53 protein-coding genes (1 of these 53 running past the window's edge) are annotated in these 57,671 nt (G+C 44.2%); 16 read left to right on the plus strand and 37 right to left on the minus strand.

The annotated features are described in order from the left end of the window. Positions 1 to 103: 103 nt before the first annotated feature. From AB6D58_RS09110 to AB6D58_RS09130, 5 genes are all read right to left on the minus strand, one after another. Complete coding sequence (locus AB6D58_RS09110; protein ID WP_372104262.1) at positions 104 to 538, minus strand: hypothetical protein; 435 nt, start codon at positions 536 to 538, stop codon at positions 104 to 106. 74 nt (positions 539 to 612) lie between these two features. Next, entirely contained in the window at positions 613 to 879 is a 267-nt protein-coding gene (locus tag AB6D58_RS09115; RefSeq protein ID WP_017059525.1) for a hypothetical protein, read from the minus strand. 235 nt (positions 880 to 1,114) lie between these two features. Further along, positions 1,115 to 2,899, minus strand: coding sequence for an ABC transporter ATP-binding protein (locus AB6D58_RS09120; protein ID WP_372157066.1), 1,785 nt, complete (start codon positions 2,897 to 2,899; stop codon positions 1,115 to 1,117). Beyond that, positions 2,893 to 4,656, minus strand: a complete 1,764-nt coding sequence (locus tag AB6D58_RS09125; RefSeq protein ID WP_372157068.1) for an ABC transporter ATP-binding protein — start codon at positions 4,654 to 4,656, stop codon at positions 2,893 to 2,895. Before AB6D58_RS09125 ends, AB6D58_RS09120 begins: the two co-directional genes overlap by 7 nt. Before the next feature lie 228 nt (positions 4,657 to 4,884). After that, the gene (locus AB6D58_RS09130; protein WP_017059522.1) at positions 4,885 to 5,403 is read right to left on the minus strand and encodes an NUDIX hydrolase; all 519 of its coding nucleotides are present in this window, start codon (positions 5,401 to 5,403) and stop codon (positions 4,885 to 4,887) included. A 302-nt stretch (positions 5,404 to 5,705) separates the two neighbouring features. Between AB6D58_RS09130 and AB6D58_RS09135 the strand changes: the two genes are divergently transcribed. Beyond that, positions 5,706 to 5,966 (plus strand): DUF333 domain-containing protein, encoded by a 261-nt coding sequence (locus AB6D58_RS09135; protein ID WP_017059521.1) that lies wholly within the window; start codon positions 5,706 to 5,708, stop codon positions 5,964 to 5,966. Between the two features lie 130 nt (positions 5,967 to 6,096). Here the strand turns inward: AB6D58_RS09135 and AB6D58_RS09140 are convergent, their stop codons facing one another. Further along, entirely contained in the window at positions 6,097 to 6,975 is an 879-nt protein-coding gene (locus tag AB6D58_RS09140; protein ID WP_372157070.1) for a YdcF family protein, read from the minus strand. 355 nt (positions 6,976 to 7,330) lie between these two features. Between AB6D58_RS09140 and AB6D58_RS09145 the strand changes: the two genes are divergently transcribed. The 3 genes from AB6D58_RS09145 to AB6D58_RS09155 all read left to right on the plus strand — a co-directional run bounded on the left by AB6D58_RS09145 (position 7,331) and on the right by AB6D58_RS09155 (position 11,578). Next, positions 7,331 to 8,701 carry an L-serine ammonia-lyase gene (locus tag AB6D58_RS09145; protein ID WP_017068616.1) on the plus strand — a complete coding sequence of 457 codons (1,371 nt, stop codon included), beginning with the start codon at positions 7,331 to 7,333 and terminating at the stop codon, positions 8,699 to 8,701. Positions 8,702 to 9,116: 415 nt separating this feature from the next. Further along, complete coding sequence (locus AB6D58_RS09150) at positions 9,117 to 10,595, plus strand: peptide MFS transporter (protein WP_080582209.1); 1,479 nt, start codon at positions 9,117 to 9,119, stop codon at positions 10,593 to 10,595. A 200-nt stretch (positions 10,596 to 10,795) separates the two neighbouring features. Beyond that, positions 10,796 to 11,578 (plus strand): siderophore-interacting protein, encoded by a 783-nt coding sequence (locus tag AB6D58_RS09155; RefSeq protein ID WP_372157072.1) that lies wholly within the window; start codon positions 10,796 to 10,798, stop codon positions 11,576 to 11,578. Between the two features lie 134 nt (positions 11,579 to 11,712). On the opposite strand, the gene AB6D58_RS09160 is transcribed toward AB6D58_RS09155, so the two are convergent. The 6 genes from AB6D58_RS09160 to AB6D58_RS09185 all read right to left on the minus strand — a co-directional run bounded on the left by AB6D58_RS09160 (position 11,713) and on the right by AB6D58_RS09185 (position 19,161). Then, positions 11,713 to 12,615, minus strand: a complete 903-nt coding sequence (locus AB6D58_RS09160; protein WP_017059509.1) for a multidrug transporter — start codon at positions 12,613 to 12,615, stop codon at positions 11,713 to 11,715. Between the two features lie 137 nt (positions 12,616 to 12,752). Continuing rightward, positions 12,753 to 13,457 (minus strand): phosphonate utilization transcriptional regulator PhnR, encoded by a 705-nt coding sequence (gene phnR, locus AB6D58_RS09165; RefSeq protein WP_372157074.1) that lies wholly within the window; start codon positions 13,455 to 13,457, stop codon positions 12,753 to 12,755. A gap of 67 nt (positions 13,458 to 13,524) precedes the next feature. Then, positions 13,525 to 15,234 carry a putative 2-aminoethylphosphonate ABC transporter permease subunit gene (locus tag AB6D58_RS09170; protein ID WP_372058053.1) on the minus strand — a complete coding sequence of 570 codons (1,710 nt, stop codon included), beginning with the start codon at positions 15,232 to 15,234 and terminating at the stop codon, positions 13,525 to 13,527. A 21-nt stretch (positions 15,235 to 15,255) separates the two neighbouring features. Then, complete coding sequence (locus tag AB6D58_RS09175; RefSeq protein ID WP_017067332.1) at positions 15,256 to 16,365, minus strand: putative 2-aminoethylphosphonate ABC transporter ATP-binding protein; 1,110 nt, start codon at positions 16,363 to 16,365, stop codon at positions 15,256 to 15,258. A gap of 227 nt (positions 16,366 to 16,592) precedes the next feature. Beyond that, on the minus strand, positions 16,593 to 18,014 hold the full coding sequence (locus AB6D58_RS09180) for an FAD-dependent oxidoreductase (RefSeq protein WP_372157076.1): 1,422 nt from the start codon (positions 18,012 to 18,014) through the stop codon (positions 16,593 to 16,595). 136 nt (positions 18,015 to 18,150) lie between these two features. Then, positions 18,151 to 19,161: a putative 2-aminoethylphosphonate ABC transporter substrate-binding protein gene (locus tag AB6D58_RS09185; RefSeq protein WP_065584565.1), complete on the minus strand. Its 1,011-nt coding sequence runs from the start codon at positions 19,159 to 19,161 to the stop codon at positions 18,151 to 18,153. 367 nt (positions 19,162 to 19,528) lie between these two features. Here AB6D58_RS09185 and phnW point away from each other — a divergent pair, with 367 nt between their 5' ends. The 4 genes from phnW (at position 19,529) to AB6D58_RS09205 (ending at position 24,494) form a co-directional block, all read left to right on the plus strand. Continuing rightward, the gene (gene phnW, locus AB6D58_RS09190) at positions 19,529 to 20,632 is read left to right on the plus strand and encodes a 2-aminoethylphosphonate--pyruvate transaminase (RefSeq protein WP_372157078.1); all 1,104 of its coding nucleotides are present in this window, start codon (positions 19,529 to 19,531) and stop codon (positions 20,630 to 20,632) included. Next, positions 20,632 to 22,071: an aspartate aminotransferase family protein gene (locus tag AB6D58_RS09195; protein ID WP_372157080.1), complete on the plus strand. Its 1,440-nt coding sequence runs from the start codon at positions 20,632 to 20,634 to the stop codon at positions 22,069 to 22,071. Before phnW ends, AB6D58_RS09195 begins: the two co-directional genes overlap by 1 nt. A 92-nt stretch (positions 22,072 to 22,163) precedes the next feature. Continuing rightward, on the plus strand, positions 22,164 to 22,982 hold the full coding sequence (gene phnX, locus AB6D58_RS09200; RefSeq protein ID WP_372157082.1) for a phosphonoacetaldehyde hydrolase: 819 nt from the start codon (positions 22,164 to 22,166) through the stop codon (positions 22,980 to 22,982). Positions 22,983 to 23,423: 441 nt separating this feature from the next. Then, positions 23,424 to 24,494, plus strand: a complete 1,071-nt coding sequence (locus AB6D58_RS09205) for an OmpA family protein (RefSeq protein WP_372157084.1) — start codon at positions 23,424 to 23,426, stop codon at positions 24,492 to 24,494. Between the two features lie 131 nt (positions 24,495 to 24,625). Here AB6D58_RS09205 and AB6D58_RS09210 read toward each other — a convergent pair whose 3' ends face one another. Then, entirely contained in the window at positions 24,626 to 25,024 is a 399-nt protein-coding gene (locus tag AB6D58_RS09210) for an OsmC family protein (protein WP_017068628.1), read from the minus strand. A gap of 200 nt (positions 25,025 to 25,224) precedes the next feature. Here AB6D58_RS09210 and msrB point away from each other — a divergent pair, with 200 nt between their 5' ends. Continuing rightward, entirely contained in the window at positions 25,225 to 26,367 is a 1,143-nt protein-coding gene (gene msrB, locus AB6D58_RS09215; RefSeq protein ID WP_017068629.1) for a peptide-methionine (R)-S-oxide reductase MsrB, read from the plus strand. Positions 26,368 to 26,465: 98 nt separating this feature from the next. Here msrB and AB6D58_RS09220 read toward each other — a convergent pair whose 3' ends face one another. Both AB6D58_RS09220 and AB6D58_RS09225 read right to left on the minus strand, forming a co-directional pair. Beyond that, positions 26,466 to 27,833, minus strand: a complete 1,368-nt coding sequence (locus AB6D58_RS09220; protein ID WP_372157086.1) for a TrkH family potassium uptake protein — start codon at positions 27,831 to 27,833, stop codon at positions 26,466 to 26,468. Positions 27,834 to 27,852: 19 nt separating this feature from the next. Next, positions 27,853 to 28,509, minus strand: coding sequence for a TrkA family potassium uptake protein (locus AB6D58_RS09225; protein ID WP_017065605.1), 657 nt, complete (start codon positions 28,507 to 28,509; stop codon positions 27,853 to 27,855). 186 nt (positions 28,510 to 28,695) lie between these two features. Here AB6D58_RS09225 and AB6D58_RS09230 point away from each other — a divergent pair, with 186 nt between their 5' ends. From AB6D58_RS09230 to AB6D58_RS09240, 3 genes are all read left to right on the plus strand, one after another. Next, positions 28,696 to 29,865 (plus strand): mechanosensitive ion channel family protein, encoded by a 1,170-nt coding sequence (locus tag AB6D58_RS09230; protein WP_017061743.1) that lies wholly within the window; start codon positions 28,696 to 28,698, stop codon positions 29,863 to 29,865. 86 nt (positions 29,866 to 29,951) lie between these two features. Beyond that, positions 29,952 to 31,487, plus strand: coding sequence for a mannose-1-phosphate guanylyltransferase/mannose-6-phosphate isomerase (locus AB6D58_RS09235; protein WP_372157088.1), 1,536 nt, complete (start codon positions 29,952 to 29,954; stop codon positions 31,485 to 31,487). A gap of 16 nt (positions 31,488 to 31,503) precedes the next feature. Then, positions 31,504 to 32,928, plus strand: a complete 1,425-nt coding sequence (locus AB6D58_RS09240; protein WP_372157090.1) for a phosphomannomutase CpsG — start codon at positions 31,504 to 31,506, stop codon at positions 32,926 to 32,928. Between the two features lie 110 nt (positions 32,929 to 33,038). Here the strand turns inward: AB6D58_RS09240 and aroG are convergent, their stop codons facing one another. The 8 genes from aroG to AB6D58_RS09280 form a co-directional block, all read right to left on the minus strand. Beyond that, positions 33,039 to 34,091 carry a 3-deoxy-7-phosphoheptulonate synthase AroG gene (gene aroG / locus AB6D58_RS09245; protein ID WP_017061746.1) on the minus strand — a complete coding sequence of 351 codons (1,053 nt, stop codon included), beginning with the start codon at positions 34,089 to 34,091 and terminating at the stop codon, positions 33,039 to 33,041. A 313-nt stretch (positions 34,092 to 34,404) separates the two neighbouring features. Further along, the gene (locus AB6D58_RS09250) at positions 34,405 to 34,620 is read right to left on the minus strand and encodes a DUF3820 family protein (RefSeq protein WP_004730103.1); all 216 of its coding nucleotides are present in this window, start codon (positions 34,618 to 34,620) and stop codon (positions 34,405 to 34,407) included. A gap of 13 nt (positions 34,621 to 34,633) precedes the next feature. Continuing rightward, positions 34,634 to 34,969, minus strand: a complete 336-nt coding sequence (locus AB6D58_RS09255; RefSeq protein ID WP_372157092.1) for a hypothetical protein — start codon at positions 34,967 to 34,969, stop codon at positions 34,634 to 34,636. A 100-nt stretch (positions 34,970 to 35,069) separates the two neighbouring features. Then, the gene (locus AB6D58_RS09260; RefSeq protein ID WP_017068634.1) at positions 35,070 to 35,423 is read right to left on the minus strand and encodes a hypothetical protein; all 354 of its coding nucleotides are present in this window, start codon (positions 35,421 to 35,423) and stop codon (positions 35,070 to 35,072) included. 132 nt (positions 35,424 to 35,555) lie between these two features. Further along, the gene (cyoE, locus tag AB6D58_RS09265) at positions 35,556 to 36,530 is read right to left on the minus strand and encodes a heme o synthase (protein ID WP_372157094.1); all 975 of its coding nucleotides are present in this window, start codon (positions 36,528 to 36,530) and stop codon (positions 35,556 to 35,558) included. Continuing rightward, positions 36,520 to 37,575, minus strand: coding sequence for a heme A synthase (locus AB6D58_RS09270; RefSeq protein ID WP_136973807.1), 1,056 nt, complete (start codon positions 37,573 to 37,575; stop codon positions 36,520 to 36,522). Before AB6D58_RS09270 ends, cyoE begins: the two co-directional genes overlap by 11 nt. A gap of 60 nt (positions 37,576 to 37,635) precedes the next feature. Next, a complete protein-coding gene (locus AB6D58_RS09275; protein ID WP_017061753.1) occupies positions 37,636 to 38,244 on the minus strand; it encodes a hypothetical protein in 609 nt (202 codons plus the stop codon). Beyond that, entirely contained in the window at positions 38,237 to 39,070 is an 834-nt protein-coding gene (locus AB6D58_RS09280; protein WP_372157096.1) for an SURF1 family protein, read from the minus strand. The genes AB6D58_RS09275 and AB6D58_RS09280 overlap by 8 nt, the downstream gene beginning before the upstream one ends. A 1-nt stretch (position 39,071) precedes the next feature. On the opposite strand from AB6D58_RS09280, the gene AB6D58_RS09285 reads away from it, so the two are divergent. Next, positions 39,072 to 39,302 (plus strand): DUF2909 family protein, encoded by a 231-nt coding sequence (locus tag AB6D58_RS09285; protein WP_017066085.1) that lies wholly within the window; start codon positions 39,072 to 39,074, stop codon positions 39,300 to 39,302. A gap of 19 nt (positions 39,303 to 39,321) precedes the next feature. Here the strand turns inward: AB6D58_RS09285 and AB6D58_RS09290 are convergent, their stop codons facing one another. The 4 genes from AB6D58_RS09290 to coxB are packed head-to-tail and all read right to left on the minus strand — an operon-like array spanning position 39,322 to position 43,746. Next, positions 39,322 to 40,206: a cytochrome c oxidase subunit 3 gene (locus AB6D58_RS09290; RefSeq protein WP_372157098.1), complete on the minus strand. Its 885-nt coding sequence runs from the start codon at positions 40,204 to 40,206 to the stop codon at positions 39,322 to 39,324. A 38-nt stretch (positions 40,207 to 40,244) separates the two neighbouring features. Next, positions 40,245 to 40,874 (minus strand): cytochrome c oxidase assembly protein, encoded by a 630-nt coding sequence (locus AB6D58_RS09295; protein WP_017064839.1) that lies wholly within the window; start codon positions 40,872 to 40,874, stop codon positions 40,245 to 40,247. An 11-nt stretch (positions 40,875 to 40,885) separates the two neighbouring features. Then, positions 40,886 to 42,547 (minus strand): cytochrome c oxidase subunit I, encoded by a 1,662-nt coding sequence (gene ctaD / locus AB6D58_RS09300; protein WP_372105164.1) that lies wholly within the window; start codon positions 42,545 to 42,547, stop codon positions 40,886 to 40,888. Then, positions 42,544 to 43,746, minus strand: coding sequence for a cytochrome c oxidase subunit II (gene coxB, locus AB6D58_RS09305; protein WP_017061757.1), 1,203 nt, complete (start codon positions 43,744 to 43,746; stop codon positions 42,544 to 42,546). Before coxB ends, ctaD begins: the two co-directional genes overlap by 4 nt. Before the next feature lie 470 nt (positions 43,747 to 44,216). Between coxB and AB6D58_RS09310 the strand changes: the two genes are divergently transcribed. Continuing rightward, positions 44,217 to 45,923 (plus strand): phospho-sugar mutase, encoded by a 1,707-nt coding sequence (locus AB6D58_RS09310; protein ID WP_372157100.1) that lies wholly within the window; start codon positions 44,217 to 44,219, stop codon positions 45,921 to 45,923. A 107-nt stretch (positions 45,924 to 46,030) separates the two neighbouring features. Here the strand turns inward: AB6D58_RS09310 and AB6D58_RS09315 are convergent, their stop codons facing one another. From AB6D58_RS09315 to yegD, 4 genes are all read right to left on the minus strand, one after another. Beyond that, the gene (locus AB6D58_RS09315; RefSeq protein WP_372157102.1) at positions 46,031 to 46,663 is read right to left on the minus strand and encodes a LysE family translocator; all 633 of its coding nucleotides are present in this window, start codon (positions 46,661 to 46,663) and stop codon (positions 46,031 to 46,033) included. 150 nt (positions 46,664 to 46,813) lie between these two features. After that, complete coding sequence (locus AB6D58_RS09320; protein WP_017071641.1) at positions 46,814 to 47,446, minus strand: fumarylacetoacetate hydrolase family protein; 633 nt, start codon at positions 47,444 to 47,446, stop codon at positions 46,814 to 46,816. A 348-nt stretch (positions 47,447 to 47,794) separates the two neighbouring features. Beyond that, the gene (locus AB6D58_RS09325) at positions 47,795 to 48,871 is read right to left on the minus strand and encodes a porin (protein ID WP_102393160.1); all 1,077 of its coding nucleotides are present in this window, start codon (positions 48,869 to 48,871) and stop codon (positions 47,795 to 47,797) included. A 492-nt stretch (positions 48,872 to 49,363) separates the two neighbouring features. Then, a complete protein-coding gene (gene yegD, locus AB6D58_RS09330) occupies positions 49,364 to 50,716 on the minus strand; it encodes a molecular chaperone (RefSeq protein WP_372157105.1) in 1,353 nt (450 codons plus the stop codon). Between the two features lie 159 nt (positions 50,717 to 50,875). Between yegD and AB6D58_RS09335 the strand changes: the two genes are divergently transcribed. Next, the gene (locus AB6D58_RS09335) at positions 50,876 to 51,184 is read left to right on the plus strand and encodes a DUF1289 domain-containing protein (protein ID WP_080582242.1); all 309 of its coding nucleotides are present in this window, start codon (positions 50,876 to 50,878) and stop codon (positions 51,182 to 51,184) included. 134 nt (positions 51,185 to 51,318) lie between these two features. Here the strand turns inward: AB6D58_RS09335 and AB6D58_RS09340 are convergent, their stop codons facing one another. Next, on the minus strand, positions 51,319 to 51,669 hold the full coding sequence (locus tag AB6D58_RS09340) for a HopJ type III effector protein (protein ID WP_102394145.1): 351 nt from the start codon (positions 51,667 to 51,669) through the stop codon (positions 51,319 to 51,321). A gap of 194 nt (positions 51,670 to 51,863) precedes the next feature. Between AB6D58_RS09340 and AB6D58_RS09345 the strand changes: the two genes are divergently transcribed. Then, positions 51,864 to 52,523, plus strand: coding sequence for a PilZ domain-containing protein (locus tag AB6D58_RS09345; protein ID WP_017066093.1), 660 nt, complete (start codon positions 51,864 to 51,866; stop codon positions 52,521 to 52,523). Positions 52,524 to 52,582: 59 nt separating this feature from the next. On the opposite strand, the gene luxQ is transcribed toward AB6D58_RS09345, so the two are convergent. The 5 genes from luxQ to AB6D58_RS09370 form a co-directional block, all read right to left on the minus strand. Continuing rightward, a complete protein-coding gene (gene luxQ, locus AB6D58_RS09350) occupies positions 52,583 to 55,156 on the minus strand; it encodes a quorum-sensing autoinducer 2 sensor kinase/phosphatase LuxQ (protein WP_372157107.1) in 2,574 nt (857 codons plus the stop codon). After that, complete coding sequence (locus tag AB6D58_RS09355; protein WP_136973815.1) at positions 55,156 to 56,250, minus strand: autoinducer 2-binding periplasmic protein LuxP; 1,095 nt, start codon at positions 56,248 to 56,250, stop codon at positions 55,156 to 55,158. Before AB6D58_RS09355 ends, luxQ begins: the two co-directional genes overlap by 1 nt. Positions 56,251 to 56,558: 308 nt before the next feature. Next, positions 56,559 to 56,873, minus strand: a complete 315-nt coding sequence (locus AB6D58_RS09360) for a GIY-YIG nuclease family protein (RefSeq protein ID WP_017061768.1) — start codon at positions 56,871 to 56,873, stop codon at positions 56,559 to 56,561. After that, positions 56,874 to 57,530 (minus strand): YceH family protein, encoded by a 657-nt coding sequence (locus tag AB6D58_RS09365; RefSeq protein WP_017061769.1) that lies wholly within the window; start codon positions 57,528 to 57,530, stop codon positions 56,874 to 56,876. Between the two features lie 56 nt (positions 57,531 to 57,586). Continuing rightward, positions 57,587 to 57,671: the 3' portion of a hypothetical protein gene (locus tag AB6D58_RS09370; RefSeq protein WP_017061770.1), read on the minus strand. The gene runs 116 nt beyond the window's last position; only the last 85 of its 201 coding nucleotides appear in the window; the start codon falls outside the window, past its right edge; the stop codon is at positions 57,587 to 57,589.

Raw genomic sequence — 57,671 nt, forward strand, 5'->3', positions numbered from 1 at the left:
ACTGAGCCCGTAGAGGACTTTCACCTCCTAGATCAACGCCATGCTCGGCGCACCAACAAAAAAGCCATAGCATGTTCGCTATGGCTTTCTTATTTCTATTTGATTACTTGGTTTGAGTATCAAGCATCACTTGCCAGTATTCACACTTGGCCAAGAACTCTTTTAAATAAAGCTCTGGGTTAGCAAGCTTCTCACCGCCTTTAACATCAGCTCCAGTCACACGCCAAAATCCACGAGTAACCAAGTTTCGATGATAAATAAAATCGTTGAGTTCATTGGCCTTCAAAGGAAGTTGCTCACCAAACGTATTTTCGTAGCGGCTCAGAGTCGAGGCTTGTTCACTTGGCTTCTCCCTTAAAAAGGTATCCAAATCCAGACCTAATGCCTGTTGCTGATCTTTTGATAGGGTTTTAACTAATTTAGAGATCACACTGAACAGAGCCAACTCAACTTTTTGAGACGCTAATAACGATGCACCTAAAAGCGCATGTTCATTGGAAATGTGTTGTTCTGTTGATGAAACGGTTGCTGTTGTCACTGTGTTAACCTCAAATAATCATAACGGGTGTTACTGAACTGGATAGAGTCTTTTCACTAAGCTGAATCTTGCAGCTAAGCAGAGTCTTTTAGCAGAACACGGTCAGCATCAATAATGGTGAAGCCCGATGCATCTTCATTCTTTTCGACTTGCACTAAACCTTTAAAACCAATCTGCGACAGCTTCTTCGCAAGTTGATCTGGTGCTGTTTCAAAAACAACATTCATAAAAGGTAAAGACTCAGCATCAACAAAACCATGCTCGTTAAACAGTTCCATTGCTTGAGATAAATGGTCTGAGTCGGTTAATTCGATAATTTCTACAACTTCTTCCAACAACATTTTCGATTCCATATTCGCCAGAAAGTGACTGACACAAGCCGGTTCTTTTTGCTTGCATACATCCCGATGCCCTAAGACACCCCTTTAGTAGTAGGGAGATCATAACATATTAATAATCGTAAAATATGTTTTATTTTCCCTAAGCTACTGGGAATACTAGAAAAGAATAGAAATTGGTGAAACATAAGCAACACCAATTCATAGTATCGATAACGGTAAACCTGATTTGAGGTGATCAGGCAACCGTTACTTGAGAATCACCCGTTTCTACAATCGATTCTTGTAACAAGCCAGCATAAATACCATTGTGTGCCACCAGCTGTTGATGATTACCTTGCTCAACAATTTCACCCTTTTCCAACACCAAAATCGTATCTGAGTGACGAACGGTACTCAAACGGTGTGCAATCGCAATCACAGTTTTTTCCTTGAAAAGGCGCTGCATTGCTTTTTGAATCAGGTCTTCGGTGATTGAATCTACCGAACTGGTCGCCTCGTCAAGCATCATCAATTGACCACCCTGTGCAACCGCTCTAGCGAACGAGATAAGCTGCGTTTGCCCTACAGACAAGTTGGAGCCGTTCTTTTCCAAGTGGAAGTCATAACCTTGTGGCAATTGTTCAATAAACTTATCGGCATAAACATAGCGCGCCGCCTGTTCAACCTCAGTTCTAGATAGATGCGTTTTGCCCAGCGCGATATTGAATTGAATGGTCTCTTCAAATAAGTGCACGTCTTGCATCATCATTGAGAACAAATGAGCAGAGTCTTCACTTGAGATCTGTGACAGCTCTATTCCATTCAACAAAATGCTGCCTTCATAATCTTGGTAGGTTTTAGAGATCAGACGCAGAATCGTCGACTTGCCCGAACCCGTCGAACCCACAAGCGCGATTTGATGCCCTTTCTCCAATACAAACGAGACATTCTTTAGAACGTAGGGAGAGTCGTCTTTGTAGCGGAAGCTTACGTTCTTAAACTCTAGGCTCACAAACTGTTCAAGCTGTTTCTCAACCTTGTTAGATGGCAGCAGGTTACGCCCTTCCTCTTCAGTCGGCTCAACAAACAGTTCTTCAATATGGTCAAACGCTGCAAATGAACTCTGAATCGAAGCGATCTGCGAAGTAAAGTCTCGGATCGGAACAAACACTTTCTCTAAAGTATTGATGAACGCAATCAGCACACCCAAGGTGAGCGCTCCTTCTATCACTTGCTCAGAGCCATACCAGATCATAATCGCGATAGTGATTGAAGTGATGCCGGAGATAAACGAGAACAAAATCGCATCGTATTTATTGATCTTCTTCTGCGCTCTTAAAAACTCATCGGTATAGCCTTGGTAGCGTTGCTCGACTTGCTCTTCCGCTCGGTACATCTGAACGGTTTTCATGCCAAATAAGACTTCTTGTAAAAAGCCAATACCGCGAGCCAACGAAGAACGAGTCAACTTATAGAGTGCACGAAGTCGGTTTCGTACATAAACCGTCAAATACATCACTGGTGGCATAATGATCAATACAATCATCGTTAACTGCCAATCAATAAAGAACATCATCACTAACAGAGCAATGGTATTGATGCTGTCTTTAACTAGCCCGACAACCGACTGAACAAACGTCTCGCCGATGGTTTCCAAATCACTGGTTAATCGTGAAAGCGTTACGCCAATCGGTGTGTTATCAAAATAGCTGCGTGGCAGTTTGAGCACGCGAGCAAACAACACTGAGCGCATGTCAGTTATCGTGTATTGCCCGGTTTTACGTAGGTTGTACGAATAGGTGGTATCCACCACATAGCTCGCCACCAGCACGGCAACGAGATAGAAGACGTACTCGAGCAGACCATCCATATCCCCGTGACTCAGGTGAACATCGATCACTTGAATGATCAGCCAAGGGAACAACAAGCTCGTGATGACAGAAAGAGGAAGCATAGCGATGCCCAGAATCGCAGAGCCTTTGTATTTCTTAGCAAACTTAAAAAAGTGCTTGAGGTACTTGAGATCAACACGTTTTAACATGCTGCTGCCTCCGTTTCATTCTGCTGTAGTTGCCATGTATCGTAATAGTAATCACAGGTTTTCAATAACGTGGCGTGGTCGCCCTTCGCGATCACTTTACCTTCGTTCAACACGATGACTTCATCCATATATTCAAGGGCATTAACGCGGTGTGAAACCACAAGAACCGATTGATTTTCCAAACGTTTAAACAAACCTTCCAAGATCTTACGTTCTGTTTCATAGTCGACAGCCGATAGAACGTTATCCATGATGATCAGGTCGGTGGGTTGCAATAAAGCACGCGCAATACTTAAGCGCTGCTTCTGACCACCTGACAACATGATCCCTTTCTCACCGACTAAGGTTTGATCGCCGTGTTCAAAACGTGTCACATCACTAGCCAACTGGCTGAGCTCTAGCACTTCATCAACCTGACTCTTTGCCAAATCGGTATCTAGGCTACCAAAGCGGATATTGTCTTCGACGGTTGCTGAAAACAGGTAAGGGTCTTGAGTCACGGTTTTCACGTAACGGCGTAAGTCACTGCGTGAGAAGCTAGTGACATCTCTTTCACCAAGGAAAACAGAACCTTGTGGTACATCCAAGTGGTGGTTTAAGCAGTTCACTAATGTCGTTTTACCCGCTCCGATCCCGCCTAACACACCCACTTTCTTACCTGCTGGAATATCAAAGCTGATGTCATCGAGAATCACGCGTTCTTCACCTGAATAGCTGAAGCTGAGGTTGCGAACAGAAAACGTTTTTCCCTTCAGTGATTCAACATCTAGTTCAGTCAGCTTATCTTCATCAAGCTCCGGGACTTTGGCATTAAGAATGGTTTGTGCACTTTGAATACCTACCATGCCACGCTGATAAATGGTCGCGATTCTGCCAAGTTGCATCAATGGCATAGCGAGCAAAACCGAGTAAGTCAGAAAGGCGGTAATCTCACCAAGTGTGAGTTCCTGTCTCATTAACATGTAGCCACCAAGCCCAAGAATGATGATTTTCATCAGGTCATTGGCGTAGTCGAGTACCGGCATAAAGAAGACTTGAATGCGTGTAATTTTAAGGCGGCATTCAAGCAATAACTGGTTCAGCTTTTCACTTTCGGCTTTCACCCAAGGTGACATCTGCTGGCTCTTAATGAGATCAATCCCAGACAGGTAACTCATTAGCTGAGCAGACAGGTTTTGTAGACGCTTCATGTGCTCTAAATGCAGCGTTTTCATACGCTTGAAGCCCACACGGAAAATCACAAAAGCGATTGAGATAGGAATGATCGAATAAAGCGTTAATTCTGGTGAGATACGCCACATGTAAAGAGGCGTCAACGACAACGCAAGCAAGGCATTGAAGAACTGCAAGAAGCCGACACCAAACAGCAGTCGAATGCCACTAAGGTCATTGTTGATAATCGAGATCAGTCGACCCGAAGCAAAGCGTTCGTGAAAGCTGCTCGGTAAGCGATTCAACTTTTGTAGAAGTGTACTTTTAAGTGCGGCCTCTGTAATTCGCCCCGGATTAAGCGCATAGATACGAGACAGAATTCTCACCACCACCATGGCAACCGACATCCCGACCACAATCCAAACATAGGTTTGAAGCTGTTGGTGGCCAGTTGAAGAGGCATCATCAATCAAATCTATCGCCAATTGGATATAACGAGGGATCTCTACTTGTAACCAGTTGACGAGAAAGATGAACACAATCGCCAATAAGTACGAGGTGCGATTCATGCGCAGATAATGGGCAATAAACTGTCTTTTATTCATAGTATTCTTTGTTTAGGGCAGGCTCACAGCGAGATTTAACGATATAACCGGGCAGTTAAGCTAGATAGGTTCATCGCTGAGGTAAAGATACATCAAAAACACTTAGTTGACAATATCAACCATATTCAATAATTAGTTTCCGCTATTAAATTTTAGCATTGCTAGAAACAATTTTGCCGCCAAAAGTGGCGGCAAATAAATAGCTTAGCAGGCTAGTATTGATAACGGCTAAAGCATCTCTTTGGCAATCAAATGCAGCAAAAAGGTTTCACGTTCAATACTCATGCCCTTCTTAGGGCTCTCTGCCATGGTCTTTTCGTTATGAGCGATCGCTTCATGGATATTCATCCACACCGGTTTCATCCCGTTTTTCACTTCATAATCTTCGTAAGCCGTTTCACCAAGCTCACGATCGATCTTGCATGAGTAGCAGTAAGAAATCATGTGCATCATGTCTGCATCATCTTTGTACCAAGGACGAAACTCTTCAAAAATGCCGAACGGCTTGATGCTATGGATATTCTTCGCGCCAGTCTCTTCTTCGAGTTCACGAACCATACCTGCGATCACATCTTCCCCTTCATCCAAACCACCACCAGGAATGGTGTAGTCGTGATAACGCTCTGTATACAGCATCAGAATGTCTTCACCATCTAACACAATGGCACGGGCAGCGTTGCGCTTATAGACCGTTTTATTGTCTAGATGGTCGATATCAGGATGGATAGTTGTTTTTAGGTGTCTCATGATTCTGACTGCTCTACTGAATTTGGCGGCATCATATCATAATCATCAATAGATTCGAGGTTCACAACCGCTAACCAGAACGGATCGGACGGGGATATTCCTACGGTAACTTGAATCCACTTAGCTTGATCTAACACTCAAAAAGTCGTTAAACATGAAGAAATATCAACCTATTTCAATATCTTGACCAAATTAGGACAACCTTTTCTGAAATCTAAAATATACTAATTTCATAGAGCTTCTCATTTGGTTCTGTAGAACTTAACGCATTCGATTATAGAGTTATCACGTAGGAGATAGACATGAAGAAAATTGGTTTGATGGCTGTATGTGCCGTTGTATTAGGCGGTTGTGCAAACGACTATGCAGAATATAGCGAGGGCCAACGTGTTTCAGTCGCTAACCCAGCAGCGGTTTATTGTGTTCAACAAGACGGTGAATTAGACACGGTTACTGAAAACAATCAGCGTACAACTTACTGTGTATTCGATGACGGCGAGCGCATTGAACAGTGGGAGTACTACCGCAATAACCATGAGCAAGATTCAGAAAACCAAAGTTAATCACTGTAAAAAAACACATGAGCCTTCTGGCACAATGTTATGGGCGATGATTACATTCGAGCGGTTAAAAACATCGCTGAAGAAGGCACTGAACTTCTAGCTTTTGGCATCACGAGAAAGAAATAATCACCTATCGCCACCAGCGATGTGTGTGATCCGATTCCGGATCTAAATAACGATTCAATAAAGTCAGGTTAGTATCTAGTAGAGCTAGGTATTCCCTGACTTTTTTTACATCGGTACCCACTGAAGTCTGCTGGATACAGCGCTCCAATGCTGGGAGTAAACTCTCCACAATGTCAAAGTCAGATGAACGTCCAACGAGCTCTTTGGCAGTGATCAATGCTTCCAAAGACAGTCTTTCTGGCTCTCGTCTAACCAACTCTAAATCTCGCTTAAATGCGCCCGCACAAACACCTTCAAGATAAACTCGGTAGGTCGTCAGTACGTCCATCAACAGAAACAATTGCCCCTGAGCACTTTGATGTGGGTATGACACCGCAACATGAGCCTCCAACCTGCGATCTATTTGCTGCTCTACCCCAAGTGCGGAACACTTCTCGATGAGAACTTTAAGCAAACCTTGCTCGCCCATGAGCGATTGAATCTCGAATATACGTTGTAAATGGTAGTCATTCGAAACGAATGTCACTTGCACACTTTGCCCGCGAGTAAACAGCCCGCTTGCAATCATCTCTGAGGCCAAGTTCTGTATGTTCTCGACAGTGTTGGTCGAGTGCTGCTCGAGCAAAATCGCCCCTAAAGAAAACGGATGTTCACGCTGCTTTTCAAGCTTTCTAAAGTACTGGTGCATCGCGTCGGCTTCAGACAGTGTTTGCCCTTTTGTTAGCCCACCACAAAATGCTACCGCAGTTTGCTGATTCGACTCTTCTACCAAAGGCTCCGCCAGATACTCAACCAAAGCATCAACTCGACTGGTTCCTTCATCAGTCAATTTATTCTCATTAAGTCGCTTACCCAGCACAATAAGGAGGTGATTAATGCTCATTTTATGTTCAAGTCTCGTTTTGGGGATTAGATGTAGTGAATTATGTATACAATACTTGTTAACAAAAGTATTTTGAAATTCTTATATGTTGCTCGCAATAATGCTCACTATTGATAGCCACATCTTAGGTAATACAAGAATAGACGTGTCGCTTTACAGCAAACATAGCACGCTCTTGTATTTCAGCGCTCTATGCTTGTTAGCACTAGTCGATAAAAGAGTCCTTTCAATCAATGAATACGCTCAATCGATAACTGTTTCACCCAAAGAACAGGTTCACTCAAAGAAGTGAAACTAACTAAATACAAATTTTACACAGAGTTCGTCCATCGAACCGTCTTCACAGGAAGTTACTATGCTGTCTATTTTTGATATCTACAAAATTGGGGTTGGGCCGTCCAGCTCCCACACAAATGGACCAATGATCGCTGGGTTTAACTTTACCCAAAAAATTGATGCTCAGCTTAAGCAAGTGAAGCGTATTCAAATCGACTTATACGGCTCGTTATCATTGACGGGTATTGGTCACCACACAGACAGAGCGACCTTGTTAGGTTTGCTAGGTAACCGCCCCGACACCATTAAAATCACCAGTGCTAACCAAGCAATGCGTAAGGCGATTGAAGATAAATCTCTATTGGTTAGCGGTAACCATGAAATTTATTTCGATGTAGAAAGCGATCTGCTCTTCCACAAAACTAACCTTCCGTTGCATGAAAATGGCATGACTATCTCTGCCTTTGACGAAAGCGGCAGCCTTCTGGATATGGAAACCTACTACTCGATTGGTGGTGGCTTTATCGCAACCGCTGATGAGCTACAAAACGGCAAACAGGAAGCAGAAACACAAGTTGAGTTCCCTTTCTCTTCCGCTGATCAGTTACTTGAACTATCCGAACAACAAGGACTGAGCCTTGGTGGCTTAATTCTGCGTAACGAAGTGTCTTTCCAAGGTATGGATGTGATTGACCAGAAAGCCGACCAAATTTGGAAGGTGATGTCTCTGTGTATGCAGCGTGGCTTTGACACGGAAGGCATTCTTGATGGCGGTCTAGAAGTCACTCGTCGAGCACCTGCTCTGCTTAAAAAGCTGGAAGCAAATGCCTCGATTGAAAACGATCCAATGGAGATCATGGATTGGATTAACCTATTTGCCTTTGCTGTAAGTGAAGAAAACGCAGCGGGCGGTCAGGTCGTGACATCACCGACCAACGGTGCGGCTGGGGTTATTCCTGCGGTATTAATGTACTACCATCGCTTCATCAAAGAGCTAGACACTAAGCAGCTTAAAGACTTCTTGGCAGTCTCTGGCGCAATCGGCATCTTATACAAAACCAACGCTTCGATTTCTGGCGCAGAGGTAGGTTGTCAGGGTGAAGTCGGCGTTTCTTCATCAATGGCCGCAGCAGGCCTAACTGCCCTACGTGGTGGTAGCAACGAACAGATTTGTATTGCAGCTGAGATCGCGATGGAGCACTCACTGGGCATGACATGCGATCCGATCGGCGGACTTGTTCAGGTGCCATGTATCGAACGTAACGCAATGGGTGCAATGAAAGCCATCAATGCATCGCGCATGGCGTTGAAACGAACCAGCAAGTGTCTTATCTCGTTAGACAAGGTTATCGAGACCATGTATCAAACAGGTAAAGACATGAACAAGAAGTACCGTGAAACTTCTCTAGGCGGCCTAGCCGTGATCCACATGGCACCACCTTGTGAATAAAAGACAGGAACACGAGTGGAGAAAGCCTCTATAGAGACAGCATTCTTGTAAACTTAGTTTTCAATATCTCAACAAAGCCAGCCACCAAGCTGGCTTTTTTATTGGCTAAAGCCCAACAGCTAATTGAAAGTGATACTCACTCAAAATAACTTACAGAATGACTACCTCTAACTTTCCCTTTATTAGTTCATTACTTAGCCACAAATGATGATGGCTAAATTTCATACCGCCATGCATCCACTTGCAAAATCTAACGTTGCAAATCTCATTCATGAGAAATATGAATGCACTCATAAGAAAAGATATATCGAGTAAAGTTCTGCTTGGGACAGATGTTTAAGTTTATGTATTACTACTAATGATATTATAATCGGGCAATTACACTACATATTAATACAAACGTGAGAATAAAATAATGTGGAATAGATTAAACAAATCAATGATGTTCTGCCAAATGATGTTCGGACTTTCGTTCTATGGCGTCATGGTGATCTTGACTCGTTTCTTCCTTGAAGATCTGAACTACAATGAAGCTGACACCATGATGGTTGTTGGTGCTTTCTCTGCAATCGGACCGCTATTTGCTATCGCAGGTGGCTTTATCGCCGACAAGTTTTTAGGCGCTTACCGATCTTTAACCATTGCCTTCCTAGGGTTCGCAAGTGGTTACGTTCTACTGGTACTTGGTGCAGCAGCAACCAATGTTCCGATGGCATTATGTGGTATTGCGTTAGCAAGTTATGCACGTGGTTTGATGTCCCCTTCTTACCCAAGTCTTTACAAACGCACGTTCAAAACTCAAGAAGATTTTGAGAACTGCTACCCAATCAACTACTCAGTAAACAATATTGGTGCTCTGTTAGGCCAATACCTGTTCCCAATGCTAGTACTTGTTGTTGGTTTCCACGGTGGTTTCCTTCTTTCAGCGGTTCTAGCCGGTGCTGCGCTTCTGATGATGATCTTTGTTCGCAAAGGCCTTGTTGAAGCAAGTGCTGAAATCGACCAAAAACCAGTAAGCACTAAAAACTGGGCAGCGTTCCTTGGTCTTTCTGCAGCAATGATCGGCTTGGTATTCTTCATGTTCTCTAACATGGATATTGGCCAAAACATCGTGTACGCAATCGGTGGTGCAGCGATCATCTACTTTGTCTCTTTGATGATGAAATCGAAGAAATCAGACATGCTAAAAATGGGGACTATCTTAATCATCACATTCCTGACGACATGTTTCTTCGTGTACTACGGTCAGATGATGACTTCGATGACAATGGTAGCGATCAACACAATGCGTGGCGATCTATTTGGTTTCATCCCTGTCGCACCTGAAGCTTCAATGGCAATGAACCCACTATGGTGTATGGTTGCTGGCCCTATCATCGCGGGTATCTTCTCTAACCTAGAAAAGAAAAACATTAACTTCTCAACTGCAACCAAAGTCGGTTTCTCTTTCATCCTTACGGCTATCGCTTTCGGTATCCTTACGATGGCAGTAACGACAGTTGGTGACGATATTCTGATCCGCCCAGAAGTCTTCCTAGCGATTCACTTCTTCCTAGCATTCGGTGAAGTGATTGTAGGTTCAATGGTTGTAGCCTTCATCCTGTCTGTTGCACCTAAGCACATTGAAAACTTCTCAGTAAGCTTGTTCTCTGTTGCTATCGCACTATCAGGCATTGTTGGCGCGGTATTCTCAACGTCTATTGCACTAGAGAAAGGTCAAGAGATCACACAAGAGATCGTGCAAACGGTTTACGGTGATTACTTCCAAATGCTGACTGTTCTTGCCGTCGTGATGGTAGGTATCGCAATGGCAGCATCGTTCATTATTCGTAAGATGCTAGAAGCTGCGAAAGCCGCTGAAGAAACGATTGAACTAGAGCAAGCAAACAGCTAATTCTGTTCGCTGAGTCAAACCAATCCTAAGAGCCCTTTAGTTTTCTAAAGGGCTCTTTTTTGTAGGATCCGTTTCTCAATAGGATCTGTCGTATAAGTTAGGTAGTACATGTGTAAATCAAAGTAAATGATAACTATTAGTATTGAGTGTTTTTTAGTTCAGGATTATGATGTGGAAATCCAAATCTAAGAGAGCCTTATATGAGCAAGCCTAGCCCTATCACATTAACCGTTACTCAAACCTCAACAATTACTCCAAACATGCAGCGCATAACGCTTAGCGGTGAGGGATTAAGTAGATACCCAACAGAATGTGCCGGCGGCTACATCAAGCTTTTATTCTCGCCACTTGGCACGACTGATTTAAGCCAGCTAAACGAAGGTGAGCGCCCAACCATGCGTACCTACACCATTCGTCAGTACAATCCTGTAGAGCAGTGGATTGAAGTCGATTTCGTTCGTCACATCACTAAAGATTTGCAGTGTGGCTTTGCTGCAAGGTGGGCAATGAACGCGAAAGTGGGTGACACTATTTCAGTGGCTGGTCCTGGTTTAATTCAGGGGCTTAACCTAGAGTCAGACTGGTTCTTCTTAGTTGCAGACATGACGTCCCTACCTGCGCTTTCTGCAAAAGTAAAAACGCTCCCAGAAACAGCAACTGGTCACGCTATCATTCAGATCAACTCAGCAGCAGATAAGCAGGTACTTGAGACTCCTCAAGGTATTAAAGTAACCTGGTTGATTGAAGATGAAACCTCAGAGTCACTTTCACAAACCGTGCGCAACACAGAATGGTTAGAAGGTCAGGTTTCAATATGGACAGCGTGTGAATTTGAAAGCATGCGTGAGCTAAGACAATACTTCCGCAACGAAAAAGAAGTCGCGAAAGAGAACATCTACATCAGCAGCTACTGGAAACGTGGTGTCACTGAAGATGGCCACAAAGTGTTGAAACAGCAAGATGCTCAAGATTTAGCGGGGTAAGTCTTTTACTACCTACAGCTTCTTACTAAATAAAGAGAAAACGCCCTTAACGAAGTTTGTTTCGCTAAGGGCGTTTTTTCATTTAACTTAATAGAGATACCTATTCACAAATCCCCAATCACTCAGGCGATCTTTTAAGTCAATGAGATAACTAAGCCAGCAATAATTAGAGATACGCCTACACCGCGAGTCGCGTGCCACTTTTCCTTTAAAAAGTAGATCCCCATCACTACGCCAAAAATGATACTCACTTGCCTAAGAGCAACAACCAAGCTGACATTTTCAGTCATGGTCATCGCAAACAGCACTAAGCCATAGGTCGAAGCCATCATAATGCCTGCAAGCGTGGCTTTCTTTCGCAGTATCCAAGCATTAGTAAACTCGATTCTTTGGTTGGTTACGAATAACCAAACACTCAACGGAATCACAATTGCCCAGAACTGGATACCTAGGTAGAAAATCGCGGTGTGCTTGTTAGTTATAACTGGTGTGCTCAAAGGATCGAGTAACAGAAGCGCTTCTTTATCAATGATGGAATAGCCCGTGGTACCAATGGCCGCGATTAACGCCCACAGTACGCCAAGGTTGAGATACGCTTTTAACCTAAGATCTGAAAACTTCTTAAGTGGTACAAACAAACAACCCAAGGTAATCAAGGTGAAGCCAAACCATTGATTAGGTGACAGCTCATAGCCTATCAACACCGTGCCTAAACCCACCATCAACACGGGCAGCGCTCGTGCCATCGGGTAAATCACCCCAATATCGGCCTGCTTGTAGGCTACACCTAAGCCGATTAAATAGATGATTTGGCAAATACCACTTAAAAGAAGTAGCTTCCAGAATAAAAGCGTGATATCCACAAAGCCGACACTGTAAATGAACCAAATCAAATAGGGAGTCAATATCGCAGCAGCGGCAAAGCCAGAGGCTAAGAAGAAAGACGAGCCCGATCCTTGATTCGATTTACCTAGAACGTTCCAACCCGCGTGAAGCAAAGCCGAAATAGTCACGATGACGATGGCAGAGAATTCCATTTCATTCCTAAATTATAGATGAATTAGCACAACGGCTGACAACAGGTGATAAAAAAGGCCTCCGAATAAGAGACCTTTGAACTTTTCAATTGGGCAATCCTGCATAATTGCAGATATGCTAACGTTCTAACGTATGACTAGCGCTCTAGCTGCGCGATTGACTCAATACTGATCGCGTCATGACGCCAATACTCAATATCACAGTCAATCAGATCGCCGTTTTGATTGTAGTTAACACGCTCAACAACCATTGCAGGTGAGCCAGAAGTCGCACGCAGGGCTTGCGCTGTCTCGCCAAGTAAAGACGTTGTGCTCACTCGGTAACGGATCTTCTGATACACCACACCAAAGTGTTCGCGGTAGATGTCCGTCAACGATTTAGACAAGTCATAATCAAGCAAGTTAGGGAACAACTCTGGTCGAATGTAGTTGGTCACATACACAACCGGCCTATCTTCAAGATAACGAACTCTGTCTACTCGATAAACGTCCGAGAAAGGTTGCAGCTCAAGAAGCCTAGTTGCTTCCTTGGTCGCTAAAATGCCTTTCGCCGCCACCAACTCTGTTTTCGGCTTACGATTCTGCGACAAAGCCATATTCGTGAAGTTCAGCGTTTGTGTTGGATCGTAGCGCAGTGGCGCTGGAGAGATAAACCAACCACGTCGGTCTTCTCGATAAATTCGTCCTTCCGCTTCAAGTGAAGACAAGGCTTCACGTAACGTAACTCGTGTTGTATCAAACGATTCAGCCAGTTTGCGCTCCGCAGGCAGCTTCTGTCGTGGTGTTAACATCCCCGACTCTATCTGCTCTACGATGACATCTTTGATTTTTACGTACTGCACTTCATTTCCTTTCATTCTTGTTCTTGTCGTCAGCCACTCCTTGGCCAACTGCAATATAAGTGGTTCGCTAGCGTTTACGCCAAGCTTGGGTGCGCTTATCGAATAACTTGTTGATTAGCATATGAATCAACTTCGCACTCGCTGCAGATATCATGATCATCACCGCCATCGCTGCTGCTGCACCGGTTTGACCTGCATCGTCCATATTCAGTACTGATACTGACGCTGGAATCGTATTGGTAGAATACAAGAATACTACCGCAGATGTCGTGGTAAGTGCATTAATAAACAGGTATGTCGCAATATCTAAAATCGCCGGCAGACAAACAGGTAACGTCACCTTAAAGAACAGCTTGTATTGCGGTAAGTTTACCGAAGCCGCTGTTGCTTCAATTTCGGAAGGCAGTTGTTTCAATGCCGTTAACGCCGTCATGTGCCCTACCGTGTAGTAGTGAACCACGGTATTAATCACCAAGAACGCCATCGTGCCATACAAGAAGTTAAGTGGGTTACTCAAATCATTGAAGTAGAAGATATAACCCAAACCCAGCACCATACCCGGAACGGCCATCGGAACAACGCTGAGCATTTGCATCGCTTGACGAACAGGACCGAAGGCGCGACCTTTCTCAATGCAGTATGCACCTAAGAAAATCAGAACAGTACCAATAACCGCAGTCCAAGCACCAAGCGTTAAGGAGTTGAAGAATGGCGCCCAACCATAAGTACTCATTTCTGCGAAGTTGTAGTTGTTTAGCGTCAGCGCTTTGTTCCAAGGCCAGAAGGTGACCATCGAACCGTATATCGCCATGCCCAACACAATAACCACAGCAGCAGAGATGATGGTGCAATAAAGGAAACATAAGCCATCACGTAGTGAACTAGGTTCAGGTTGGTACGCGACAGAACGAGTATCAAACAAGCTCTTTTGTTTCTTTTGAACCCAGCGGTCAACGGTAAACGCAAGCAACGCAGGTAATAGCAGCAAGATACTGGTTACTGCACCCATAGAGAAGTTCTGTTGACCAACCACCTGCTTAAAGATGTCAGTCGATAACACGTTGTAGCTACCACCTATCACCTTTGGCACACCAAAGTCACAAACCACCAGCGTAAACACAACGATCAGGGTACTGATCAAGCCGTATTTTGCCGCAGGTAACGTCACCATAAAGAAAGTTTTTAACGATGAAGTATTGAGTGCACGTGCTGCCTCATAAAGGCGAGCGTCAGAGGTTCTTAATGAGGTGGTCAGAATCATCAAGGCGTGTGGAAACGTCCAAAATATCAAGCCCAGTGAGATACCAATCAAACCATAAACCGAGTTGCCCCCCAAGACTTCTTTAGCGATACCTTGGTTACCAAATAAGAAGATAAGACTGATTGCAGGAAGCAGTGACGGAGCAAGAATAGGCGCAGAACCCAGTACTTGAAAAAGCCCCTTAAAAGGCATGCATGAACGAGTTAGCGCATAGGCATAACCAAACGCCAAGACACCCACGACTACGGTCACTAGCAATCCAAGCGTGAAGGTATTGCCTACCGACTGCCACAGGCTTTGAGACGCAAAATACGTAGCGAAATTCTGTAAACCTACAAATTCACCGTCTGCGTTCTGAACACTCTTTTTCAACATTGCCCACAGTGGCATCAGGATAAACAACGTCATGACCACAGACAAAAAGGCCAACAGCCCAAATAGAATTACGTTGTCTTTGCTTAACCGAGCCAGAAAAGGTTGTACTCGTCGTTGAATTAGCAGCTTAGATTGCATCATTTGAGTCGATTCCATGATTGATTACGCCGCCTCGTCTTTCATCACTTGCAGGCTTTTCGATGAGTAAGCTCTAAGGCCTTCTTGATCAAACGCCACGTAACGAATATCACTGCGACGCAGCTTCAATCGATTGAACTCTTTGACGGGTACATCAACGATGATCTCTTTCGCCGTTGAGTCATGTTGCAATTGACACTCAACACGATAAAACGCCCCTAAGAATTCGCTTGATACGATTCTCACTGGCAAGGATTCACTAAAACGATCAACAAACTGGATTTGCTCTGGACGAACGGCAATATCAAAAACATCACCCAGATTTGGCGTGAGATTATCTAAGCCAGGTAACGGCAGCATTGACTCAGCAATACGCATCTTGCCTTGAGCCGCAACAGAAGCTTGAATAAAGTTCATGCTACCAACAAACTCAGCCACAAAACGACTGACAGGTTTTTGGTAGATCTCTTGAGGAGCACCGACCTGCTCGATAACACCATGATTCATCACGACAATACGATCTGCCATCGTTAACGCTTCATCTTGGTCGTGCGTCACCATAATAGTGGTGATACCCAATTTGCGTTGCAGTTGGCAGATCTCATCACGTAGGTGTGTTCTTACCTTCGCATCCAACGCAGAAAGCGGTTCATCGAGTAGCAACAAGCCTGGAGACAAGGCTAATGCGCGAGCCAGAGCAACACGCTGCTGCTGTCCACCAGATAGCTGATTTGGAAATTTCTGACCAGACGTTGGTAAGCCAATGGTCTCTAACCAAGACTCAACCGTCTCAAGGGCTTCTTTGGTCGACATGCCTTGGTTTTTCAGACCAATCGCAATGTTTTCTTCTACAGTGAGATTTGGAAACAAAGCGTAAGATTGGAACACGATGCCAAAGTCGCGCTTTTCTGGTGGCAAGAAGGTCGTATCATTACCGTTCTGCTCAATGGAACCTGAAGTTGGCAAGTCTAGACCTGCAATCGCACGTAATAAGGTGGTTTTTCCACAGCCGGACGGGCCAAGAAAACAGACGAACTCGCCTTTATCTATCGATAGGGAGATGTCTTTTAACGCTGTAAATTGGCCAAATTGCTTTACAACGTTTTCAATATTCAAATAAGTTTGGTTGCTCATACTACAGCACTCTCTATATGGTATATACCAAATTTAAACTGAGAATATTGCAGTTGAGTGACAAATTTATAGAAGCTAAATGACAGTTATATTGCAGATATAATAAGCATTAAAGATTGCTATTTGTTCAGAATTAAAAGTTCGTTCAACGTTGAAAGCCCTCAGTGACTTGCCCATAAATCACTGAGAGCCTAAATGTAAACTTCTAATTTAAACGCTAGATTAATCTATGATTCAACCTTGTCGGCTTTACCCGCCGCACCTGCGAGTTTGGATAACTGTTTATCTAGCCACAATGGCTTGCTACCCGAATCTTCCGCGTTCTCTTTTCTTCGTACCGCATCACGCACCATCATCGCACCTACCCAACGAAATGGCTCTGGCGGGAAGTGTCCTAATGGGCCTTTGGTTAAACCACTTCGTGTCCATGCATTGTCGATATCGAGTACCATTGCTGACAAAATTTTTCCGCCCATACGGGTTTGAGCAACGCCATTGCCTGAATAACCAAGCCCATAATAGATGTTGCCTTGGCCTTTTAGATTACCGAAAAATGGCAGACCGGTGACCGAACGATCTGAGCCTCCTGACCAGTTGTAATCGAATTCAATTTGTTCCAATTTAGGGAACAGTTTTTGAAACGATTGATTGAGAATCGGCAGGTAGTTGGTCGTTTGGTTAAACATGCTTTCAACTTGATTGGCAAACGAGAACTTATTACCGCCTTTGCCCAACATGAGTCGTCCGTCCTGGGTATCTCGGTAATAGTGGACAAAGATACGCGAATCTACCACCGCAGCCCCTTTCTCTGGACCAAACTGCTTGAGCTTTTCAGGAATAGGCTTGGTCACCACCATATCGGAAGAGACAACCACTATGCTGCGTTTGAACTCTTTAAAGTGATCGAGCATCCACGCATTGAGCGCTAAGATCACTTTATCGGAAGTTATCGTCCCACCCTTAGTTTGGACGCGAACTGGTGAGCCGTAATCAAGAGAAGTCATTTCTGTATTTTCGTAAATTTCGACACCCAATTCGATCGCAACGCGGCGTAAGCCTCTCGCCAATAACGCTGGCTGCACACTACCCGCAGCTTCTGAGTAGTAACCCTCAATGTGGCGATCAGATCCCGCTTTATCAGCCAAAGAATTGTCGCACTTCTTCCAGCTATTGATACCCTGCTTAACAAGCTCATTAACAACAGGCTCCATTCCACCCTTTTGGGCTTCATTAGTCGCCGTGTAGTAAGTACCGCTTCGATATAGATGCGCGTCAATCTTGTGTTCGTTACAGAAGGCTTCGATCTCGTATATAACCTTTTCCGACTCCTTAACCAACCATTTCGCTTGTTCTTTTCCATAGAGCTTTTTCAGCGTCGGATACTTAGTTGACCACGTCAGCATGCAACCGCCGTTCGCACTAGAAGCACCGCTACCACATAGGCCTTTTTCAATCACGACAACATGCTTTTCTGGTTGCTGTTGTTTGATTAAAATCGCCGTCCATAAACCCGTATAGCCACCGCCAACAATGGCGATATCACAGTTGACGTCTTTTTGGAGCGGCTTAGCCGAATCTAGCCCCGCATGGATGTTGCCAAACTCTTGTTCCAACGCTTGCTTGAACCAATATGAGTAGTGCTTTGTCATTTGTTGTACCTTACTTAAAACCTAAAGGCGTAAAACTAAAAAAGGAAGACCGAAGCCTTCCTTTACTGATTTCTAACTTCTAATGAACTAAACAGTTAAATAGCTAAATAGTTAATTAACTGAGTAGCTCGATAGATTAAGATTTTGGCTCTGATTTAGCGTCAAACTTGTCAGACCATGTTTTAAGAACGTCTGCACGTTCACTGCCCATGCGAGCGAAGTCCATTTTTGCCATGTTCTTTTCTACATTAGGGAAGTTCTCTGCTTTGCCTGTCACATCTTGGTGACCAACAACTGGGTACATTTCGATGTAAAGCTCGTTTGCCGCTTTAGAAATAGACCAATCGATAACACGTTGTGCTGCATCAGAAGGCTTAACAAGGCCTACCGCTTCCGATTCCCAACCGATGCCTTCAGGCGTAATAACTGAAAGTGGAGCGCCTTGAGTTTTCAGCTTAGCGCCACGGCTCGCCATAGAAATACCGATAGCGACTTCACCCATGCCCGCTTGAACACATGGCTTAGAACCAGAGTGTGTGTAGTGAGCAATGTTTTGATCTAGCTTCTGCATGTAGTTCCAACCTTGGTCTTCACCCATGTTTTGTAACCAAGCCGAAACCTGCATGTAGCCCGTACCAGAAGATGCTGGGTTTGGCATAGCAATGTGGCCCTTGTAGATAGGCTTCGTTAGGTCATCCCAAGACTTAGGTGCCGGTAGGTTCAATTGCTTAGCCACCACTTCGTTAAAGCAAACTGCATTGAAGAATGCGTCATTGCCATACCAAGCTTGAGTAGATTGTGGATCGTTGAGGTTTGAACGCAGAGCTTCTACACCTTGAGGAGTGTAAGGCTTGAGAATGCCCTCTTCTTTAAGCAGTGCCATTGAAGAACCAGCAAGTCCCCAAACTACTTCTGCACGAGGGTTGTTTTTCTCAGCCAATAATTTTGCCGTCATGATCCCAGTAGAATCACGCACCCATTTGATGTTGATGTCTGGGTTTTCACTTTCAAATGCGTTTTTGTACTTCGCTAAAATGTCAGTTTCAAAAGCGGTGTAAACCGTCACTTCCTGTGCTGCATAAGCATTACCAGCTAATAGAGTAACTAATGCTGCAAGTGATCCTTTCATAAAACGGTTTTTCATCATTTTCTCCAGTCAGGCCCAACTCTAGAGTGAGAAGTTGCCAAAATTAAAAATTGCCAAAGTTAAAGTTGTTAAAGCTAGAAGCCCTATCGAGAGGCACCTATATTCAAAAATTCATTCCAGTTGTTGGCACACACCCCTCCCACTGGTATGTACCAGATTTCGATTATTAAGCTAACTGGCTTTTGTGACGATTAAATGAACGAAAAATGGCAATTTAAAGATCGAAAACTTTCTCAAGACAAGTGACCATTTTTAATATGAAGCTTTTGTGAAAATGATGTTTGGGCTATTTACGACCGTTTAAATTGGTTGTTAAAGTAACTCTAAATATTGGTATAGTCCAAAATTGAAATCACGAGAGTTGAACATGAGAAACGAATACTTACTGCTGACACCGGGCCCTTTATCTACTTCTGAAACCGTTCGCCAAGCGATGTTAAAAGATTGGTGTACTTGGGATGATGAATACAACAAAGACGTTGTTGAAGTGATTCGTAGCAAGCTAGTGACTTTAGCGACTAAGCAAGCGGGATATACAAGCGTATTAATGCAAGGTAGCGGCACCGCTTCGGTAGAAGCAACAATCGGTAGCGTTATCTCTAACAACGGTAAGCTTCTTGTTGTTGATAACGGTGCGTACGGCGCTCGTATTGCTCAAATCGCAGAATACTTAAACATTCCATGCCATGTCGTTTCCCCAGGTGAAACATCACAGCCTGACTTGAACGAAATGGAAACGGCATTGGCCATGGATTCAGACATTACTCACGTTGCGATTGTGCACTGTGAAACCACGACAGGCATGCTGAATCCAATTGAAGACATTGCCAAATTGGCAAAACAGCACAACAAAACCGTCATTCTCGATGCAATGTCGAGCTTTGGTGGCATCCCTATGGATATCGCTGACTTAGGTATCGATTACATGATCAGCTCGGCAAACAAGTGTATTCAAGGTGTACCTGGATTCGGCTTTGTTATTGCGAAGCAATCGGAACTGGAAAAATGCAAAGGCCAAGCTCGCTCATTAAGCCTTGACCTGTTTGACCAGTGGCACTGCATGGAAAGCAACCATGGTAAATGGCGCTTCACCTCTCCGACTCATACAGTGCGCGCTTTCTACCAAGCTCTACTTGAATTGGAACAAGAAGGCGGCATCGAAGCTCGTCATAGTCGCTACCAAACCAACCAAACCACATTGGTTGCAGGTATGCGTTCTCTTGGTTTTGAACCACTGCTTAATGATGACCTTCATTCACCTATCATCACCTCTTTCTATTCTCCAACTCATAGCGATTACCAATTCAAGGAATTCTATGACCGTTTGAAAGAGCAAGGGTTTGTGATTTACCCGGGCAAGGTTTCAAACGCAGACTGCTTCCGAATCGGTAACATTGGTGAAGTGTATCCGTCAGACATTGAAGCTCTCATTAGCGCAGTGAAAAACGCTATGTACTGGGACATCAAATAATGACGACGACCAATCCAGAGCCAGTTCTAAAGGCCACACACTTTCGAAGCGAAGGCGATGTGAACACAACGCCAGCACGCGAAAAATGGAACGAGTCGCTAAACGATGATGCGACTCAAGTAATGTTAAAGCGTGATGCTGACGTGTTTCTTCATCAAGCCATGTCAACGCCTTGCCTAGACACACTTGAAGCAGCCGAAGGCATTTACATTCAAGATGCGACTGGCAAAAAGTACATGGACTTTCATGGCAATAATGTCCATCAACTAGGTTATGGTCACCCTCACATCATTCATAAAGTGACTCAGCAAATGGCGTCATTGCCGTTTTCACCACGTCGCTTTACCAATGAAACAGCCGTTCAATGCGCTGAAAAGCTGACACAGATCTGCGGTGGTGAGTTGAACCGCGTGTTGTTTGCACCGGGTGGTACTTCGGTTATCGGCATGGCACTCAAACTGGCTCGACATGTCACCAACAACTTCAAGGTCGTTTCACTGTGGGACTCATTCCATGGCGCGTCACTGGACGCAGTTTCAGTGGGTGGTGAAGCTTGTTTCCGCGAAGGCATGGGCCCGTTAATGGCTGGCGTAGAACGTATTCCACCAGCCGTTTCTTATCGTGGCGCTTTCCCGCTTAATGACTCTTTATCGCTTCGCGGGCAAAACTCCGGCGATGCGAACGAGACCACATGTGATGTGCGTTATGCGGATTACCTAGAGTACGTGATTGAAAAAGAAGGCGGTATTGGAACCTTCATTGCAGAAGCGGTTCGTAGCACAGACGTTCAAGTGCCAAGTAAGGCTTATTGGAAGCGCATTCGTGAGATCTGTGACAAACACAACGTCATATTGATCATTGACGACATCCCAAATGGCATGGGTCGTAGCGGCGAATGGTTTACACACCAAGCGTTTGATATCGAACCTGACATTCTTTGTATCGGTAAAGGTTTTGGCGGAGGCTTAGTACCAATCGCAGCCATGATCACTAAAGACAAATACAACACGGCAGCGCAAGTATCTCTTGGTCACTACACCCACGAAAAAAGCCCTATCGGTTGCGCGGCGGCACTGGCTACGATGGAAGTGATTGAGCAAGAAAATCTACTTGAAAAAGTGCAAGCAGACAGCGCATTCGTGCGTGAACAACTGCTTCAAATGAAAGAGAAATACCCAGTCATTGGTGACATTCGCGGCATCGGCCTGCTCTGGGGAGTGGAATTGGTCACTGACCATATCACCAAAAACCGAGCGTTCGATGAAGCAGAAGCAGTACTTTACCAATGTCTGAACGATGGCCTGAGCTTTAAGGTGTCACAAGGTAACGTGATTCAATTAAGCCCGCCATTGATCATCAGTCGCAGCGAGCTAGAAGTCGCTCTGTCTGTATTCGAAAAAGCGATAGCCAAAGTCTGCAAAGATTTTGAATACCTTTAATTCTCGAAATCAACATTTAAACCAATAACCTTAAACAACCATTTGTTTCCCAGAACTTTGAACTGGGAGTGACACAAAAATAGGACACTATTATGAACACGACATCACCTATCCAAGCGGTTATCTTTGACTGGGCCGGCACTATCGTTGATTTTGGGTCGTTTGCTCCAACTAGCATCTTCGTTGAAGCATTCAAACAAGGTTTCGACTTTGACATCGACTTAGCTGAAGCGCGTGAACCTATGGGGATCGGCAAATGGGACCACATCCAAGCAGTGGGTCGAATTCCAGCTGTTGACGCTCGTTGGAAGGCTCAGTTCAGACGCTCCATGACAAGTGAAGACGTTGACGCGATCTACGCGGCATTCATGCCTCTTCAAAAAGCGAAAATAGCCGATCACGCAGCACCTATTTTGAATGCGATAGAAGTGGTCAATAACCTAAAAGAGAAGAACGTGAAGATCGGGTCTTGTTCAGGTTACCCACGTGAAGTGATGGATGTTTTAATTCCTGCTGCTGCAGATTACGGTTACCGACCAGATAACGTGGTAGCGACCGATGACTTACCTCAAGGTGGTCGCCCTGCTCCATTTATGGCACTGAAAAACGTAATCGATCTAGGTGTAACTAGCGTTGCTGCGTGTGTAAAAGTAGACGACGCAGCACCGGGGATCGATGAGGGTCACAACGCAGGCATGTGGACAGTTGGACTTGTATTATCGGGGAACGAAGCAGGCTTAACGTATCAAGAATATTTAGATGCAGACGAGACAACACTTGCAGCTGCACGTGAAAAAGCAAGCGTTAAGCTAAACAAATCAAACCCACACTACCTAATCGATACCATTGCAGACCTACCAGGTGTCATTGCAGATATTGAAAAACGTTTGTTAGCTGGTGAGCGTCCGTAAACAAAGTCGAGCTATTACGTGATGTAAAACGTGAAAATACCGCTATAGCTTCAATTCAAATCCCTATCCAATCATGTACTCATTCGAGTTATACATATTGGGTGGGGATTTTTGTTTTATAAGCATGATAAAGCGCAAGTTTTTTACTTATTCCCCTCAGAGTCACTGGAAAATAGACGAGGCTAGGCTATAGCTTAAACATAAACATATACATTCCAACAAATGATAAAACCAACAATAAAGGCATCTTAAATATATAATATTTAACAATTTCATTGACTCCAATACGCAATCAGATTAACAATATAAGTACTGAGAAAGAAACAGGTTCACCTGAACCAACACCTTGATTTACTTATTATAAGCAGTGTCGTAACCCAATAAGTGATCGTTTTACTGGTAAGTTCAGATAAAAATAAGAGTTAATCCAAGGAAAAAATTATGAAAAAACTGTCAAAAATCATGTGTGCTGTTGTAGCCGCTTCAGGCCTAGCAGCAGCGCCTTCTATTGCTGCAACGACTTACGTGGGTGCAAAAGTGGGCGTGGGCTGGCTAGACAGCGCATGCGTAAGCGGTGAAAAGTGTGATGATGATGCAATTGGTGCAGGCATCTACTCTGGCTACAATTTTAATGACAAGTTTGGTATTGAGCTAAGCTCAGACTTCCTTGGCGACTACAAGACAAGCTTTTCAAAGAACGGCACAACAGCTGCGTTCAGCGATCCACTAATCGCAATCTCACTAACGCCAATGTACCGCCTTCCAGTACAGCAAGAGTTTGACGTATTCTTCAAAGCAGGTCCTGCTTACATCTCGCACGGTGGTGAAGATGACGTTGTACTTTCTGCTGGTATCGGTGTAGAGAAGCAACTTTCTTCTGATTGGGCACTACGCGTTGAGTACCAATACTTTGATGACTTCGACGACAACTACGTTCAAGACCTAAACTCAAACCTACTGTCTGTTGGTGTTAGCTACAACTTCGGTACTGGTAACACAACTGCATCAGCGGCGGCAGCAGCAGCTTCTGCGGCAGCAGTGACTCAAGCGCCATCTGAGCCAATCACAGAACCAGCAGTTGTTGTTGAAGAGAAGACAACCGTGGTTGTTACTAAAGCGCAAACTGAGAGCTTCTCTCAAGGTATGTTTGAGACAAACAGTACTGAACTGTCTACAGATGGCAAAATTGCATTAATGCCATTAGTTGAAGTACTTAAAGCTCACCCTCAATCAACAGTTGATGTTGTTGGTCACACAGACTCAACAGGCGCAGCTGAATACAACATGATGATCTCTAAGAAGCGTGCAGCAGCTGTAGCGGCATACATCGAAGAGCAAGGCATTGAAGCAGACCGAATTACAGCGTCAGGTGAAGGCGAAGAGAATCCAATCGCATCAAACGATACAGCAGAAGGCCGTGCTCAAAACCGTCGTGTTGACGCAACGATCCCTGGTTTCGAATACCAAGAAGAAGTACAAGTTGAAGAAGTTATCGTAGAAACTGCTGAATAACAGCACTCTACCTTAGCCGAAATAATAAGGGCGGAGCACTCAAAGTGCTCCGCCCTTTTCTGTATCTGTCTTTACTAATAAGCCGTAAGCCGAAAAGTACCGGCCCCAAGCTAGGCTGTACAAACCGAAAACTAAACGATTTCCCAGCTGTGAGTCATTTCTACGCCAGCACCTAACATTAGACATACTGAACAGTATTTTTCTAACGAATCAGCACATACTTTAGCCACTAACTCAGGATCTAGGTTGTCACCAGACACTTCAAAGTGAATGTTAATCACAGTAAAGATTTTTGGTGCTGTTTCACGACGTGTCGTTTCAAGTTTTGCATTACAGCCTGTGATGTTCTGGCCTGCAGATTTCAAACCATCGACGACATCAACAGAGCTACAACCACCAGCGGCCATAAGGACCATTTCCATTGGGCTTGGCGCGGTTGCACCACCACTGCCATCCATTACTACAGAGTGGCCAGATTGAGATTGACCTAGGAATTTAAAGCCTTCGACCCATTTAACTTCTGCTTGCATGTTGTTCCTTAGATGTACGATAACCGCCATCGCTGTCTATTATTGGATATCAATACTGACACCCTACTACTGGCGGCATTTATGAGCAAGATTTTCTCGGCGACATATTTTTTTGTGAATGATGCAATTTTTTCCATCTAAAACCTGTCTCTATTCGTACATTCAAAATCGAATGAGAAGAACGTCAAGATGAGGTATCTATGAATAAATTATCTAAAATATTGGTATCACTCGTGGTTGCGCTACCACTGATTTCGCTGTTTGTAAGCCAGACTGGCACTGCCAATACAATGGATAAAACGGCTAATTCAGGTAAAAGTGAAATCGCGACACTGGCTGGTGGCTGTTTTTGGTGTACGGAGTCCGATCTAGAGAAGCTAAAAGGTGTAACCGACGTTATCTCTGGATACTCTGGTGGTGAACTGGAAAACCCAACCTACAAACAGGTCTCTTCGGGTAAGTCAGGTCACATCGAAGTGATCAACGTGACCTATAACCCTGATGTGGTTAGCTACGAACAGGTTCTTGACCAATTCTTCCGACACATCGACCCAACCGATGACAAAGGTTCTTTTGTAGACCGAGGCCGTCATTATCGACCAGCTATTTTCTATCATAACCAAGCACAAAAAGATGTTGCTCAGAACTTCATGATGGAAATCGACAAAGCTAATATCTTTGGTGAACCACTAAAAACAGAACTGATTGAATTTGAAAAATTCTGGCCAGCGGAAGACTATCACCAAGACTATTACAAGAAGAGTAAAGTTCGTTATAACTACTACCGCTATGCTTCTGGCCGCGATCAGTACCTAGATAAAATCTTCGGTGATGATAGAAAGGACAACCCTAAAACACTACGTCAGATCATCGACAGTAAGAATGCGACAGCGAATGCTAAAACATACGTAAAACCGTCTGATGCAGAGATCAAAGCGAAGCTTACAGCACTTCAATACGATGTAACGCAAGAAGACGCTACTGAGCGCCCATTTGACAACAAATACTGGGATAACAAAGAGGAAGGTATTTATGTTGATATCGTTACCGGTGAGCCTTTGTTCTCATCAAAAGACAAATACAAATCAGGTACGGGTTGGCCGAGCTTCACCCAACCAATCAGCGAAGCTTATGTCGTTACAACTACTGACTACAAGCTGCTTTACCCAAGAACAGAGGTTCGAAGTAAGTTTGGCGATTCCCACCTAGGGCATGTATTCAAAGATGGTCCAAAACCAACAGGGTTACGTTACTGCATGAACTCAGCCGCAATGCGCTTTATCCCTGCGGATAAATTAGCAGAAGAAGGCTATGAGGAATACGTTGAGATGTTTGAGGGATAGGCATTCAGCAATTAACGATCAGCCTATGACAACAAAGCCAGCATATCGCTGGCTTTGTTTTTATTTGCAGAGCTTTATTTATCAGCCCATGGACCTAATTAACCCGTTAACACCGTGTCTTCAGGGTATTTCAACAAGGAAGGTTCTGGGCGAGCTAGCATATAAGCCAAGGTCAGGGGGCCGATACGTCCAATCACCATAACCACAATCATGATGTATTTACCTGGCTCAGTCAGGTTTACGGTTAAGCCAGCTGTTAAACCAACCGTTGCAAAGGCAGAAATCACCTCAAACATGACTCGATCAAACGCTGCCTTTTCAGTAAGCATTAACAAAAACATCGCGGTGGTTAATAACGCCCCACTTACCACAATAATGGCCAATGACTTTGTTACCGCTTGCCAAGTCACAGTGCGCTTAAACATCACCACGTGCTTTTTCTGACGGAGGAAGGTCCACGTTGCGACAAAGGCTACTGCAAAGGTCGAAACCTTAATACCACCACCTGTTGAGGTAGAACCTGCACCAATCAACATCAGTACAATCATTACCAGCAACGCAGGCTGTGTGTACTGAGACAAATCCACACTATTAAAGCCAGCAGTACGAGCACTTGCCGACTGAAAAAATGCGGCTAGCCACTGTCCTTGAGTCGATAACCCTTCCATGGTTGCTGAGTTATTTCTTTCTAGCAGCCAGAACAATACCGTACCTACCAACAATAGAGTCGGAGTGGCGGTTAGCATAATCTTGGTGTGTAAATGAAGATGTCGAAAACCTTTACGCCAGTTACTCGATAGGTCGCCGACGACTGTGAAGCCTAGCCCACCGAAAATAAACAAGCCAGCTAAGGTGAAGATCACCAGCGGATCATCAACAAAACTCATCATACTGTCTGAAAACAGTGCAAAACCTGCGTTATTGAATGCAGATATCGCATGAAATAGTGCATAAAAACTGCCCGTTGACCATCCCATCTCAGGTACCCAGCGGAAGCAGAGCAATACAAAACCGATAAATTCAGCCACTAATGCAAAGATGATGATCTTCTTAACCAATTTACGAAGGTTAATCTTACGATCTTGGCCAAGCGCTTCTTTCGCTAGTGCTTGTTGTTTAAGGCTTAACCTAACACCGAACATGTAAAGCAGTACCGCAGATAGAGTCATCTGCCCTAACCCGCCGACTTGCATCAAGAACATCAGTAAGATTTTACCCGCCAAGGTGAAATGCTCACCGGTATCGACAACACCTAATCCTGTCACACTGATCGCCGAGGTTGCTGTAAACAGTGCATCCGTAAAACTTAGGCCTGTCACAGAGAATACAGGCATCGTCAACAATATTGCAGAGGGGATAAGTACGCCTAAGAAGCTCGTAAGGATAATCTTAGGTTCAGAGCCTTTACGTGGCTTTTTATCACTCTTAAGCGTGTAGAAAGTACCTTTTCGTTTTAACGAATTCATACTGTTACCTTATTGCCAATTACCAATTGCGTAGCTTTCTAGATAAGGTCTCTTTCGGCCCAGCGATGATCACCACATCCCCAATTTCTAAACTCACATCCAGTTCTGGAGCTTTAGTTAGGTTCGGTCCTCGCTTGAAGCCAAGTACTTCAACACCATTTTCTTTACACAGCTTAAGGTCGCCAAGTTTCTTACCCAACAAATTAGAACCAATAACAATCTCCGTCATCGCTAAACCGCTGCCAAGATCGATAAACTCAAGAACGCGTCTATCCAACATTTTACGCGCAACACGAATGCCCATATCTCGTTCAGGCATGATGATATGGTCAGCACCAATCTTAGAGAGAATCTTGCCGTGAAACTTATCGTTCGCCTTTACCCAAACAGCTTTTGCGCCTGACTCTTTTACCACCAGAGTAGTCAGAATACTGGAATTAACATCAGAGCCAATCGACACCATCACCATGTCGTAATCGTCGAGTCTTAACTCTTTAACTGTCTCCTCGCTTGTACAGTTCGCAACAATCGCTTGTGAAACAAAAGCCGCCGCTTCTTTCACTCGCTCTTCATCAATATCGACGGCCAGTACCTGTGCCCCTGAACTTTGTAGCTCTTTGCAAACAGACAGACCAAATCGCCCTAAACCGATAACTGCATATTGTTTGTCGCTCATTTGAAATCCTGTTTAGAAATTTTAATTACACGGGATAGCCAAACCTACATTAGTTTCTATCTCAAAAAAAGTTAGTTCTGCAAGAATAAGGTTATACTATTGTCATAATCGCTTGATTTATAAAGGTAGAGAACAACTCGAGTTTCTGCTAATTTCCAATTCATAATTTCTGCGGCAGCACACACAATGAATGAATTCATAACCCAAGTACAAACCTACATCAACCAGAGCCATAGTGATTGGGCAAACAGCGTCCTATTCATCACTATTGCGAGTTTTCTCGCTTGGGTAGCTTGGCGAATTATCCATAATCGCTTAGAAATTCTGGTTCAGAAAACCCCATTCCACTGGGACGATCTACTGCTAGAAGCACTAAAAACCCCTGTCAGCACATTACTTTGGTGTTGGCCTGCTACAGTCTCTATCGGGCTAATACTTCAAGACCAGTTTGGCAATGAAATCAATTGGTTAAAAACGCTTAAACACATATTGATTATCTGTACATTCGTTTGGTTTACCTTACGAATGATCACTAACACTGAAGCCTATGTCTTAGAGCAAAAAACCAGAGACGAAACCACAGTACAAGCGATAGCGAAAGTCGCTCGCTTGTTCTTTATGGTGATGGGCGGCCTAACCATCATGCAGGCGTTTGGGCTCAGCCTTTCCGGCTTACTCACCTTTGGTGGTGTGGGTGGTTTGATCGTCGGTTTAGCGGCTAAGGACTTACTGTCGAATTTCTTCGGTGGCATGATGATTTACTTCGACCGCCCTTTTAAAGTCGGTGATTGGATACGTTCTCCCGATCGTCAAATCGAAGGCACTGTCGAACGCATTGGTTGGCGCATGACGATCATCCGCACTTTTGATAAGCGTCCTTTGTACGTGCCAAATTCGGTGTTCAGTAGTATTGTGGTAGAGAATCCATCGAGAATGTTGAATCGTAGAATCAATGAAACCTTTGGTCTTCGTTATCAAGATGCAGACAAATTGGCGCTCATTGTTGATGATGTAAGAACCATGCTCGAGACCCACCCAGATATTGATGCCAAACAGACGTTGATCGTTAACTTTGACAAATTTGGGCCATCAACGCTCAACTTCTTTATCTATACCTTCACAAAAACAGTCAACTGGATCAGGTACCACAAAGTGAAGCAAGACGTTCTGTTACAGGTTCTGGCGATTATTCATAAACACAATGCAGACATCGCGTTCCCAACACAGACACTCAAGATTGACCCTCAAGACTTTTCTAATGTTCAAGATCATAACAGCGTTCAAAGCCTAGGTGATAATCAGAATATTAGCGATCCCAAAGACATGTTGAACTCCCCTACGGAAGGTCATCGATAGTCATATCCTTCTTGGTTATCGATAAGTAATAAGCGTGAAGCGTGGTAATATGCTGGCAGTATTCTAATGCACCTAATTACCACGCTATGATTTTACCTGTCATTCTAGCCGGCGGCTCCGGAAGTCGTCTCTGGCCACTGTCTCGCGAGCTTTACCCTAAGCAATTTCTCAATATTGCCGGCGACCAGTCAATGCTTCAGCACACACTTCAACGCCTGCAAGGCCTTGAAGAGCACTTGATGGATAGTAAATGCGATGCCCCATTCATTATCTGTAATGAAGAGCATCGCTTTATTGCCGCTGAACAAGCTCGATCAGCTAACATTCAACATAGTGGTATTCTGCTAGAGCCAGTCGGTAGAAATACAGCCCCAGCCATTGCGCTTGCCGCCCTAAAGGCTTTAAGTAAACCACCGCTTAATGAACAAAGCGCATCCGACCCTATCTTGTTAGTGCTGGCTGCTGATCATCACATCGCGAAAACCTCTGAATTCCAACAAGCGATTAGTCGTGGTGTTGATTATGCAAAACAAGGCAAGCTGGTGACATTCGGTATAACACCTAGCTCCCCAGAGACTGGCTATGGCTATATCAAGCAGGGAGAGCCTCTTTCCTCCAGTGCTCAAACTGATACTAATGGAACAGAGCAGCCAATCAATCACGCCTTCGCCATAGAATGCTTTGTAGAAAAGCCAGACACAGCAACAGCAGAAGAGTACATCCGCTCAGGACAATACTTATGGAACAGTGGCATGTTCATGTTTAAGGCATCACGCTATCTTGAAGAACTCGCCGAACACCACCCTGAGATAGTAGCGGCTTGTAAACTCGCTCTTGCAACGCAAAATACCGACCTCGACTTTATCCGTATAGACGCTGAAGCATTCAAAAGCAGTCCAAGTGATTCAATCGATTACGCCGTGATGGAAAAGACCTCGCACGCCGCGGTGATCCCGATGGATGTCGGCTGGAACGATATTGGCTCATGGTCCGCGATCTGGGATGTAAGCGAAAAAGATCAGCACAATAACGTCATTGAAGGTGATGTGTTAACCGTCGACTCTCAACACAACTACATCCATGCTGAAAATAAGCTGGTTGCGACGGTAGGTGTCGACAACCTGATTATTGTCGAAACCAAAGACGCTATATTGGTTGCAAATAAAGACAAGGTTCAGGGTGTTAAATCGATTGTCAGTCAACTAAATCAAGCGGGTCGCACAGAACATGTGCATCATCGTGAGGTGTTTAGACCTTGGGGTAAATACGATGTTATCGACCTAGGCAAGCGCGACAAAGTTAAACGTATCACCGTTAAACCCGGTCACAAGTTGTCGTTACAAATGCACCACCATAGAGCGGAACATTGGGTAGTCGTGGCGGGTACTGCGAAAGTGACCAACAATGAGAAAACCTATCTGGTTGAAGAAGATCAATCGACTTACATCCCTTTAGGTCACATCCACTGCCTAGAGAACCCTGGCGAGACACCTCTTGAAATGATTGAAGTTCAAACCGGCAGCCATTTAAGTGAAGACGATATCATTCGATATCAAGACAGCTATGGGCGAGATGTTCGAAGCGAACAAGCTTCGTCGTCTCAGAACAAAAAATTGAAATAGAAGCGGCGACAATCAAATGAAACCAACATTAGATCTTCGCTGCTTTAAGAACAACGACATTCGCGGCATCATTGGTAGCCAAATCAATGAGCCGTTTACCTATCTGCTTGGAAAGGCGTTTGGCGAATACGTCCTATCCGCTAAGCCTGAAACCTCACTCGATGGTTTGGCGCAGGTAGTGATTGGTCGTGATAACCGCAAAACCTCCCTGTCATTACAAGAAGCCATGACCAAAGGCTTAATCGAGTCAGGGATTACCGTCATTGATCTAGGTATGACTGGCACTGAAGAGGTCTACTTTGCGACTCGTTACCTAAAAGCGATTGGCGGAATACAAATCACAGCCAGCCACAACCCAATCAATTACAACGGCATGAAAATGGTCGGTGTAGACGCTAGCCCTATCAGTAAAAACAGTGGTTTAGATGAAATCAAACGACGCATTGAAGAACTTAATCAAGAGCTGAACTGCAATTTACCGTTCGTTCATGCACAACCAAGTAACTCTAGTAGATCGAACAGTATTCTTGCTCCGTACGTCGAGCACCTACTCTCGTACATAACCCCATCAAAGCTGTCACCGATGAAGATTGTGGTTAATGCTGGGAACGGTGTTGCAGGACATATCATTGATGCTTTAGATAATAAATTTAACGAACTCGGTGTCCCTATCACCTTCATCAAAGTTCATCATAACCCTGATGGAAACTTCCCAAATGGTATTCCAAACCCTTTGATTAGAGAGAACCAAGCAGCCACTCGAGATGCCGTTTTAGAGCATTCTGCCAACCTTGGAATTGCTTGGGATGGAGACTTCGACCGATGCTTTTTCTTTGATGAGCAAGGCAATTACATCGAGGGTTATTACATTGTAGGGTTGCTTGCTGAAGCATTCTTGGTCAAACAGCCTAACACGACTGTATTGCACGATATGCGCATGACCTGGAACACAATTGAAATCGCAAAAACGCATGGTGGAAAAGCGATTGGAATTAAAGCAGGACACGCACTGATCAAAGAGAAGATGCGTGAAACGAATGCCGTCTATGGGGGCGAAATGAGCGCACACCATTATTTTCGTGATTTTGGATATTGCGATTCAGGCATGATTCCTTGGCTATTGGTTATCGAGCTGATGTCGAAAACTCAACAATCTCTTCACCAATTAACGAGTACTAGTATAGATAGATTCCCCTCTTCCGGGGAGATCAATCGAAGAGTCTCAGACCCAGAGCAGGTCATGGCTTGCGTGTTATCGCACTACCAAGATCATGCCGTTGAGATCGATCACACAGACGGAATCAGCATGAATATGGGCTCATGGCGCTTCAACTTAAGAAAGTCCAATACCGAGCCATTAATACGCCTTAACGTTGAAACCAAACAAGATAAAGCTTTACTGTCACTTAAAGTCGACGAGTTACTGTCTTTTCTCATTTAAGAATACAGACACTTCCAGTTTTCAACTAAGATCCACAAAAAAGCCCTTATTAGCTGTTGCTAACTAAGGGCTTTGAATTTTCAGTAGCTTAATCGCTGACTGTAATTAGTCTATTTGTTACGACGAGCTTCAACAGCGTCTGCCAGCTGGCGAAGTACTGTTTCAGTGTCTTCCCAACCAATACACGCATCAGTAACAGATTGGCCGTACGTTGCAGCTTTGCCCTCAACCAGGTCTTGGCGACCTTCAACAAGATGAGATTCAATCATCACACCAAAGATAGCTTTGTCGCCACCAGAAATTTGTGCGCTTACGTCATCAGATACGTTCATTTGACGCTTAAACTGCTTAGAGCTGTTTGCGTGGCTGAAATCGATCATCACTTTTTGTGGAAGACCAGAAGCTGCTAGCTCTTCTTTAATCTTACCAACGTGTTCTGCGCTGTAATTTGGCTCTTTGCCACCACGTAGGATGATATGACAATCAGGGTTACCTGCTGTTTCAACGATAGCTGAGTGACCGTACTTAGTTACTGATAAGAAGTGGTGAGAAGCGCTAGCAGAGCGAATAGCATCTGTTGCAATCTTGATGTTGCCATCAGTACCATTCTTAAATCCAACTGGGCAAGATAGGCCAGAAGCCAGTTCGCGGTGAACTTGAGATTCTGTAGTACGTGCGCCGATTGCACCCCAGCTGATTAGGTCAGCAACGTATTGAGGCGTGATCATGTCTAGGAATTCGCTTGCCGTTGGCATGCCCATGTCAGTTAGGTCCAGCAGTAGCTTACGTCCTAGACGAAGGCCATCATTTAGCTTGAACGTATCGTTCATGTACGGGTCATTTATTAGACCTTTCCAACCAACAGTTGTACGTGGTTTTTCAAAGTAAACACGCATTACGATTTCAAGGTTATCACCAAGTTCGTCGCGCAACACTTTCAAACGTTTACCGTACTCAAGAGCAGCTTCTGTGTCATGAATAGAACATGGGCCGACAATAACAAGCAAGCGATCATCGCTCTCTTCTAAAATATTGTGGATCGCTTTGCGGCTTTCAAAGGTTGTAGAAGAAGCAACTTCTGTCGCTGGAAACTTTTCTAAAACAGCAACAGGGGGTAATAACTCTTTTACTTTGTTAATTCTTACATCATCAGTCTGGAACATTGCTTACTTCTTCCTTTTTTCTATCCTTGAGCTGAATGTACGTTGTCTCACGTCACTTTCTATCAGCACTAATCTTCTTGTTCCCTGTAACTTAACTAGTAAAAACTCTAGTTTCAATCACTAATTAAAAATAAACGCAATTTTTTTTGTGTTTTATATTTAAAACACCCTGTATACCATTATTTACACGCTATCGATTGCGTATTTTATAGCAAGGTAAGAAGAGCCATTCTTCAAGCTACATCATGCATGTAAAATTGTGTCGAACTCAAAAACAAAAAAGCTCACGTGATCAGCGTGAGCTTTTATTTAATTACATTCTTTTCAATGGCTTGACGACACTATCAAGCCCTTCAATTTTCAGAGCAAGGCACAGTTTCAATAAATCGCCGAGTTCACCAGACGGGAATCCCTTTTTATCAAACCACAGCAAATATTCTTCAGGCAAGTCAATCAGTGTACGACCCGCGTACTTTCCAAATGGCATCTGCATTCGAGCCAACTTAATCAGGTTCTCTTTCTCTAGCATTATTTGGTCTTTACTATGCGTCATCTATGTTGTGTAGAGTATCACCTAAACGTTCAACCCAATAGTTGATCGCGTCTTTGGCATCATCCAGCGAATCAATCATGGTTGAAAAGTCTTTATTACCCGCTTCACGGTCGATCACCACAGAATCATAGTCGTCTAACTTGGAGCTCAATCGCTGCGCGTCACGTAGCCCAACCCTTGCCCAAACCAAGTCGACGCCTCCGTCAGGCCCAGCCTGAAAATCTTCGTAGCTGGTAAATTTAGTAGCGGTTCTAATTGGGCCGCCTGCACAACCAAGCAAGAAAATGCTGGTTGCAACAAGCAAAAGGACTTTTAAAGGGTTCATAACGCACTTAGTCAAAATTAAGGAATCTAATTAAGTATGACATACCCTATGTGAAAAGGTTGTAGAAAAAGGGGGTTAAAAATCAGAGCTAACTCTAAAATTAATCATGTTGAACAGTGTGTGCGTACTCTACAATTACCTGATTTCCTTCGATATAAGCATTTTGGATCTCACCATCAACACTCATTCTACTTTTCAGGTAGACCACTTTAGGCCCAGACTCATTGACCTCTTTTAGCGAGGGGAATACATTCCTTGGTTCCAAATGAAGTAAACGACAAAAATGACTAATGAAAGACATGGTTAATGGCGTCTCCCCTCTTAGCACTCTTGAGAAATCAAGCTGGTTCATGCCTAGCTTTTTTGAAAACTCCATCTGCGTAATTCGCATTCTCGATTTTTGTGACATCCACGTTTGATACAACGCGTCTCTGTCTAGTTCTGTGAATTCCATACCGGCTCCTTTATATAATTCATACCAATCAATTGTCCGGTTTTTCATACATGGCGTGTCAGGGTTCGGTTAGTGGAAACCAAAGGTTTGGTTTTGATATGGGGATAACCTTGTTTAATCTGTACAGAGCTATCAGAGCAAATAATGATCCGCCAACAGAGCCACAAACAAGATCATGAGATGATAGATGGAGAACTTAAAGGTCTTCATGGCCATATTGGGTTCATCACGATATTTCAGTACCCAAGCGTGATAAACAACCCCGCCGTTGAGCACCAATGAAGCGCTCAGATATATCCAGCTGCTCATGCCAACCAATACAGGCAATATACACACGATGCTAAGCAAAAAGGTATACAGAAGAATAGACGTCTTGGTGTATTCGATTCCGTGAGTCACAGGTAACATGGGGATGTTCACTTTGGCATACTCATCACGACGATGAATTGCCAACGCCCAGAAATGAGGAGGTGTCCAAATAAAGATGATCATCACCAACAACCAAGCATTTGAATGCAGTTCATTGGTAACCGCCGTCCAGCCCAGTAGCGGAGGCATTGCACCAGCGATCCCTGCTATCACAATGTTTTGCGGCGTTGCTCGCTTCAAGTACATGGTATAGATGACCGCATAGCCCAATAAACTTGCAAAGGTTAGCCAAGCCGTGAGTTGATTGACCCACACCACTAACGTAGCGAACCCAAATAAGCCGATACCTGCTGCAAAGCTAAACACACGCACACTACTCAGCTCACCGGATGGTAAAGGGCGTCGATTTGTTCGAGTCATCTGGCCGTCGATCTTTTTATCGATCAAATGGTTAAACGCAGCCGCTGAACCTGCCATTAACCCTATCCCAATCATTCCGAACAAAGTTTGTTGCAAAGGCAATCCATTCGGCACGGCCAAACACATCCCAACCAATGCTGTCAGCAACATCAAAGCCACCACTTTAGGCTTAGTCAGCGTTAAATAAACTTTCCAAGTGGCTTTGTTTTTTTCAGCCTTTTCGTTACTTAAAGTTATGTCATTATTGGCTGTTATCTTATGAGTTAAGGCTGCGTCTTGAGCCACCACTTCATACTGTGTTGACGTTCTACTGACCATGATTACCTCCTTGTAATACACTGTTCTTCACCAAGCTCTCACTCGGTTTGCGTTGCCACACCACAAAATTGGTTACAACCATGCTGATGAGCAACATTGCTGCGACTAGGTTATGCAAAACCGCAACTGAGATTGGCAGGTGAAACCATACATTACTGATCCCAAGGCTGATTTGAGTAAACAACACTATTGCGACAATCATGCTCAGCTTTTGGTGAGGCACTTGGCCAAACTTCCATAACTGGTACACGACCATCAGCACCGTTAATGTCGCCACAATAGCCCCGAACCTGTGCATGACATGTATGGTAAGCCTCGCGGGATACTCCAACACACCAAACTCATAGTTATCGTGTCCGTGTTGAGCAAAATCGAACGCATTTTTGAAATCGAGGTAGCTCATCCAGTTACCTTCACAAATAGGCAATTGGGTACACACCAAAGCGGCATAGTTTGACGATGTCCAACCACCAAGCAGTATCTGCCCAACCACAATGAGTAACCCAAACAACGCCCAAAATTTAAGTGTTGGAGAATAAGAAGCCTCGCCAAAACGGCTTTGGAATTGAGACAAACGGCAGTAGAGCAGACACAACAGTGACAGCAACGTGAACCCCCCCATCAAATGCGCCATAACCACAACGGGCATCAACTTAAGAGTCACCGTCCACATTCCAAGCAAAGCCTGAAAAATCACAGTGGCAGAGATAAGTAATGGAAGACCAACTGGTGTGATGTTCTTTTTAATACACCAAGCTACAACGACAAAGATAAGCAACCCTAATGTTCCTGCAAAGTAGCGATGGATCATCTCTATCCACGCTTTGTCTGCTTCAAGAGCTCGCTCTGGAAATTGCAGATTGGCTTGACTCACCGCTTGGGCATCAGACGGAACGGTGATCTTACCGTAACAACCCGGCCAGTCAGGACAGCCAAGGCCAGCATCAGACAGGCGTGTATAAGCTCCGAGAACAATCACGGTAAGGGTTAACAAGATAGTTAATCTCATCACAAGCATCAGTAAATCAGGGGCTTTATTCTGCATCACTTATCTCCCTATACTTATTCCCTTTCGCTGCTTAAGCTCAAGCATTTGCGCCATCAACTACCCAACTCGTGACAGCTTAAGTAGCTTTCTTAAATCATGAATCATACCTTTGGATTGCCCGACTAACTGCGACGGTTCCGACACGCTTTTGTACTCCATAACCAACTGTCCTAGCGGGTCAATAATGACAATGGAAGCCGGCGAAAACTCGGTGCTTAACTGATCACCACCAGCTAACAAAGATAAATCAGGCTTGTTGAGCGAACCCGACAACGAGTTACCTTCTGAGACGAAAACAACGGCGGTCACTCGCTCTTTGTTTTTCCCTAACGCTAAGTAGCTTTGATTCAAATAATGAAGCTGTTGTTCACACAAGCTTTCGCACTCCATCGGTGCGATATACCCCACAACCCAACCCTCTCCTGCCATGGGTACCGTTACGCCAAAATCCGCTAGTGTAATTCTTGGTTCTACCAATTCGCCTGAGTTAGTGACACCTGACGTATACCAATTCTGATCCAACACAGTTTTGGCGATAATGGCTGGCAAAGCGAAAATTAAAACGAGTCCGATTAATACCAAGCGTCCTTTAGTACGACGGCTTCTGAGCTCAGCCATGTTTGCCTCGGTAATTTCCCTGTTCACTTGTGCTTGAGATTTATCCATCCTTATTCCTCGTGATAGGTGTTGCTTTTAGGTACCGATAGCCAATCAACAACATCAAAAACAAAAGTACCGCAGCCATAACAAACCATTGAAATGAGTAACCAAAATGCTTCTCAGACCTCATCGCCGTTGGACGCCATAACATTTCATAGGGCCATGAATCTAAACTCTGAGGTTGGAAGACAAAGGGCAGCACTTCTTTTCCTGTATACTGTGATAACGCTGCTATGTTTAGGTTTTGGATTCTATTCGGTGTCGTATTTTCTAAACCCAACTCATGACTTAAAGGATTAATTGAGCGTGTATACAAGCGCCCTGACATTTTGGTTGGTACAGTGATACTTCCTAATTGCGGTAGTTCTCTTCTGTCATTACTTGCCGGAACAAACCCAAGATCGATCAACAACTGTTTTTCAGCCACTAAGGACTGGTTTCCATCTTCAAAGCGAACCTCACCCAACATGTAAATCACATACCCTACCGTTCCTTGGTTAATCTGATTGTCTAACAAGACCACCAAACCACTTGGTGTTTCCAATTCAACATCAACCTTCAAACCATTTAAAAACTGCTGTTCAGATGTACCTTGGGCTTGTGTACGCGAGCCCTTCCATTCAGAGATAACCGTGTCCAATGACCTAAACGATTGCTGCGCTCTTTCTGATAGTTGCTGTTCATAACGTAATTTCTCGTTACCACGATCGAGTTGCCATAAACCTAACTTGATTAAAGCGCCGACTGAAACCACAGTTAAAACAACCGCTATCCAAAAACCTTTACTGCGGAACTTGTATTCATCATCAATCAATCGGTTTGGAGTTATCACTATGGCGTCATCTACCTTTGTTCTGTTATTTAAAGTCGTATTGGTCGCTTTGCTGTTTTTTATCGCTTTCAATTTGATGAAAGGTCTAATCCAAATCGCCTCGGGCAAACACAATGGAAAAAGACTCAGTTACTTCTTGGGGCGTCGTGTCATGTGGTCAGCCGTTGTCGTGCTACTTTTATTACTTGCTTTGGGATCAGGAGTGATAACTCCTAACCCTCGCCCCTATTAATCCCCAATAGGCTCAGCAGTTAAAGCACATAGACAAATACAAACAGGCCTAACCAAACCACATCAACAAAGTGCCAATACCAACTGCCCGCTTGGAACGCAAAGTGGTCTTTCGGAGTGAAGTGGTCTTTCGCAACCCTTGCCAGCAACACAATCAAAAAGATCGTCCCTAAACAGACATGTAAGCCATGAAACCCAGTCAGCAAAAAGAAGGTATTACCGTAGATGCCAGACTGAAGTGTCAGCCCCATCTCTTGATAAGCGTGAAGATACTCTTCAACTTGGAAGAACAGGAAGAAGCCAGCCAGAACAATGGTTATCTCCAACCACACGATCAAAGCCATACGCTTATTTTGTTCAAGACTGATATGTGCCATGTGCAGCGTCACAGAGGAAAGCAGCAGAATAATGGTGTTCTCAAGCGGGATACCTTGCCAAGGCATGGCTTGTGTCGTTACGCCATCAGGGGTCGTCGTTAGTGGCCAAATTGATTGGAACATCGGCCACAATACTTCATGGGTCATTTCATTATTGCCCGCACCACCAATCCAAGGCACAGAAATCATTCGAGCATAGAAAAGCGCGCCAAAGAAAGCGCCAAAGAACATGATTTCGGAAAAGATGAACCAACTCATTCCTTGTCTAAAAGAACGAGAAATCTGCTCAGAATAGAGACCACTCAATGATTCTGTGATCACATTGCTAAACCAACCTGCGAGCATGTAAAGCAGCACAGCAAACCCGACTAACAACACCGCTTTGCCAAACACACCACCTGCGGCGTCGGTACCCATGTTTTGCACCGTCAAGCCAGCGCCAACCGCGACCAAAAACAGTGCTACAGCACCCACCAATGGCCAGTGACTTTGATGTGGAACGAAATACACTTCCTTTTTAGAACTCATCGCTCAACTCCTTATGTTGATACTGGTTCTGTAAATTCCTAGTTACTTGCGAGTACGTTAGGCTCAGATTTATTGGCCGCAGCACCCACCTCATTCGTGATATTGAATAATGTGTAAGAGAGCGTCAGCGTATGTATCGATTCTGGAATATCTGGCTCAATGTAAAATATCAAACCCATTTCTGCGCTCTTGTGCCCGTCCAATGGCTGCTGATTAAAGCAAAAGCATTCCATCTTATTGAAGTAGGTTGCCCCCATACCTGGAGAAACCGACGGTACGGCTTGGCCAACCAATGAGGCTCCAGAAAGGTTTTTGGCAATGTAGTTAGTTTGAACCACTTCACCAGGATGAACCTCTAACACTCGAACTTCAGGCGAAAACTGCCATGGCATATCTGGCTTGATGTGGGACATGAATTCGACTCGAACCGTACGAGAGTAGTCTGGCTGCATTCCCTGAGGTTGCACCGCTGAAACAGTATTAGTTTTGCCATTGATGCCTAAGGCCTCACACATGACATCGTAGAGCGGCACCAAAGCGAAACCGAAGCAAAACATCGCAACCACGCTCAACACCAAGTAGCCCGTCAGCTTTTTGGTCGATCGCTTATTAGACAGGCGCTTAGGTTGTTTTTTATCTTGATTGGGATCGCTTTGCTTATCACTCATGGTTCTGCCCTCTAATCCACTTTCGGCGGATGGGTAAAGGTGTGGTGAGGCGCAGGGCTTGGTACTGTCCATTCAAGACCTTCAGCTCTATCCCAAGGCTTACTTGGCGCAGGCTCTCCCCCTCTTACGCACTTAATCGCTAGCCATAAGAAAATTAGCTGAGACAACCCAAACGCAAAACCACCAATCGACACGACTTGGTTAACGTCAGCAAACTGAATCGCATAATCAGGAATACGACGCGGCATACCCGCTAACCCTAAAAAGTGCATCGGGAAAAACAGTACATTAACTGAAATCACCGACGTCCAGAAATGCCACAGGCTGAGCTTGTGGTCGTACATATGTCCGGTCCACTTAGGCAGCCAATAATAGGCAGCAGCCATAATCGAGAACACGGCACCGGTTACCAGAACATAATGGAAGTGAGCCACAACAAAATAAGTATCGTGGTATTGGAAATCAGCTGGCACGATAGCGAGCATCAATCCAGATAACCCGCCAATCGTAAACAAAACAATGAAGGCAATCGCAAACAGCATTGGTGTTTCAAAGGTCAAAGCACCGCGCCACATGGTCGCCACCCAGTTGAAGACTTTCACACCGGTCGGCACCGCTATCAACATGGTGCAATACATGAAGAACAGTTCGGCAAATACTGGCATACCCGTGGTGAACATGTGGTGTGCCCAAACCAAGAATGACAACAGTGCGATACTACAGGTCGCATAAACCATCGAGTGATAACCAAACAGGCGCTTACCACTGAATGCAGGGATGATGGCTGAGACAATACCAAAAGATGGCAAGATCATGATGTACACTTCGGGGTGCCCAAAGAACCAGAATATGTGCTGGAACATCACCGGGTCCCCACCACCAGCGGCATCAAAGAAGCTAGTCCCAAAATACTTGTCAGTCAGTACCATAGTCACAGCCCCCGCGAGAACGGGCATCACGGCTATCAGCAAGAAAGCGGTAATTAACCATGTCCATACGAACATCGGTAGCTTGAACCAAGTCATACCCGGAGCGCGCATGTTCACTATGGTTACGATGACGTTAATCGCCCCCATGATCGAACTGATCCCCATAATATGAACTGAGAATACGAATAGCGCGGTACTGTCTGGGCCATAAGTTGTCGAGAGTGGCGCGTAGAAGGTCCAACCAAAGCTCGGGCCGCCACCCTCTGTAAACAAAGATCCGATTAAGATTAGAAACGCAAAAGGCAAGATCCAGAAACTGAGGTTGTTCATTCTCGGCAGCGCCATATCTGGTGCACCGATCATCATCGGAATCATCCAGTTAGCCAAACCCGTAAATGCAGGCATTACGGCACCGAATACCATGATTAAACCATGGACTGTAGTCATCTGATTGAAGAAATCTGGCTCAACGAGTTGCAAACCCGGTTGGAACAGCTCCGCACGGATCACCATCGCCATTGCGCCGCCCGTTAAGAACATTGCAAAGCTGAACCACAAATAAAGTGTACCGATGTCTTTATGATTGGTTGAGTAAAGCCAACGAGCCCAGCCTTTAGGTGCCGCATGTGAGTAGTGATCGTCAACAGGCAAATCATCATTGCCCAGCGTACCTTCCGCAGAATGGCTCAGAACTTGGTCTTCTGCAGGAGCCGATTTCACCGGCTTATTGATTGGTGAACTCATAACTGATCCTTAGCATCATTTTGTGCATCATCCGTTGAGCTTTCAGAACTGCCTTCTTGCTTCGCCTTATAAGCGTTGATATCTGAGGCCTGAACAATATCGCCGGTATCATTACCCCAAGCGTTTCGTTGATAAGTTACTACCGCTGCGATCTCTTTCTCGGTTAACTGATTATCGAATGCTTGCATCGCCGTACCGCCACGACCATAAACAATTGTGTCGATATGAACATCCACATCACCAAGGGCAATAGGACTTCCTTTGATGGCAGGGAATGCTCCAGGAATGCCCTCACCGTTTGCTTGGTGACAAACCGCACATCGAGTTTTGTAAACCTCTTCACCGATGGTATTCAACTCCGCCAAGGAAAGTGACGCATCTAATGCATCTTTTGCGGCTTGTTGTTCGGCTATCGCTAACTCTTTCTGCTCCGCTAACCATGCGTCAAACTCATCTTCTTCCATGGCATGCACCACGATCGGCATGAAACCATGGGCACGACCACACAACTCTGCACACTGCCCTCGGTAAACACCAGGCTCATCTATCTTAGTCCAAGCCTCATTAATAAAGCCCGGAATGGTATCTTTCTTAACGGCGAATGCTGGCACCCACCATGAGTGAATCACATCATCGGAAGTCATCAAGAAACGGACTTTACGGTCAACAGGCAGTACCAGCGGCTTATCAACTTCTAGCAAGTAATGCGCGCCTTTCACTTCGAGACCTTCAATCTCTTTGTCACTGGTCGCTAGAAGGCTGAAAAATTCGACGTCTTCACCAAAATAGCTGTAATGCCATTTCCATTGTGAGCCAGTGATTTTAACGGTCAGATCTGATTGGGAGGTATCTTCCATCGCTATCAAAGTTTTGGTGGCGGGTATCGCCATAGCGATGAGGATGATAATAGGGATGATGGTCCAAAGAATTTCGACTTTCGTGCTTTCGTGAAAATGGGCAGCAACTGCGCCCTTCGATTTCCTGTGCCTCAAAATCGAATAAAACATCACACCAAAAACAACAAAGGCAATCGCACAACAGATGTAGAAGATCAGCATATGAAGTTCATACACCTTACCACTGATCTCAGTGACACCTTGAGTCATGTTGTAATCACTGCTTGCGTGCACTAAAGGCGATACTAAAAGCACAACAAAACTCTTCAAAAGCCACGCTAGCCTAACCAGTAATCTTTTCAAAAGATCTCTCCTTGTCCTTCCTAATTGGATACTTGCGACCTAAATGTAGTTGCGAGCTATATGTCATGAAGAGCTGGACAACATTCATTGTTATTCCGGCTACACATGAAAAGGCTGAATCTCAATCTACAACTCACATGGAACTAGCCTGTGAGCAGGCTACTGACCTCATATAACCCAAGAACTAATACGGTTCAAAAGCGCTGGAGGTTTCCATGAAAGATTCAAAAACGGCGAATTTGTTAAATTTTGTTATATTTATGTAAAAGGCTAGTTAGTGATATCCAATTGTTCAAGGTAAGTTTACTTACTAAACAGTCAATTATTTGAAGTGGCTTAATCTACGTGCCCTCTTGCCGTTGGAATTTATTTTATATCGAGTTTTACGATTGCTTTCATGGAAATGAGAATTAATATCACTTAAATTAAATCAACGGTAAGTCATACAGACATTAATAGGTTTAGTGATTATGCAAGATGCAATGAATTGGTTAGCGAGAGACCCAGACCCAAGAACTCGTGAAGAACTTCAACACCTCATCGATGAGGGAATGCACGACGAACTTGAAGATCGTTTTACCCAACGATTAGAGTTCGGAACAGCAGGACTTAGAGGCAAAGTTGGATGCGGGCCAAATCGAATGAACCGTTTAGTCATACAGGAAACAGCAACTGGACTCGGCCACTACTTAATCGAACATGTCGCTAATGCGACCATTCGCGGTGTGATCGTCGGTTATGACGGCCGTTTAGATTCAAAGCAGTTCGCGATTGATACCGCTTCCGTACTCACGGCTTTAGGCATTAAGGTTTACCTAACCTCTAACGTCGCGGCTACCCCTATCGTTGCCTTTGGCATTGAACACTTCAACGCCGCCGCTGCTGTTGTGGTGACGGCCAGTCACAACCCGCCGGAATACAATGGTTTCAAAGTGTACTGGGAGAATGGCGCTCAAATCATTCCTCCTCACGATGCAGGCATTGCCGCTGAAATCGATATCGCATCAACTAAGCCGCTCCCTTTAATGAGCTTAAGTGATGCTGAAACACAAGGTAAGTTGGTGTGGTTGACTGAAGGCTATTATCAAACGTACCGCGCTGCGATCAATCAGAGCCCATACGTGAGTAAAGAGATCGAATCGGCGAACACCACCATCACCTATACCGCAATGCATGGTGTCGGCGCACAAATGGCTGAGGATCTACTTCATGATTCTGGTTTCCATAAGGTATTCAGCGTTGCAGAACAAAGAGAGCCCGATGGTAACTTCCCGACCGTCAACTTCCCGAATCCGGAAGAAAAAGGCGCGATGGATCTGGTGGTTAACCTAGCCAAAAGTGTCGATGCCGACATTGCTTGTGCCAACGATCCAGATGCAGACCGATTTGCGGTTGCAGTGAGAACAGATGATGGCTCTTACAAAATGCTAACAGGTGACCAAGTCGGCGTGCTATTCGCTCATTATCTACTCTCAAAGCCGCATACCAAAAACCAATTAGTTGGTAACAGTATCGTATCTTCAACCTTACTTGAAAAAGTGGCTCAATCTCATGGTGCGACTTATTTCCAAACGCTGACAGGTTTTAAATGGTTGGCGAATATTGGCATGCAATTAGAAGATGATCAGAACGAGTTCTTGTTTGCCTATGAAGAAGCGCTAGGCTACACAATTGGTACTCAAGTACGGGACAAGGATGGGCTGTCTGCCATCGTTGTTTTCGCTCAACTGATTGAAGAGCTCAAATCTCAAGGTCGAACGGTCTGGGATCTTCTTGCTCAAATTTCATTTGAACATGGGGTTCATACCAACGCTCAGCGAAGTATTGCACTAGACCCAGATTCACCATCGATTGGTTCTAAGCTCCGCTCGGCACAGCCTAAAGCAATCAACGGTGTCGCTATCTCTGTAATTGAAGATTTGCAGTCTTCTTTACGCTTCGTCATTGGAGGCAATACTGAAGCCATTAACCTGCCTGCAAGTGACGTACTCATCTATCATCTCGAAGATGGTTCACGCATTATCGTAAGACCTTCCGGTACTGAGCCAAAAGTTAAGGTCTACTATGAGACGGTGACAAAATTTGAAGGGACAGAAACCTACGAAGACACTCGCCTGCGCGGTGAGAAGTACATGGAGAAACTGATTGAACAACACCAACAAGAGTTGAATTCATAGCGATTTAGCGCGTTCAACATGTAACGGTTAAATATAAAAAATGGACGCTCGTAGCGTCCATTTTTGTCTCAGCGGCTAACCACGAGAAGATGTCTGATTTGATTCGTCTACGAAGTAAAGAAAGAAGACAACATCCAGATAGCTAACACGATGAAAACTCCGCCCATGACTTTCTGTTGATAGGTACGAAACTTCGCGTTTTCTACGAGAGATTTACCAATCGTACCCACTAACGCCACCAGCAAAAAGTTAAACGTTAAGCCGAGAACATTCAGTAATAAACCCAGAACAAGCATCTGCTGACCGGAAGTCGCTTCAATATTCGTCGACACAAACTGAGGCAGAAACATCACAAAGAAAACCAACGCTTTAGGATTAAGCAGGTTACTGATTAGCGCTCTTTGATAGTAGGCTTTTGCTGCAAAGTTATCGCTTAACTCAGGCGCGTTACCCTGCTTTGTTCGCAGGCAGTCCCATCCCATCTTCAACAAGTACGCGCCGCCTAACAAATGTAGAGCTTTAAGCGCTATTGGGCTCATTGCGATCAACGCTGATACACCCATAGCCGCTAATACTGTCAGAATGATTCCAGAAGTCGCATTACCTAGGCTTGCAAACACGCCGACCTTACGGCCATAGCTCATGCTTGAACTCGCAATCAGTAACATATCAGGGCCAGGTAAAAGAAGAAGTGCAACAACGGCAGTCAGGTAGACAGGTAAAATGGTTAAGTCGATCATGAGGGTCAGCATTGATAAAAACGGAGGCGGATTTTATATCAATTACTAACACCCTTCCAGATGCAATCAGTTGTTCGACGTTTATTTAATCGAATTAAAAACCAACATTAAGCGACAAAGCCAATTTATTAACTAAATAGAAAAGACTAATTAACTTGCTACCCATTCGATCTCAATCAATGTCGTATCGCCACACTTTAGGCGACCAAGGAAGATATCGCCTCGATGTACGGCCCCAACACCTTTTGGCGTACCTGTCATCACAACATCGCCGTCTAGTAAGGTGGTATAAGAAGACAGCTCTTCTAGGATAGTTTTTGGAGAGTAAAGCATCTGCTCAACATGTCCTTTCTGAACACGAACACAGTTAATAAATAATTCTAGGTTTAAGTCAGAGAGATCAAAATTATCAACGGGAACAAAGCGACTAAAGACAGCGGAACCATCAAAGGCTTTGGCACGCTCCCAAGGTAAACCTTTGGCTTTTAAACTGCTTTGCAACTCACGCTTGGTAAGGTCTAAGCCGAATCCCACAGCAGAGTATTCACCGTTTTCAACAATAAAACAGATCTCTGCTTCGTAGTGCAGCGCTTCTTGATGAAACGAAGAAAGAGAGGAAGTCACGCTGGTGCTTGGTTTATTAAACACCACCATAGAGTCAGGGATCGCGTTGTTAAGTTCTTCAATGTGATCGACATAGTTACGCCCAACACACAGTACTTTTGTTGGGGTTGCTGTTCGTCTCGAATTCATCAGCTGTTCCTGATCGACAACGCTGCTCATAGTTTATCCCTGAACTATTTTTAGAGAGCAGAGTTTAGCGCATCATAAAATGAGAGTCTTCGACAAGATGATTACCGATCTCTAAATTCTGATCTTGAGCTCAATTCATTGATTTGAATACTTTTAGGTAAATATCGGTGTATACCTCGACCGACCCAGCAGGAATAGAGTCATCGGCTTACATAAATTAGAGAAAATGAAACTAAAGTAGGCAGTTAAATTTGAAGAGCATTAAAACGAAAGAAGCCCTCTCAAACCAAAGGCTTGAGAGGGCTTAGCATGGTGTCTAGGACAGTATCCTAAAAGGTAAACTTAAGGAGTAAACACTATGCTAAATAAGTCTGCGACTTATAGGTAGTAACGAGCACCAAGTAGCCACTGGTCATCAGCTTTTTCTTTGTACACGCCAGAACCTTGTAGGTCGAACTGGTAACCAGCAAAGCCTACGAACTGAGATGTGAAGTTGTATTCAGCTTGTAGAGCTGAAGTGCTGTATACAGTTTCGCTGTTCTTGTCGTCTTCTACCGCTTCGTAGTTAACGCTTAGGTTAAGGCTGTTAGCTAGTGCGTAAGATGCTAAAAATTCGTAACCTGTAGACTCTGAAATAACGCCAAACTTACCATTATTCATGTAGTTGTTCGCTGCGTATACAGCTGCAACGTAAAGACCTTCAGAACCGTATGAACCGTAAGTTGCACTTAGTACATTAGAATCAGCAGTCTTTGAATCAGTACCAACATTAGCACCAGTACCGAAAGTAACGTCACCAGTATTGTAAGCGTAGTTCACAGAGAAGTTAGCGATATCGTAGTTCAACGCGATTTGAGCACGGTTGCCGTACTTATTCTCTGAAGCAACTTCGTTGTATTTTTCGTCAGAAACCTTACGACCTTGCCATGCAACGCCAATTGCTAGAGAGCCAGCGTTACCGAAATCCACAGCGTTAGCGTAGCTCACCATCTCTTCAGCACGACCAGTACCTAGATTACCGTGATCTTCGTAGATGAAGTCATTCGCAAATGCGATTGGCATATCTGCTACACCAGCAACGTTGTAGTAAGGTGCCCATTGAGTACCTACTGCTGCACGACCGTAATCATCGTGAGAAAGGCCAACGTAACCAAGACGAGTTGTGAATGACTGATCACCACCGTCTAGCATGTTTAGCGCCCATTCACCTTTAGCATCAGCAGTAAAGCCGTTACCAAGTTCATGAGTTGCACCGAAGTTGATACGTGGAGAAACAGTTTCTACACCGATGTCGTCGCTGTTAAGGCGGTCAGCGCTGTTTACATCACCAACTGCAACTGAAACGTGGCCGCCAACAGAGAATGTTGTTCCGTCTTCGTTGTAAAGTTCTACTGCAACTGCCTGTGTACCAAATACTGCACCAGAAATTGCTAGCGCTAAAAGTTTCTTATTCATTTGTCATGTCCATTATGTAACTGGGTGAGTTATTCACTAACAACCTCGTGCTTACGGAGAAGTTGTTACCTGCATTTAACAAGTAGGCAAACCCTAATATACGAATGACAAGAAAGTTGCATTAAAATATATAAAATAAAAAAAATCGCACTATAAAAAACAAAAATACCTTCTAAAACAAATAAATAATACAGTAATCACTGGGAGCTCTTTTCATTCTTTGAGATAATTACTTTGATTATTTTTGATTTTATAATCACCAAGAAAGCATTAAAAATCTAAACCCAAGGTAACTCATCAGACCATCGAGAGGCTCGCCTTTGCCTTTGAAACATTTTGTAACACGTAGAGCTCAGCTGAAATATTTAGCTTTGTGAAACAAATCCCAATATGAGCTAGGAAAAATCGTTCAATAGAAAGTTCATTAGAGAAAAACAAAAAAAGGGCAACCAATCAGCGACTGGTTGCCCTTCATAACTCATCATTGAACTCTTATTTGAAGCAAACCTCAGCCCAACGAGCTAAACCTGCAGTTACTGAACCGAAGTAATTACCACTCACAATCGGTACATTCGGCACAGCTTGTTGTACGGCTTCACGAAGTATCGGTGAACGAGCGGAACCACCCGTCATGTAGATTACGTCTGGCTTTTTCTGGCCTTGTTGAATCGCTTCTTTAACCAACTCAATCATCTTAGACTTTGGTGTTTCAATCGCTTCAACCATCTGTTCGACTGAGATATCTACCTCGACCAGTTCAGAGGCAACATTAATCGCAGCACGATATTGAGGGGATTCTGCCAGCGCAATCTTGGCCTCTTCCGCTCTACGCACAATACCGTAACCCAAAGTGTCGTGATAAACCTTCATCAAACGTTCTAGCTTTTGAGGCTCTGACGCTTCTTTACGAAGTAATTTTAATGCCGCTAGGTTTTCTCTTGAATAGAAGTTCTTTTGAGCTTCAACATTATTAATCGCAATTGGGTTCCAGAATTGAGTCAGTGGCATATCAATACCCGAAATGCCTTTGCTGCCCATACCAAAAGGTGACATCAGTTGTTTGAATGCAAGATAGATATCGAGGTCATTCCCCCCTACCCTTTGCCCACTGTGTGCCAACAAGCTCTGGGTACGATCCGCTTTAACAGACCACGTTGGTCCCATTTCTAATAATGAGCAATCGGTGGTACCACCGCCAATATCAACAACCAATACTGTTTGGTTTTCAGTTAATGTGCTTTCGTAATCAAGGCCTGCGGCTACGGGCTCAAATTGAAAAGCGATATCAAGGAAACCGGCACGCTTAGCTGCGCGAGACAGTATGTCTTCAGCTTGTCTGTTCGCCTCTTCACCACCTCGACCGTGGAAGTTAATTGGTCGGCCGATAACAGCTTGCTTGATCTGCTCTTGAGTCGTGAGTTCGGCTTGATTCTTGATATTTGCCATCATGGCGCACACTAAATCTTCGAAAAAGCTCACCTGCACATCATGCAGTCCACTCGCGCCAAGGAAAGATTTAGGGGACTTAACATAATAAACATCGCGAGGGTCTTCTAAATATAAGTCCAACGCAGCCTGACCAAATGCCATGTCTTCTGGCACTAAGTCGATACTCTCTTCTCTGTTCAGAGCGATCGCACGTCGTAACACTTGCTCACCGATCGCATCACTCGGCTTGATATTCAAGTGGCGGAATAGATGTTCAGAAACACTCTCACGAGTAGGCGCAAACACGGTTGAGGGAATATAGTGGTTGTTACCTTCGAGCGGTAACAGGCTTGGCTCTCCATTAACCATCGCCGCGACAGAACAGTTCGCTGTTCCATAATCAAATCCAATAAACATAATATCCCCCACTCAACAAAAGGGGCGAGATGCTACATGAAAAGCCTAAAAATTACGAGGTCATTTCTAAATTTAACTGAGTAATTTCTTAGCTTAACGGCTCTTCAAGAAGAAACAAATATGCTACATTTCAGCCCAAATGAATCACAGGTTAGAGAAATGAAAACACCTTGCCGAGCGGCTTGTAAAAATAATGGCGGAATGTGTAGTGGCTGCTTTCGAACAATGGATGAAATTATAGGTTGGAAAGGCTTATCTGAAGAAGAGCAAACGTCGGTTATGGATAATCTTAGTGGCGCGAGTTCGACTCACCAATGTCCACAGTGTAATGAGCCAGCTCAATGCGATATCAGTGCGGGCAAAGAGACGTGTTGGTGTTTTGAGTTAGAAAAACGAGATACTAGCGATATTCCAAAGGCTGGAGTTTGTATGTGTCGTAAGTGCTTGTCTGCCCTGCCCGTTCAGTAGTTTAGAGCCCATTTAGTAAGTTACTGGATAGCAAGTTACTAGCCAGTTCAACATAGACAAAAAAAGCGAGAGGTTGTTTTCTCGCTTCAAAATACTGAGATTAAATTTCGACCTAATCGTTACCTGGTTAGTGTCTACTTCACTTTTGCAACCAGCGCAGGCTGAGAAAACTGGATACCATTCCAGCCATGAACCATAAAGTTACGAATATTTTGATGGTCGCTGTTCTCAGGAAAACCTAGCACGTCGTTACGATAAAATTGACCAAAACAAGCAAGTGTTTGCTCTGCTGATAGGCTTTGTTCTAAACCAAAAGCAAAAATCTTACACGAACCATTATTCTGCCCTGCAGCGTTCACTACCTCACCATTGCGAAATTCGCGCTCAGAAAAATCATAGTGAGCTTCGATCACTTGCATTGTATCTTCAAATTGCACGGCCTCTGGGGTTTCAGCCAGAGTATTCAATAAGGTTTCCAGTTCCATTTACTATTTCTCCATCAAGTATATATCTGTCAGCAGTGTATCTTGTTTTACGACAAGAGTAAGCCGTTGTTTACTTGAGATAGCGATTCACTTTTTTGTTGTACGCTGCTAATTACTTCAATGAAACTAATGACATAGTTTTATCAGGGCGTTATATTATTTTATCAAACGATTAACATTGTTCAGTAACGAATATGCATAAAGATAAAAACTTAGAACTGTTCAGATACCTAAAGCCAGGTACAAAAACAGCAGGTGTATTGGAATTTGGCCCAGACGACTCAATCCAGATCAGTACACTTTATATCGGACACAAAGAAGATCAGTACCTCATCCTAGAGCTTACGCAAAAAGCGACAGAAGCACTAACGCTGAGAAAGCTCACAAACGTTGATATTATTGTTCGTGCGATTACCGACACCGAACTTGGGCACATTGTCGCGTTCAAAACCAATGTACTGGCTCATATCACCTCTCCAGCACATCTAATCTTCCTTCGCCCACCCTCAAACTTTGCAACCAAGCCTATTCGTGAACACGAAAGGTATAAAGTACGTCTCAGCTGTGAAGTCACTTTTGATACCTTGTCGCTGGATGCCACACTAGTCGACTTTTCAGCGTCAGGGTGCGGTATCTATCTTACCCAGCAATCAGATATTGATGTCGGCTGGAAGATAAAAGTTAATTCTGACTTAAATGAGTACTTAGATGACGATCTTGTCTACAAGGTGGTAAGTAAGAAAAGGCAAAGACAAGGCTGGCTGCTAGGTATCCAATTCCCTGAACACCTAGATATGAGTGATGAGTTGAAAACGCTGCTATTGGAACAAGCCTTTGTCGCTGGCTCGATATAAAGGCAGAAAATTAGTTACTTCTCTTCAACAGACTCCATTAAAGAGCACTAAGTTAAAGCCTAGTGCTCTGTGTCATTCCAGTATGAGTTTTTGAAATGAACAAACGCTTGGTGGAGCGACTCTTCTTTAATCGGCTTTACAATCACGTAATTCGCCCCTGCGGCCATAAAGCTGTCTCTAGTTGACTCTTGAGCATCAGCGGTACACGCATAAATAGGGGCTGACACACCAATCTCACCTCTTAGCTGCTGAGTGGTTTCAACACCACCGAGATTAGGGAGTTGGTTATCCATCAAGATCAAGTCATAGGTAATCGTCTTAGCCATCTCAATCGCTTCTAAGCCATCTTTTGCCCAGGTGACGACCATGCCATATTTCTTACAGAAAGCCTGAGCAATAAAGGCGTTGGTGTGATTGTCTTCCACCAGCAACACATTCAAAGGTCGACTAAACAACGCCTCTGGCTCAACCTCAGCTTGTTGCTTAGCATCGACTAATAGCGGCTTGGCGTGTACGACTACAGGAATTTCTATCGTGAGCTCTGAGCCTTGACCTATCACGCTGCGGACTTGAATGTCCCCTTCCAGCATATCGACCAGATTTTTTACAATTGTAAGTCCTAAACCAGTGCCACCATATTCACGAGTGGTGGTCTCTTCGGCTTGAACAAAGGGTTCAAAAACAGCATCAATTTTGCTTTCATCAATACCAATGCCAGAATCTATCACTCGAACGATCAAGCTGGCGTGATCGGAGTTAAAGATACTCTCGATCTCAAAGCTGACGGAGATACCGCCTTGATGAGTGAATTTAAAAGCATTACTCAACAGATTAAACATGATCTGATTGAGGCGTACTTGGTCGGTATTGATTTCAATGTCATCAACCAAGTGATTCACAATGGTAAATTCGACGGATTTATCTTCACACAGCGGTCGATAGATGCTGTCTAAGGTATTAACTAACTCCCCTAAACGGAAGTCTTTCTTTTGAATATTAAACTGCCCTTGCTCAATCTTTGAGAAGTCCAAGATATCGTTAAGTACCGCCAGTAAATGTTCCGCACTATTACACAGTACATCCACCTGCTCGCGATTATCTTCATTGTGCATAGAGCGCTTGAGCAACTGAGACACACCGAGAATACCGTTGAGCGGCGTGCGAATCTCATGACTCATCTTAGCTAAGAAGTCTGCTCGCACATTCGCAAGATGCTCAGCTTCTTCTCTTGCTCGATCAGCCTGTCTTTCCGCCTCGATTAGCTTAGTAATATCTTGCCCTTGTACCACCACTCCTGTGATGCCGTGTTCCACGCGAATAGCAGACATGTTCCAACGAAACACCTTTTCACCAATGGGTACGTTAATACCCGTCAGTTTAGAACCCTGAACCACCATTTGAATATTAGGCAGCATTCGCTGCTCAAACTCTTGGGCAATTGGACCATAATTGTCATCAGCATCGAACAACGCCATGCGAGCGGCGGGGTTCATCTGAATCAAATCGCCTTTTTCAGACCAAACTAAGATAGGCGAATGAGCAAAGTTAAAGAGATCTTGGAATTTTTGATTCTGTTCAGATAAGCGCTCAAAGGTGTCTTCAAGAGTACAACCAATATGGTGAAATTCGAAAATGTTAGAGCCATCGAACTTGTTGTACTCTTCGCTAGCACTTGCCGAACGAGTAAAGTCCATTAGCTTATCAAGCTCGGCTGAGACTCTCTTTTGAATCCAAGTTCGAGCAAAAAAAGACATCAATATGATCACCACAATCACCACGATGATCGCACGCTGATAATTCTCTTCTAACGCAATGAAATTATTATTTTTTTGAACAGCTCGAATGATTAAAGGAGTTTCAACAGCATTAATCTTAATGGTTGCGATGGTAACGAAATGACGCGGCAACTGTTCGTACATTTGGTAATTGAGGATGTCAGTAATGGTGTAGCTTTCATCACCACTGAATGTCGATGTCACCGGTGTACCGTGCGCTTCAATCACGATATTTTCGCTATTACTGCCCTGTTGGATTGACTCAGCCAAAGAGAAGTTGTTGTCAAGCACAATGGCGATATAGAGTTGACCAAGGACTTCCCCAGTAGCGTTATCAACAATAGGGGTACGGCGAGCCAACAAGTGACGCTTACCTATATCTGTCCTCAGTTTAATAAAATGCCAATTACTGCTGAACGAAACCTCATCAGAAATATGCTTTAAGTTGGACTCATCCAAACCATAAAATTGACTGTTGCCGTCTTCCCAAGCCAAACCATCGTGGGTTGAGACAAAGCGTAAATCTGGTGCATGATCCGCTTCACGTTGGTCAACACCAAAGAAAAAGTAGCTCAGAGTCTCGTCATTACCCGTATCAAAATACTCTCTGAGAGTTTCACTGTGTGAGCTACTGTCTTGATGGATTTGCAGCACCGACAAACGATAATCAAACATGTTTTGGATCAGGCTTGAGGTTTGCTGTACCGTTCGATTCGTCTCTTGCTGTACGATATTACTGCTGGTTTCATAATTATGAATAAGCACGCCAAGTGCCATCACGCCTATCACCAAAATAACGATACGCGTAATGAGTCTAGCTAAAGTGTTTCTAGGTGTACTGGCGTAACTTTTCTTCATTAGTGACCTGAGTACCTAAATGCTCGCTGTTTAAGTTCTGAAATACGTTCTGGGGAATCTTCCTTGGTGACAATTTCAAATTCACCAGAGTAAACGGTAGGCACTTCCAAACCGGCTAGATCCCACTTGATCGCCTCTGCCATTGCAATGCCTGTATCGTCGTTCATACGCATGACAGTAACATCTAGGTCGCCCCTTGCAATGGCTTCAAGTTCAGCAGAGCCGCCTCCCCAACCATTCACTAAGATGTCTTGGCCCGATTCACGAATCGCTTCCATTGCACCGAGAGCGACATCCGTTGAACATGCATAGATAAAGTCTAGATCCTTATCGTTCTCTATGCTGATTTTAGCCGCTTGGTAGCCACTGTCTTTGTTTGATTTTGTGTAAAACGAAGACTTAAGGGTAAAGTTGGTATCCGTATTCACTTCATGGATAAAAGTATCTCCACGCGCATCACTGATATAGCCTTGTGAGTAATACAAAACAGAATACTTACTGTCTGGCGGACTTACTTGTTTAAAATAGTCCGCCAGTTTTAAGCTGCCTGTCGCATGGTCAAAACCCACATACATAAATGGCTGTCTATCTGCCCAAGCTCGCACTGGCGTCGTGATATTTTGAAGAATCAGTTTGGTGTCTGTAGAGGTCAACACGTGCTCGATAAACTTGCGGTGGCGCGTGGTATCTAGCGTGAAAATCAAATAATCCGTCTTGTTTTCAATCGCTTCTTGCAACGAAATACTCTGCTGCGCGAGATCGGCATTAATACGGGTAAATACTTGATTTATTTGGTAGCGGATCTTCAGCCTATCGAGACGCTTCTCAAAAGCTTGAATATTACGAACCCAGTAATCCGAGATCTGTTGGCCCGGATACACCACGGAAATCGTAATTGGTTCGTCTTGGATTCTTCTCAGTGGCACAGGGTGATTTTGTACAGCCTCGACCATTTTATCGGTCAATGCTCTTTGTTCTGGAAAAGTGGAAAGATAATCTTGGTATTCCCAGTACCCATTGAGGACATGAGTACCATGGGAGAGAGCGGACGCAGAAAATACGGCAAGTCCAAACAACATCAGTAAACGTTTCATATTTTTCTCGTTTTATATGAGCTACTTTGGCTCATTTTTTAACCTAGCATGACACCATCTCTTTGTATGGCTAATGGATATTATGTAGGACAACGATGATAAATGATAGCGTCTAACACTAATTAGAACGACATTCTAAATGAGCAATATGTTAATTTGGAATGGAGATTAAGAACAACGAGTTAAATTATGATTTCAGCCTATTCACGGTAAGAGTAATTACCATTTAAATTCATAAGCTTAGCTAGAGCCGATATAGCTCCTTACACTATTAAGATTTAATCAATAACAAACATTTTAGCTATGAATTATGAGACTTCGATATATTGAATTTTGTCTTTTTGCCACTCAATAATCAGTTTGAGTGATACCAGTTTTTCTTTGCGGGATTTGGGCAACTGCTTGATCGCGTATTCGGTTTTCAACGCCTCACTTTTTGAGCCAACACCAAAGCTCCAAACCAGCTTAAGTGGGCCTTTACCTTTTAAAGCTTTGGCGCCTTTACCGGTTTGATGTTGTTCAAATCGACGTTCTAGATTGTTCGTCACGCCACAATAAAGGGCATTGTGACGATTGCGGATCAAGTACACGACCCAATCCGCATTTTTATCAGCATCTGACATTTAAAGCAGTGATTCAACCAGAGCCTTAAGCTCTGCCACTTCTGCTCGTAGGCTTGCAACTTCAGACTCAAGCTCTTCAAACTTTTCACTCGTTGCAGAGGGGGCAGCCGCGCTTACTGATGCCATCGCAAACGCTTCAACGTCCACTTCACCGCTCAACAGATGCTGGTAGCGTGATTCACGTTTACCCGCTTCGCGTGGCAGCTTCACAACCAAGGCACCTGCTTCTCTTGCAGCGAGTTTGTCTAATGTTGCTTCTACTTCTTTCACATCACTAAAGTTTGCAAGGCGACCCGTTCGAGTACGAAGTTCACCGGGTGTTTGCGCACCGCGCAGTAACATACAGCAGATGATTGCACGCTCTTGCTCTGTAAATTGCAGATCGCCGAACTCAGTGTTGCAGAAACGATGCTGATACTTATTAACACGGCTATTGAAGCTGCTCTCATCACTCACCATGCGACGTCCGATTAAACCATCAACTGCATCTAAAACATCTGACTCAGAAAGAGAGAGAACAGGTTCACGGTTACTCTTTTGATTGCATGCCGTGGTTAAACTGTTCAGTGTCAGTGGGTAATGATCGGGAGTAGTGACTTCTTTCTCGATCAAACAACCGATAATTCTCGCTTCAATTGGGGAAAGTACTGTGTTCATCGTTTTTCCTTTTTATTATTTTGATAATTCCATCTCAACACCTAACAATGCAGTAACTAGTGTTCAGACAAAATTGGTACTCGTTTCTTTCTGCCCTGTTCATCAATCATTATGATCTTAGAACGGTTTAGCTCTATTTCC

Origin of the sequence: Vibrio sp. 10N.239.312.D08, assembly GCF_041466145.1 — a bacterium.
GTDB lineage: Bacteria > Pseudomonadota > Gammaproteobacteria > Enterobacterales > Vibrionaceae > Vibrio > Vibrio crassostreae_C.

What these genes read in the sequence shown, in the direction of transcription:
- AB6D58_RS09115 (WP_017059525.1), bottom strand. Translation starts at nt 879, where the DNA reads ATGTTGTTGGAAGAAGTTGTAGAAATTATCGAATTAACCGACTCAGAC.
- AB6D58_RS09120 (WP_372157066.1), bottom strand. Translation starts at nt 2,899, where the DNA reads ATGTTAAAACGTGTTGATCTCAAGTACCTCAAGCACTTTTTTAAGTTT.
- AB6D58_RS09125 (WP_372157068.1), bottom strand. Translation starts at nt 4,656, where the DNA reads ATGAATAAAAGACAGTTTATTGCCCATTATCTGCGCATGAATCGCACC.
- AB6D58_RS09130 (WP_017059522.1), bottom strand. Translation starts at nt 5,403, where the DNA reads ATGAGACACCTAAAAACAACTATCCATCCTGATATCGACCATCTAGAC.
- AB6D58_RS09135 (WP_017059521.1), top strand. Translation starts at nt 5,706, where the DNA reads ATGAAGAAAATTGGTTTGATGGCTGTATGTGCCGTTGTATTAGGCGGT.
- AB6D58_RS09140 (WP_372157070.1), bottom strand. Translation starts at nt 6,975, where the DNA reads ATGAGCATTAATCACCTCCTTATTGTGCTGGGTAAGCGACTTAATGAG.
- AB6D58_RS09145 (WP_017068616.1), top strand. Translation starts at nt 7,331, where the DNA reads ATGCTGTCTATTTTTGATATCTACAAAATTGGGGTTGGGCCGTCCAGC.
- AB6D58_RS09150 (WP_080582209.1), top strand. Translation starts at nt 9,117, where the DNA reads ATGTGGAATAGATTAAACAAATCAATGATGTTCTGCCAAATGATGTTC.
- AB6D58_RS09155 (WP_372157072.1), top strand. Translation starts at nt 10,796, where the DNA reads ATGAGCAAGCCTAGCCCTATCACATTAACCGTTACTCAAACCTCAACA.
- AB6D58_RS09160 (WP_017059509.1), bottom strand. Translation starts at nt 12,615, where the DNA reads ATGGAATTCTCTGCCATCGTCATCGTGACTATTTCGGCTTTGCTTCAC.
- AB6D58_RS09170 (WP_372058053.1), bottom strand. Translation starts at nt 15,234, where the DNA reads ATGATGCAATCTAAGCTGCTAATTCAACGACGAGTACAACCTTTTCTG.
- AB6D58_RS09175 (WP_017067332.1), bottom strand. Translation starts at nt 16,365, where the DNA reads ATGAGCAACCAAACTTATTTGAATATTGAAAACGTTGTAAAGCAATTT.
- AB6D58_RS09180 (WP_372157076.1), bottom strand. Translation starts at nt 18,014, where the DNA reads ATGACAAAGCACTACTCATATTGGTTCAAGCAAGCGTTGGAACAAGAG.
- AB6D58_RS09185 (WP_065584565.1), bottom strand. Translation starts at nt 19,161, where the DNA reads ATGATGAAAAACCGTTTTATGAAAGGATCACTTGCAGCATTAGTTACT.
- phnW (WP_372157078.1), top strand. Translation starts at nt 19,529, where the DNA reads ATGAGAAACGAATACTTACTGCTGACACCGGGCCCTTTATCTACTTCT.
- AB6D58_RS09195 (WP_372157080.1), top strand. Translation starts at nt 20,632, where the DNA reads ATGACGACGACCAATCCAGAGCCAGTTCTAAAGGCCACACACTTTCGA.
- phnX (WP_372157082.1), top strand. Translation starts at nt 22,164, where the DNA reads ATGAACACGACATCACCTATCCAAGCGGTTATCTTTGACTGGGCCGGC.
- AB6D58_RS09205 (WP_372157084.1), top strand. Translation starts at nt 23,424, where the DNA reads ATGAAAAAACTGTCAAAAATCATGTGTGCTGTTGTAGCCGCTTCAGGC.
- AB6D58_RS09210 (WP_017068628.1), bottom strand. Translation starts at nt 25,024, where the DNA reads ATGCAAGCAGAAGTTAAATGGGTCGAAGGCTTTAAATTCCTAGGTCAA.
- msrB (WP_017068629.1), top strand. Translation starts at nt 25,225, where the DNA reads ATGAATAAATTATCTAAAATATTGGTATCACTCGTGGTTGCGCTACCA.
- AB6D58_RS09220 (WP_372157086.1), bottom strand. Translation starts at nt 27,833, where the DNA reads ATGAATTCGTTAAAACGAAAAGGTACTTTCTACACGCTTAAGAGTGAT.
- AB6D58_RS09225 (WP_017065605.1), bottom strand. Translation starts at nt 28,509, where the DNA reads ATGAGCGACAAACAATATGCAGTTATCGGTTTAGGGCGATTTGGTCTG.
- AB6D58_RS09230 (WP_017061743.1), top strand. Translation starts at nt 28,696, where the DNA reads ATGAATGAATTCATAACCCAAGTACAAACCTACATCAACCAGAGCCAT.
- AB6D58_RS09235 (WP_372157088.1), top strand. Translation starts at nt 29,952, where the DNA reads ATGATTTTACCTGTCATTCTAGCCGGCGGCTCCGGAAGTCGTCTCTGG.
- AB6D58_RS09240 (WP_372157090.1), top strand. Translation starts at nt 31,504, where the DNA reads ATGAAACCAACATTAGATCTTCGCTGCTTTAAGAACAACGACATTCGC.
- aroG (WP_017061746.1), bottom strand. Translation starts at nt 34,091, where the DNA reads ATGTTCCAGACTGATGATGTAAGAATTAACAAAGTAAAAGAGTTATTA.
- AB6D58_RS09250 (WP_004730103.1), bottom strand. Translation starts at nt 34,620, where the DNA reads ATGCTAGAGAAAGAGAACCTGATTAAGTTGGCTCGAATGCAGATGCCA.
- AB6D58_RS09255 (WP_372157092.1), bottom strand. Translation starts at nt 34,969, where the DNA reads ATGAACCCTTTAAAAGTCCTTTTGCTTGTTGCAACCAGCATTTTCTTG.
- AB6D58_RS09260 (WP_017068634.1), bottom strand. Translation starts at nt 35,423, where the DNA reads ATGGAATTCACAGAACTAGACAGAGACGCGTTGTATCAAACGTGGATG.
- cyoE (WP_372157094.1), bottom strand. Translation starts at nt 36,530, where the DNA reads ATGGTCAGTAGAACGTCAACACAGTATGAAGTGGTGGCTCAAGACGCA.
- AB6D58_RS09270 (WP_136973807.1), bottom strand. Translation starts at nt 37,575, where the DNA reads ATGCAGAATAAAGCCCCTGATTTACTGATGCTTGTGATGAGATTAACT.
- AB6D58_RS09275 (WP_017061753.1), bottom strand. Translation starts at nt 38,244, where the DNA reads ATGGATAAATCTCAAGCACAAGTGAACAGGGAAATTACCGAGGCAAAC.
- AB6D58_RS09285 (WP_017066085.1), top strand. Translation starts at nt 39,072, where the DNA reads ATGGCGTCATCTACCTTTGTTCTGTTATTTAAAGTCGTATTGGTCGCT.
- AB6D58_RS09290 (WP_372157098.1), bottom strand. Translation starts at nt 40,206, where the DNA reads ATGAGTTCTAAAAAGGAAGTGTATTTCGTTCCACATCAAAGTCACTGG.
- AB6D58_RS09295 (WP_017064839.1), bottom strand. Translation starts at nt 40,874, where the DNA reads ATGAGTGATAAGCAAAGCGATCCCAATCAAGATAAAAAACAACCTAAG.
- ctaD (WP_372105164.1), bottom strand. Translation starts at nt 42,547, where the DNA reads ATGAGTTCACCAATCAATAAGCCGGTGAAATCGGCTCCTGCAGAAGAC.
- AB6D58_RS09310 (WP_372157100.1), top strand. Translation starts at nt 44,217, where the DNA reads ATGCAAGATGCAATGAATTGGTTAGCGAGAGACCCAGACCCAAGAACT.
- AB6D58_RS09315 (WP_372157102.1), bottom strand. Translation starts at nt 46,663, where the DNA reads ATGATCGACTTAACCATTTTACCTGTCTACCTGACTGCCGTTGTTGCA.
- AB6D58_RS09320 (WP_017071641.1), bottom strand. Translation starts at nt 47,446, where the DNA reads ATGAGCAGCGTTGTCGATCAGGAACAGCTGATGAATTCGAGACGAACA.
- AB6D58_RS09325 (WP_102393160.1), bottom strand. Translation starts at nt 48,871, where the DNA reads ATGAATAAGAAACTTTTAGCGCTAGCAATTTCTGGTGCAGTATTTGGT.
- yegD (WP_372157105.1), bottom strand. Translation starts at nt 50,716, where the DNA reads ATGTTTATTGGATTTGATTATGGAACAGCGAACTGTTCTGTCGCGGCG.
- AB6D58_RS09335 (WP_080582242.1), top strand. Translation starts at nt 50,876, where the DNA reads ATGAAAACACCTTGCCGAGCGGCTTGTAAAAATAATGGCGGAATGTGT.
- AB6D58_RS09340 (WP_102394145.1), bottom strand. Translation starts at nt 51,669, where the DNA reads ATGGAACTGGAAACCTTATTGAATACTCTGGCTGAAACCCCAGAGGCC.
- AB6D58_RS09345 (WP_017066093.1), top strand. Translation starts at nt 51,864, where the DNA reads ATGCATAAAGATAAAAACTTAGAACTGTTCAGATACCTAAAGCCAGGT.
- luxQ (WP_372157107.1), bottom strand. Translation starts at nt 55,156, where the DNA reads ATGAAGAAAAGTTACGCCAGTACACCTAGAAACACTTTAGCTAGACTC.
- AB6D58_RS09355 (WP_136973815.1), bottom strand. Translation starts at nt 56,250, where the DNA reads ATGAAACGTTTACTGATGTTGTTTGGACTTGCCGTATTTTCTGCGTCC.
- AB6D58_RS09360 (WP_017061768.1), bottom strand. Translation starts at nt 56,873, where the DNA reads ATGTCAGATGCTGATAAAAATGCGGATTGGGTCGTGTACTTGATCCGC.
- AB6D58_RS09365 (WP_017061769.1), bottom strand. Translation starts at nt 57,530, where the DNA reads ATGAACACAGTACTTTCCCCAATTGAAGCGAGAATTATCGGTTGTTTG.